General features: G+C 67.5%; 54 protein-coding genes and 1 pseudogene (1 of these 55 cut by a window edge). 33 read left to right on the top strand and 22 right to left on the bottom strand.

The features are described 5' to 3' along the window. The 6 genes from modA to NCO8_RS27735 form a co-directional block, all read left to right on the top strand. A protein-coding gene (modA, locus tag NCO8_RS27760) for a molybdate ABC transporter substrate-binding protein (RefSeq protein ID WP_067644012.1) crosses the window boundary here: on the top strand, positions 1-170 show its end. It extends 571 nt beyond the left edge of the window; the window shows 170 of its 741 coding nt (coding positions 572-741); the start codon falls outside the window, past its left edge; it ends in the stop codon at positions 168-170. Continuing rightward, positions 167-997, top strand: coding sequence for an ABC transporter permease (locus tag NCO8_RS27755; RefSeq protein WP_067644009.1), 831 nt, complete (start codon positions 167-169; stop codon positions 995-997). Before modA ends, NCO8_RS27755 begins: the two co-directional genes overlap by 4 nt. A gap of 158 nt (positions 998-1,155) precedes the next feature. Further along, positions 1,156-2,433, top strand: a complete 1,278-nt coding sequence (locus NCO8_RS32195; RefSeq protein ID WP_067644006.1) for a sulfate/molybdate ABC transporter ATP-binding protein — start codon at positions 1,156-1,158, stop codon at positions 2,431-2,433. A 65-nt stretch (positions 2,434-2,498) separates the two neighbouring features. After that, a complete protein-coding gene (locus NCO8_RS27745; protein ID WP_067644304.1) occupies positions 2,499-3,254 on the top strand; it encodes a LamB/YcsF family protein in 756 nt (251 codons plus the stop codon). Positions 3,255-3,268: 14 nt separating this feature from the next. Next, on the top strand, positions 3,269-3,952 hold the full coding sequence (locus NCO8_RS27740; protein ID WP_067644301.1) for a 5-oxoprolinase subunit B family protein: 684 nt from the start codon (positions 3,269-3,271) through the stop codon (positions 3,950-3,952). A gap of 53 nt (positions 3,953-4,005) precedes the next feature. Continuing rightward, complete coding sequence (locus NCO8_RS27735; RefSeq protein WP_067644003.1) at positions 4,006-4,863, top strand: 5-oxoprolinase subunit C family protein; 858 nt, start codon at positions 4,006-4,008, stop codon at positions 4,861-4,863. A gap of 25 nt (positions 4,864-4,888) precedes the next feature. On the opposite strand, the gene NCO8_RS27730 is transcribed toward NCO8_RS27735, so the two are convergent. Further along, the gene (locus NCO8_RS27730; protein ID WP_084457556.1) at positions 4,889-6,145 is read right to left on the bottom strand and encodes an MFS transporter; all 1,257 of its coding nucleotides are present in this window, start codon (positions 6,143-6,145) and stop codon (positions 4,889-4,891) included. A gap of 167 nt (positions 6,146-6,312) precedes the next feature. Here NCO8_RS27730 and NCO8_RS27725 point away from each other — a divergent pair, with 167 nt between their 5' ends. Beyond that, positions 6,313-7,086 (top strand): pirin family protein, encoded by a 774-nt coding sequence (locus tag NCO8_RS27725; RefSeq protein ID WP_067644000.1) that lies wholly within the window; start codon positions 6,313-6,315, stop codon positions 7,084-7,086. On the opposite strand, the gene NCO8_RS27720 is transcribed toward NCO8_RS27725, so the two are convergent. Beyond that, positions 7,083-7,607: a hypothetical protein gene (locus NCO8_RS27720; protein ID WP_210740153.1), complete on the bottom strand. Its 525-nt coding sequence runs from the start codon at positions 7,605-7,607 to the stop codon at positions 7,083-7,085. The genes NCO8_RS27725 and NCO8_RS27720 overlap by 4 nt on opposite strands. Positions 7,608-7,741: 134 nt before the next feature. Between NCO8_RS27720 and NCO8_RS27715 the strand changes: the two genes are divergently transcribed. From NCO8_RS27715 to NCO8_RS27705, 3 genes are all read left to right on the top strand, one after another. Further along, the gene (locus NCO8_RS27715) at positions 7,742-8,593 is read left to right on the top strand and encodes a helix-turn-helix domain-containing protein (protein ID WP_067643994.1); all 852 of its coding nucleotides are present in this window, start codon (positions 7,742-7,744) and stop codon (positions 8,591-8,593) included. Between the two features lie 10 nt (positions 8,594-8,603). Then, on the top strand, positions 8,604-8,969 hold the full coding sequence (locus NCO8_RS27710) for a DUF397 domain-containing protein (protein WP_067643991.1): 366 nt from the start codon (positions 8,604-8,606) through the stop codon (positions 8,967-8,969). Positions 8,970-9,053: 84 nt separating this feature from the next. After that, on the top strand, positions 9,054-10,088 hold the full coding sequence (locus tag NCO8_RS27705; RefSeq protein WP_067643988.1) for an RNA polymerase subunit sigma-70: 1,035 nt from the start codon (positions 9,054-9,056) through the stop codon (positions 10,086-10,088). Positions 10,089-10,100: 12 nt separating this feature from the next. Here NCO8_RS27705 and NCO8_RS27700 read toward each other — a convergent pair whose 3' ends face one another. Continuing rightward, on the bottom strand, positions 10,101-10,685 hold the full coding sequence (locus NCO8_RS27700) for a dihydrofolate reductase family protein (protein WP_067643985.1): 585 nt from the start codon (positions 10,683-10,685) through the stop codon (positions 10,101-10,103). Positions 10,686-10,836: 151 nt separating this feature from the next. Between NCO8_RS27700 and NCO8_RS27695 the strand changes: the two genes are divergently transcribed. The 3 genes from NCO8_RS27695 (at position 10,837) to NCO8_RS27685 (ending at position 14,980) form a co-directional block, all read left to right on the top strand. Beyond that, positions 10,837-12,852, top strand: a complete 2,016-nt coding sequence (locus NCO8_RS27695; RefSeq protein ID WP_067643982.1) for a M13 family metallopeptidase — start codon at positions 10,837-10,839, stop codon at positions 12,850-12,852. Between the two features lie 61 nt (positions 12,853-12,913). Continuing rightward, positions 12,914-13,666 carry an MBL fold metallo-hydrolase gene (locus NCO8_RS27690; protein ID WP_067643979.1) on the top strand — a complete coding sequence of 251 codons (753 nt, stop codon included), beginning with the start codon at positions 12,914-12,916 and terminating at the stop codon, positions 13,664-13,666. A 120-nt stretch (positions 13,667-13,786) separates the two neighbouring features. After that, on the top strand, positions 13,787-14,980 hold the full coding sequence (locus NCO8_RS27685; protein ID WP_067643976.1) for a Fic family protein: 1,194 nt from the start codon (positions 13,787-13,789) through the stop codon (positions 14,978-14,980). 1 nt (position 14,981) lies between these two features. Here NCO8_RS27685 and NCO8_RS27680 read toward each other — a convergent pair whose 3' ends face one another. The 7 genes from NCO8_RS27680 to NCO8_RS27650 all read right to left on the bottom strand — a co-directional run bounded on the left by NCO8_RS27680 (position 14,982) and on the right by NCO8_RS27650 (position 23,290). Next, positions 14,982-16,058: an ABC transporter ATP-binding protein gene (locus NCO8_RS27680; protein WP_067643973.1), complete on the bottom strand. Its 1,077-nt coding sequence runs from the start codon at positions 16,056-16,058 to the stop codon at positions 14,982-14,984. Positions 16,059-16,117: 59 nt separating this feature from the next. After that, positions 16,118-17,446: an ABC transporter substrate-binding protein gene (locus NCO8_RS27675; protein ID WP_084457555.1), complete on the bottom strand. Its 1,329-nt coding sequence runs from the start codon at positions 17,444-17,446 to the stop codon at positions 16,118-16,120. A gap of 20 nt (positions 17,447-17,466) precedes the next feature. Continuing rightward, positions 17,467-18,333, bottom strand: coding sequence for a carbohydrate ABC transporter permease (locus NCO8_RS27670; protein ID WP_067643970.1), 867 nt, complete (start codon positions 18,331-18,333; stop codon positions 17,467-17,469). Next, positions 18,330-19,280 (bottom strand): carbohydrate ABC transporter permease, encoded by a 951-nt coding sequence (locus NCO8_RS27665; RefSeq protein ID WP_067643967.1) that lies wholly within the window; start codon positions 19,278-19,280, stop codon positions 18,330-18,332. The genes NCO8_RS27670 and NCO8_RS27665 overlap by 4 nt, the downstream gene beginning before the upstream one ends. 229 nt (positions 19,281-19,509) lie before the next feature. After that, positions 19,510-20,379, bottom strand: a complete 870-nt coding sequence (locus NCO8_RS27660; protein ID WP_067495019.1) for a L,D-transpeptidase — start codon at positions 20,377-20,379, stop codon at positions 19,510-19,512. Between the two features lie 286 nt (positions 20,380-20,665). After that, complete coding sequence (locus NCO8_RS27655; RefSeq protein ID WP_067643964.1) at positions 20,666-21,991, bottom strand: cytochrome P450; 1,326 nt, start codon at positions 21,989-21,991, stop codon at positions 20,666-20,668. A 36-nt stretch (positions 21,992-22,027) separates the two neighbouring features. After that, positions 22,028-23,290, bottom strand: a complete 1,263-nt coding sequence (locus NCO8_RS27650) for a serine hydrolase domain-containing protein (RefSeq protein WP_067643961.1) — start codon at positions 23,288-23,290, stop codon at positions 22,028-22,030. A gap of 83 nt (positions 23,291-23,373) precedes the next feature. Between NCO8_RS27650 and lppU the strand changes: the two genes are divergently transcribed. Continuing rightward, positions 23,374-24,000, top strand: coding sequence for an LppU family putative lipoprotein (gene lppU / locus NCO8_RS27645; RefSeq protein WP_067495011.1), 627 nt, complete (start codon positions 23,374-23,376; stop codon positions 23,998-24,000). Positions 24,001-24,063: 63 nt separating this feature from the next. Here the strand turns inward: lppU and NCO8_RS27640 are convergent, their stop codons facing one another. Beyond that, positions 24,064-24,738, bottom strand: a complete 675-nt coding sequence (locus tag NCO8_RS27640; protein ID WP_067643958.1) for a S1 family peptidase — start codon at positions 24,736-24,738, stop codon at positions 24,064-24,066. Between the two features lie 490 nt (positions 24,739-25,228). Between NCO8_RS27640 and NCO8_RS27635 the strand changes: the two genes are divergently transcribed. The 9 genes from NCO8_RS27635 (at position 25,229) to NCO8_RS27595 (ending at position 34,737) form a co-directional block, all read left to right on the top strand. Then, positions 25,229-26,083 carry an MlaE family ABC transporter permease gene (locus tag NCO8_RS27635; protein WP_067495005.1) on the top strand — a complete coding sequence of 285 codons (855 nt, stop codon included), beginning with the start codon at positions 25,229-25,231 and terminating at the stop codon, positions 26,081-26,083. A gap of 2 nt (positions 26,084-26,085) precedes the next feature. Continuing rightward, complete coding sequence (locus NCO8_RS27630) at positions 26,086-26,949, top strand: MlaE family ABC transporter permease (protein ID WP_067495001.1); 864 nt, start codon at positions 26,086-26,088, stop codon at positions 26,947-26,949. Positions 26,950-26,955: 6 nt separating this feature from the next. Next, entirely contained in the window at positions 26,956-28,449 is a 1,494-nt protein-coding gene (locus NCO8_RS27625) for an MlaD family protein (RefSeq protein ID WP_067643955.1), read from the top strand. Beyond that, positions 28,446-29,471, top strand: coding sequence for an MCE family protein (locus NCO8_RS27620; protein ID WP_067643952.1), 1,026 nt, complete (start codon positions 28,446-28,448; stop codon positions 29,469-29,471). The genes NCO8_RS27625 and NCO8_RS27620 overlap by 4 nt, the downstream gene beginning before the upstream one ends. Beyond that, positions 29,468-30,463 carry an MCE family protein gene (locus NCO8_RS27615; RefSeq protein ID WP_067644293.1) on the top strand — a complete coding sequence of 332 codons (996 nt, stop codon included), beginning with the start codon at positions 29,468-29,470 and terminating at the stop codon, positions 30,461-30,463. Before NCO8_RS27620 ends, NCO8_RS27615 begins: the two co-directional genes overlap by 4 nt. Beyond that, positions 30,460-31,566: an MCE family protein gene (locus NCO8_RS27610; RefSeq protein ID WP_067643950.1), complete on the top strand. Its 1,107-nt coding sequence runs from the start codon at positions 30,460-30,462 to the stop codon at positions 31,564-31,566. The genes NCO8_RS27615 and NCO8_RS27610 overlap by 4 nt, the downstream gene beginning before the upstream one ends. A gap of 8 nt (positions 31,567-31,574) precedes the next feature. After that, complete coding sequence (locus tag NCO8_RS27605) at positions 31,575-32,666, top strand: MCE family protein (protein ID WP_067643948.1); 1,092 nt, start codon at positions 31,575-31,577, stop codon at positions 32,664-32,666. Beyond that, a complete protein-coding gene (locus tag NCO8_RS27600; RefSeq protein ID WP_067643946.1) occupies positions 32,663-33,841 on the top strand; it encodes an MlaD family protein in 1,179 nt (392 codons plus the stop codon). Before NCO8_RS27605 ends, NCO8_RS27600 begins: the two co-directional genes overlap by 4 nt. A 128-nt stretch (positions 33,842-33,969) precedes the next feature. Then, on the top strand, positions 33,970-34,737 hold the full coding sequence (locus NCO8_RS27595; protein WP_067643943.1) for a hypothetical protein: 768 nt from the start codon (positions 33,970-33,972) through the stop codon (positions 34,735-34,737). An 82-nt stretch (positions 34,738-34,819) separates the two neighbouring features. Here NCO8_RS27595 and NCO8_RS27590 read toward each other — a convergent pair whose 3' ends face one another. The 6 genes from NCO8_RS27590 to NCO8_RS27565 form a co-directional block, all read right to left on the bottom strand. Next, complete coding sequence (locus NCO8_RS27590; RefSeq protein WP_067644290.1) at positions 34,820-35,356, bottom strand: ribonuclease H family protein; 537 nt, start codon at positions 35,354-35,356, stop codon at positions 34,820-34,822. Positions 35,357-35,366: 10 nt separating this feature from the next. After that, complete coding sequence (locus NCO8_RS27585; protein WP_067643940.1) at positions 35,367-35,843, bottom strand: SRPBCC family protein; 477 nt, start codon at positions 35,841-35,843, stop codon at positions 35,367-35,369. 23 nt (positions 35,844-35,866) lie between these two features. After that, the gene (gene lhgD / locus NCO8_RS27580; protein ID WP_084457535.1) at positions 35,867-37,090 is read right to left on the bottom strand and encodes an L-2-hydroxyglutarate dehydrogenase; all 1,224 of its coding nucleotides are present in this window, start codon (positions 37,088-37,090) and stop codon (positions 35,867-35,869) included. Beyond that, a complete protein-coding gene (locus tag NCO8_RS27575; RefSeq protein ID WP_157105153.1) occupies positions 37,087-37,722 on the bottom strand; it encodes a hypothetical protein in 636 nt (211 codons plus the stop codon). Before NCO8_RS27575 ends, lhgD begins: the two co-directional genes overlap by 4 nt. Before the next feature lie 319 nt (positions 37,723-38,041). Then, positions 38,042-38,833 carry a TIGR03084 family metal-binding protein gene (locus tag NCO8_RS27570; protein ID WP_067643935.1) on the bottom strand — a complete coding sequence of 264 codons (792 nt, stop codon included), beginning with the start codon at positions 38,831-38,833 and terminating at the stop codon, positions 38,042-38,044. A gap of 102 nt (positions 38,834-38,935) precedes the next feature. Beyond that, complete coding sequence (locus tag NCO8_RS27565) at positions 38,936-40,291, bottom strand: DUF445 domain-containing protein (RefSeq protein WP_067643933.1); 1,356 nt, start codon at positions 40,289-40,291, stop codon at positions 38,936-38,938. Positions 40,292-40,497: 206 nt separating this feature from the next. Here NCO8_RS27565 and NCO8_RS27560 point away from each other — a divergent pair, with 206 nt between their 5' ends. Both NCO8_RS27560 and NCO8_RS27555 read left to right on the top strand, forming a co-directional pair. Next, complete coding sequence (locus tag NCO8_RS27560) at positions 40,498-41,364, top strand: 3-hydroxyacyl-CoA dehydrogenase family protein (RefSeq protein WP_067643930.1); 867 nt, start codon at positions 40,498-40,500, stop codon at positions 41,362-41,364. 3 nt (positions 41,365-41,367) lie between these two features. Next, the gene (locus NCO8_RS27555; protein WP_067643927.1) at positions 41,368-42,255 is read left to right on the top strand and encodes a hypothetical protein; all 888 of its coding nucleotides are present in this window, start codon (positions 41,368-41,370) and stop codon (positions 42,253-42,255) included. Here NCO8_RS27555 and NCO8_RS27550 read toward each other — a convergent pair. Continuing rightward, complete coding sequence (locus tag NCO8_RS27550) at positions 42,241-42,753, bottom strand: YceI family protein (RefSeq protein ID WP_067643924.1); 513 nt, start codon at positions 42,751-42,753, stop codon at positions 42,241-42,243. The genes NCO8_RS27555 and NCO8_RS27550 overlap by 15 nt on opposite strands. Then, on the bottom strand, positions 42,750-43,085 hold the full coding sequence (locus NCO8_RS27545; RefSeq protein ID WP_067643921.1) for a hypothetical protein: 336 nt from the start codon (positions 43,083-43,085) through the stop codon (positions 42,750-42,752). The genes NCO8_RS27550 and NCO8_RS27545 overlap by 4 nt, the downstream gene beginning before the upstream one ends. A gap of 121 nt (positions 43,086-43,206) precedes the next feature. On the opposite strand from NCO8_RS27545, the gene NCO8_RS32810 reads away from it, so the two are divergent. Together NCO8_RS32810 and NCO8_RS27535 are read left to right on the top strand one after the other, a co-directional pair. Next, on the top strand, positions 43,207-46,275 hold the full coding sequence (locus NCO8_RS32810) for a helix-turn-helix transcriptional regulator (protein WP_067643919.1): 3,069 nt from the start codon (positions 43,207-43,209) through the stop codon (positions 46,273-46,275). 37 nt (positions 46,276-46,312) lie between these two features. Next, positions 46,313-48,031 (top strand): serine/threonine-protein kinase, encoded by a 1,719-nt coding sequence (locus NCO8_RS27535; protein WP_067643916.1) that lies wholly within the window; start codon positions 46,313-46,315, stop codon positions 48,029-48,031. A 301-nt stretch (positions 48,032-48,332) separates the two neighbouring features. Here the strand turns inward: NCO8_RS27535 and NCO8_RS27530 are convergent, their stop codons facing one another. Further along, positions 48,333-48,953, bottom strand: a complete 621-nt coding sequence (locus NCO8_RS27530) for a TetR/AcrR family transcriptional regulator (protein ID WP_067643913.1) — start codon at positions 48,951-48,953, stop codon at positions 48,333-48,335. A 92-nt stretch (positions 48,954-49,045) separates the two neighbouring features. On the opposite strand from NCO8_RS27530, the gene NCO8_RS27525 reads away from it, so the two are divergent. From NCO8_RS27525 to lon, 4 genes are all read left to right on the top strand, one after another. Continuing rightward, positions 49,046-49,822, top strand: a complete 777-nt coding sequence (locus tag NCO8_RS27525; RefSeq protein WP_067497329.1) for an Rv1157c family protein — start codon at positions 49,046-49,048, stop codon at positions 49,820-49,822. A 29-nt stretch (positions 49,823-49,851) separates the two neighbouring features. Beyond that, positions 49,852-50,022, top strand: a complete 171-nt coding sequence (locus tag NCO8_RS30915) for a DUF2613 domain-containing protein (RefSeq protein ID WP_084457534.1) — start codon at positions 49,852-49,854, stop codon at positions 50,020-50,022. After that, positions 50,019-51,080 (top strand): cell envelope lipid trafficking protein PgfA, encoded by a 1,062-nt coding sequence (gene pgfA, locus NCO8_RS27520; RefSeq protein WP_067643910.1) that lies wholly within the window; start codon positions 50,019-50,021, stop codon positions 51,078-51,080. The genes NCO8_RS30915 and pgfA overlap by 4 nt, the downstream gene beginning before the upstream one ends. 168 nt (positions 51,081-51,248) lie before the next feature. After that, a complete protein-coding gene (gene lon, locus NCO8_RS27515; RefSeq protein WP_067643907.1) occupies positions 51,249-53,729 on the top strand; it encodes an endopeptidase La in 2,481 nt (826 codons plus the stop codon). 177 nt (positions 53,730-53,906) lie between these two features. On the opposite strand, the pseudogene NCO8_RS27510 reads toward lon, so the two are convergent. Then, positions 53,907-54,335, bottom strand: a pseudogene (locus tag NCO8_RS27510) (PaaI family thioesterase); the annotation flags it as partial. A 36-nt stretch (positions 54,336-54,371) separates the two neighbouring features. Beyond that, positions 54,372-54,935: a TetR/AcrR family transcriptional regulator gene (locus NCO8_RS27505; protein WP_067643901.1), complete on the bottom strand. Its 564-nt coding sequence runs from the start codon at positions 54,933-54,935 to the stop codon at positions 54,372-54,374. 77 nt (positions 54,936-55,012) lie between these two features. Here NCO8_RS27505 and NCO8_RS27500 point away from each other — a divergent pair, with 77 nt between their 5' ends. Beyond that, positions 55,013-56,086 carry a DNA polymerase IV gene (locus NCO8_RS27500; protein ID WP_067643898.1) on the top strand — a complete coding sequence of 358 codons (1,074 nt, stop codon included), beginning with the start codon at positions 55,013-55,015 and terminating at the stop codon, positions 56,084-56,086. 142 nt (positions 56,087-56,228) lie between these two features. Continuing rightward, a complete protein-coding gene (locus NCO8_RS27495; protein ID WP_067643895.1) occupies positions 56,229-57,224 on the top strand; it encodes an acrylyl-CoA reductase family protein in 996 nt (331 codons plus the stop codon). The last annotated feature ends 65 nt before the right edge of the window (positions 57,225-57,289 follow it).

The following is a 57,289-nucleotide window of genomic DNA, read 5'->3' as shown; positions in this document are numbered from 1 at the left end:
GTGCCGGCGCGAAGGTGAGTACGGTTGCGATCCCCGAGGCGTCGGCGGCGGTGAACACCTATCCCATCGGCGCGGTCGGGGATTCCGCCGGTGCGGGGAAGTTCATCGACCTGGTGACCGGCCCGACGGGCCGGCGGATGCTGACCGAAGCCGGGTTCGGTGTGCCGTGAAAACCGGCGCCGCAGGGTTCCCCCGCTGGTTGTTGCTGCCCGCGCTGATCGGATTCGCCCTGGTGGTCGTGCCGCTCGGCGCCTTGGCCTGGGGCGTGGAATGGGGTCGGTTCGGTGCGCTGGTGACCACCGAGGCCTCGCGCGACGCACTGTGGTTGAGCCTGCGGACGGCGGCGGGCAGCACGCTGCTGTGTGTGCTGCTCGGTGTGCCGATGGCTGTCGTCCTGGCCAGGGCCCGATGGCGTGGGTTGCCGGTGTTGCGCGCACTTGTGTTGCTGCCGTTGGTACTACCACCCGTTGTCGGCGGTATCGCTCTGCTGTACACCTTCGGGCGGCGTGGGCTGTTGGGCAACCACCTCGAAGCCCTCGGCGTGCAGATCGCGTTCAGCACGACGGCGGTGGTGTTGGCGCAGACCTTTGTGGCGCTGCCGTTTCTGGTCCTCACGCTCGAGGGTGCGTTGCGGACGGCGGGTCACCGCTACGAGCAGATCGCGGCCACCCTCGGGGCCGGGCCGAGCACGGTGTGGTGGCGGATCACCCTGCCGCTGATGCGCCCCGCGCTCATCTCCGGTGCGGTGCTCGCCTTCGCCCGCGCGCTCGGTGAATTCGGCGCCACCCTCACCTTCGCGGGCAGCCTCCAGGGCCGAACCCGAACCCTGCCCCTGGAGATCTACCTCCAGCGGGAAGCCGATCCCGATGCGGCCGTCGCGCTTTCGGTGGTGCTCATCATCGTCGCGATCCTGATCGTGCTGCTGGCCTACCGGCGTACCAGCCCGATCCCAGGCACCCAGCTCGGCAGCGCCCGCACCGGAGGGAGAGCTGAATGAGCCCACACGACGAGCCGCGAAGCGTGCCGTCGGGCTTCGATCCGGCTAGCGCACACCACGAATCTGTGCGAAGCGAGCCGTCGTCCGGTCCGGCGGGGTTCTCCGCGAGCGCACCCGACGAATCGTCAGGGAGGTCGTCGCATCCGGCGGGCCTTTCGGTGGCCGCACGCATTGCGGATCGCGATCTGGACCTGGCGCTCGAGGTCGCACCGGGCGAAGTCCTCGCCGTCCTCGGCCCGAATGGTGCGGGTAAGTCCAGCCTGTTGCAGGTGATCGCGGGCCTGCTCGTCCCCGATGCGGGCCACGTGCGCCTGGGCGCCGATATCCTCACCGAAACCGCGAAACGTGTTGCGCTCCTGCCACATCGACGCGGCATCTCGTTGCTCGCCCAGGAGCCGTTGCTCTTCCCGCACCTCACCGTCGCCGAGAATGTCGCTTTCGGCCCACGCAGCCGTGGTAACCGCGACGCGAAAACCGTCGCCGCCGAATGGCTCGAGGCCGTCGATGCCACGCACCTGGCCGACCGCTACCCCGCCGCCCTCTCCGGCGGCCAGGCCCAACGCGTCGCCCTGGCCCGTGCCCTCGCCGTCGACCCGCACCTGCTCCTGCTCGACGAACCCATGTCGGCCCTCGACGTCGATGCCGCCCCCGCCATGCGCTCGCTGCTACGCCGCGTCCTGCGCGACCCCGCCCACCCGCGCAGCGCGGTCCTGGTCACCCACGACATCATCGACGCCATCACCCTCGCCGACCGCCTCGTCATCGTCGAATCCGGCCGCATCGTCGAATCCGGCCAGGTCACCGACGTGATGTCGCACCCACGCAGCCCCTTCGCCGCCCGCATCGCGGGCCTGAACCTCCTGCACGGCACCGCCACCGCGCCGCACGGGTCCGACCCGGCCTTCGCGGCAGTGTTGGTCGGACCCGGCCGACACAGCGAACCGATCCCGCCAGGTGACAGCGCAGCCCGGCACCGACCAGCAGCACACCCCGCCGATCGACCGGCGGACAGCGCCACTACCAGTGCCTCGCTCGGCTCCACAGAACGGCCGATAACCAGCGTCGCCGATGGTGGATCGGGGTCGAGTTCGGCCGGCGGCGCCCGGCACTCGGCAGCACCCGATGGCGAATCGGCGGTCGATGGTTGCGTTGTCGGCGATTTCACCGCAGGCACCCGTGCGGCGGCTGTCTTTTCACCCGCCGCGGTCTCGGTTTTCACCCGACCTCCCGGCGGCAGCCCACGCAACGTCTTCACCGTCGGCATCACCGAGATCACCGATCGGGGCGGCATCGTGCGGGTGCGCGGTGACGCACCGAACGCGCCCGGCCTGTGCGCCGATCTCACCCCGGCCGCCGTGGCCCAGCTCGGCCTCACCGTCGGCGCGCGGGCGTATTTCGCGGTCAAGGCCACGGAGGTGCGGGTGTACGCCTGCTGAAACGTGGCCACGGTGCACGGCGCACAATGAGGGCGTTCATGCACGCGCGCAAACCGGAGGGCAGCATGCCGCTGGACCTGAACAGTGATCTGGGCGAGGGTTTCGGCCCGTGGCGGATGGGTGAGGACGCCGCCATGCTCGACATCGTCACCAGCGCCAACATCGCGTGCGGTTTCCATGCGGGCGACCCGACGATCATGCGCCGCACCTGCGAACTGGCCGTGGCCAAGGGTGTGCGGATCGGCGCCCATGTCGGCTACCGCGATCTGGTCGGCTTCGGCCGCCGCGATATCGCCATCGCGCCCGCCGAACTGCGCGACGAGGTGCTGTACCAGATCGGCGCCCTCGCGGCGTTCGCGCGCGCGGCGGGCGACCGGGTGCGGTACGTGAAGCCGCACGGCGCCCTCTATCACGCGGCCGCTCGCGATCGTCTGCTCGCCGACGCGGTCGCGACCGCCGTCGCCGAGGCCGAAACCGGTCTCGCCCTGCTCGGCCCCGCCGGAACCGAACTCGAACACGCCGCGAACCGAGCGAAAGTGCGTTTCGTCGGCGAGGGTTTCGCCGACCGTGCCTACACCGCCACCGGCACGTTGGCGCCGCGCGGGGTTGCCGGTGCGGTGCTGACGCCCGACGACGCCGTCGCCCAGGCGGTATCCCTTGCGTTGTCGGGGACCGCGCGTACCGTTGACGGTCCGGGTGCGGTCGCTGTGTCCGTGGCCAGTGTGTGTGTCCATGGTGACTCGCCCGCGGCCGTGGAGATGGCACGCCGCATCAGGGGGGCGTTGGACGAGGCAGGCGTACCTGTCGAACCATTCGGTTGAGGGTGGGAGGCGCGATGGTGACCGACTGGAGCACACGGATCAGGCCCGCGGGTGACCGCGCCATGCTCATCACCCTCGACGATCCACGGCCGGTGCAGCGCCTGGCGTCGGCGCTGCGGGTGCATGCCATCGCCGGTGTCCAGGACGTGCTGCCCGCGGCGGAGACCGTGCTGGTCACCCTGCATTCGGTGAACTACGGCACACAGGTGCGCCGGGAATTGCTCGCGCTGCTCGACCGCCTGGATTCCGAATCCGCACAGCCGGATTCGCTCGATGTTTCCCGTGGAACACTGTCCGACCCGGACTGCCCCGACGAGGTGGTCGAGGTGCCGGTGCGCTACGACGGGGTCGACCTGCCCGAGGTCGCCCGGCTGCTCGACCTGTCTGTCGCGGAGGTGATCGCGGCCCATACCGGTACCGTCTGGCAGTGCGCCTTCGTGGGTTTCGCACCCGGTTTCGGATATCTCGTCTCGCCCGACGGCAGGCTCACCGTGCCGCGCCGGGCCCAGGCCCGCACCGCCATCCCACCGGGTGCGGTGGCACTGGCCGGTGGGTACTCGGCGGTATATCCGCGTGGCACACCGGGCGGATGGCAACTGATCGGAAGTACCGATCTACGCATGTGGGCGGTCGATCGCGACCCACCCGCACTGATCCGGGCGGGAACGGCGGTGCGGTTCGTCGACATCGCGCAATAGGCAAGGGCTGCTCAATGGTGCGCCGCCTCGACAGATAATCGGGGAGAGATCGCATGGTGATCTTCATCGAGCGGGTGGGGCCGCTCGCGACGATCCAGGACCTGGGCAGACCCGGCTGGTTCGATTCCGGCGTGGGTCCGGCCGGCGCCGCCGACCGCGCCTCGTTGCGGCTGGCGAACCGGCTGGTCGGCAATCCGGAGGACCACGCGGGCATCGAGGTATTGCTCGGCGGGCTCGTAGTGCGCACCGATGCGCACGTCACCGTCGCGGTCACCGGCGCACCGGCGACGGCCACGGTGGACAGCACACCCGTCGGCCATGCGAGCGTTCTCGAACTCGAGGCGGGCCAGACCCTTCGCCTCGGCATGGCAGGCACCGGTTTACGCACCTACATCGGTGTACGTGGCGGCATCGACGTGCCGAAGGTCCTCGGTTCCCGCAGCCGCGACACCCTCTCCGGCATCGGCCCAGACCCGCTGCGACCGGGCATGCAGCTACCCGTCGGTCCCCCGCCGCGCACCTTCCCGACCGTCGAGTTCGCGCCGGTTCCCGTGCCGCCGGAGGTGCTCGTCGTCCGCGCTCGTCCCGGCCCGCGCGAAGACTGGTTCACCGACCCCACCGCCCTGTTCCGGGGCTCGTGGCAGGTGAGCAGTGAGACCGACCGCGTGGGCGCCCGCCTCGACCGCGTCGCCGGGCCGCCGCTCACCCGCTCGATCACTCGCGAACTGCCCGCCGAAGGTGTCGCCCTCGGCTCGGTGCAGGTGCCGCCGAGCGGTCAACCGGTCGTCTTCCTCGCCGACCATCCGATCACCGGCGGCTACCCGGTGATCGCGGTCGTGCTCGACGCCGACGTCGACCGCGTCGCCCAACTCCGTCCGGGTGAACGCCTGCGCTTCGAACCCGACGACTGACCGCGCGCGGACGCTCTTCGACGGATCAGCGTGCCCGCCGCGAATTCAGCGCGATCGCGACGATGCCGAGCGCGTACACCCCGGCGCCGACCAGCACCACCGGCAGTGAACGCCCGTCGGCCGGAATCACCAGGGCGGTCGCGGCGATGGCCAGCACGAAGGTCATGTTGAAGACCGTGTCCTGGAGGGCGAACACCTGGCCGCGCCGGTCGTCGTCGATGTCGATCTGCATGCTGGCGTCGCCGGTGAGTTTGATCGTCTGGCCGGCGAGCCCGAGCCCGAACGCGCCGATCAGCAGCAGCCGGTGGGCGTGGTCGGTGGCCGCTTCCGAGGAGGCGAGCGCGGTCGGTGTCACCAGGGTGAGCTGCACGATGACGGCCGTCGCCAGCCCGACGAGCACGGTCCGCGGCCTGCCGAGCCGGGGAATCAGCACGGGCGCGAGGATCGCGGCGAGCAGCATGCCCGCCGCGGCCGCACCGATCGCGACCCCGAATCCGACCAGCCCGCCGCTCATTTCGCTCTGCCCCTCGGGCTGACGCAGCACGAGCACCATGATGAGCGTGTTCATCCCGAACACGATGCGATGCGCTCCGATGCCGATCATCGCGGTCGTCACCTGCGTCGATCGCCAGACCGCGCGCGCACCGGTGACCAACCCAGTCGCGATCGCACGCACAGCGCTTTCCGCTCCCGCCGAACCCTTTTCGGGCCCGAGGATGCGCGGTGCGAAACCGGCGGCGAGCAGCGCGCCGACCACCGACCCGACCCCGCTGAGCGCGACCGCCACGGCCGAGGCCGAATCCCCAGCCCCCAGCACCGCGATCACCGCCACCGACGCCGCCGCGCCGACCCCCGCGCACGCCGAGGCCACCGTGGCCAGCACCGAGTTCATCGGAACCAGCCAGCGCTGTTCGAGCACCCTCGGCAGCGCGGCCGACACCCCGGCAAGCACGAACCGGCTGATTCCGACGGTCGCCAGCGCGAGCACCAGGAGCACGCTCTCCCCCGCCCCGGCGAACAGCGCCAGCGCGGCGGCCGCGATGAGCGTCGCCCGCGCGATGCTCGCCACCAGCAGCACATTGCGTCGATCCCACCGATCGAGCAGGGCGCCCGCGTAGGGACCGAGCACCGAATACGGCAGCAGCAGCACCGCGAAACCGGCGGCGATGGCCAGGGGGTCGGTTTCGCGTTCGGGGTTGAACAGGATGGCGCCCGACAGCGCCGCCTGGAACATGCCGTCACCGAATTGGGCGGCCAGGCGCAGCAGCGCCAACCGTGGCATCCGTGGATTGCGCCGCACCACACCGCGGCTTTCGCGCAGCAGATGTCGCAGCGAGATCGGCCGCTCATCCGCCGGATTCGAGCCGTCAGCGCGATGGGTCGACACGTCGTGAGGATAGTGGTGCCAGAATTGAGGTGGCGGTACGGGTGCAGCGCAGGAGGAGGGTCATGTCCACATCGACGACACCGCGCATCGAGGTGCATCGGGCCGGTGACCGGATGAAGACCAGGATCTCCTGGCTCGACTCCAAGCATTCGTTCTCGTTCGGCGAGCACTACGACCCCGACAACACCCATCACGGCCTGCTGCTGGTGAACAACGAGGACGTGGTGCTGCCCGGCGAGGGTTTCGACACCCACCCGCACCGCGACATGGAGATCGTCACCTGGGTGCTCGGCGGCAGCCTGGTGCACCAGGATTCGCTCGGCCACAACGGGGTGATCTATCCCGGTCTGGCTCAGCGGATGAGCGCGGGCACGGGCATCCTGCACTCGGAGAAGAACGACTCCTGGCGCCTGGACGGCAAGCTGCCCGAGCACGACGAGCCGGTGCATTTCGTGCAGATGTGGGTGGTGCCCGACGAACCCGGTGTCGATCCGGGCTATCAGCAGCTCGAGATCGATGACGAACTCGCCCGCGGCGATCTGGTGACGGTGGCCTCGGGCCTACCGCGCTACCGCGACCGCACCGCCATCTCGATCAATTCCTCGCACGCGGCGATGCACGTGGCCCGGCTGACCGCCGACAGCGCCCCCGTGACCCTGCCCGACGCCCCCTACCTGCATGTTTTCGTCGCACGCGGCGAGGTGGACATGGAAGGTGTCGGCACCCTGGCCCAGGGCGACGCCGTGCGGCTCACCCGCTCGGGTGGTCAGCTGATTCGTCCGCACGGCGACGCCGAAGTGCTGGTCTGGGAGATGCACGCCCGGCTGGGCGGTTAGGCCGAACCGGGTTCGCGCATCAGGGCGGTGGTTCTGGCGTTGGCGCGGGTGGCGGCGACGATCTGCGCGAAGTCGGGACGGTAGTCGCCGTCGGGCGATTGCAGCCAGATGCGGTAGCCGCTGCGTTCGTCGGCCGGGGAGGGCAGCACCACGTCGCTGCCGGGCAGGGCGACCGATGCGCACACCCGGAACATCTCGGCGAACAGTTCGGTGTCGAGGTAGGAATTGTCGGTGGGCCCGGTGAGGAAGGTCCAGCGGCCGGACCGGGGGTGCCCGATGATCGGCCCGCAGCGTTGACCACGGCTGAGCAGCTGTCCGCGCACTCGTTCGCCCAGCGTGGAGGGCATCACCACGGCTCCGACGGCCCCGATTTCGAGCACGATGCGCCCGAAGGTGGCTTCGACCACGGCATAGAGACCGTTGTGCTTGCGATAGTGACGACAGCGCGCGAGCGCGTCCTGGGTTTCCGAGTATTCCTCGGCGGCGGCATAGCCGCCCTTGCTGTCAGTGCGCTGGCTCATCACTACCTCGTCTCCGTCGACGGTGTGGAGCTTGCATTCGCTAGATATTTGCCGCTATCTACAGCCTAATGCGACACAACGACGCTGACAATAGTCAGTAGCAGGTGTGTTCACCCGGAGTACGATCAGCGCCCATGGCACCCGTTTCGCCTACCGCCGCGCGCTGGGAGCTGGTCCTGCGCCTGCGTGACCTGCGCGAACAGCGGGGTTTCGACTCCGCGGGTTTTGCCAAGCGGGTCGGTTTCACCCCCGCTAACTGGTCCCATGTTGAAAAAGGCCGACGGGTCCTCACACGCACGACTATCGAACCGGTGCTCGATGTTCTCGATGTGCCCGCCGACGAACGCCGGGAATTGCTCGCGCTGCTCGAGGCCAGCAAACAGCGCGGCTGGTGGTCCACTTCGGCCGCGCTGATCGGCCCCGAACTGCAGCGTTTGTACGGCATGGAGGCGGGGGCGCAGAGTATCCGCAGCTACGACAGCCTGATCGTGCCCGGCCTGCTGCAGACGGAGGCGTACGCGCGGGCGCTCATCAGTGCCGACGTGATGATCCGCCCGGTACAGGTAGACCAATTAGTTGCAATACGGTTGCGTCGCCAGCGGCGGCTGCGGGAACCGGAACCGCTGGAACTCACGGCCGTACTCGGTGAGGCGACGCTGCGTCAGCAGACCGGGGGCCCCGAAGTGTTGCGCGGGCAGTTGTGTCACCTGGTGGAGCTGATGCGCGAACTCGACACCGTCGACGTCCGGGTGATCCCGTTCAGTGCTCCCGAGGGTGCGGTGCTCGGCGGTTCCAGCTTCCATCTGCTCGACTTCGCAAGCGATCAGCTACCGACCTTCGCGTGGGCCGAGAGCGCTGTTTTCGGTGGTCACGTCGACGACGCCGAACAGGTCCGCGATCTCGGCTACGCCTTCCTGCGGGCCAGGGAACAGGCCATGCCGAGATCCGAATCCCTTGCCCTGATCAGCGACTATGCGAGAGTGTAAGATTCGTGTTATGTCGATCACAGCTCGCCGCCGCCCGGCCGATCACGGCTGGTTCACCTCGTCGCGCTCCAACAACGGTAACCAATGTGTCGAGGTTCGCTTCGAAGGTGACGCCGTCCAGATACGAGACAGCAAATTCCGGCGCAACCCGATGAACCGTGGCCTCGACGAGCCGATCATCACCGTCCCCGCCTCCGTGTGGAACGCCTTCCTCGACTGCCTGCTCGCCCAGCGCCCGCACCCCTCCCTTACCACCCAGCACGCAGCCGACGGCGCCACGACCCTGCGCCACGGATCAACCGCCCTGCACTTCACCCCCGCCGAATGGGACGCCTTCGTCGCCGGCGTCCGCGACGACGAATTCGCCTGCGTCTAGGGCGGATCCGGCCGCCACCGATCAGAAATCCTTCGCCGCGTCGTCAGTTCTGATGTCCCTCGCACCGGTGGAAGGAATGCCGATATGACCGACGCCGGACCGCTGAGCGCCGACGAGGCCACGTTCCTCGACGTGGTCCGCTCAGGCGATCCGGCGCGGTTCGCGGTCCTCACCGAGCGCCACCGGCGTGAGCTGCAGGTGCACTGCTATCGGATGCTCGCGAACTACGACGACGCGCAGGACATGACGCAGGAGACATTCCTGCGTGCCTGGCACAAGCGGGAGTCGTTCAAGGGCAACGCCGCTCTGCGCACCTGGTTGTACCGGATCGCGACCAACGCCTGTCTCGACTTCCTGGACAAGCGCACGCCCATACCCTCGGAGCTGCCCGGTTCCGAGACGGCGCACCTGCAGCCCTACCCCGACCGGATGCTGCCCGAGGACCCGCAGGAATCGGCGGTCGCGCGGGAGACGATCGAGCTGGCGTTCATAGTCGCCGTCCAGTATCTGCCGCCGCGGCAGCGGGCGGTGTTCATCCTGCGCGACGTTCTCGGCTGGCCCGCGTCGAAGGTGGCCGAGGCCCTCGAGATCACCGTCGCCGCGGTGACCAGTGGCCTGCAGCGAGCGCGCGCGACGATACGCGAGCAGTTACCCGACCGCCGCCTCGACTGGCAGCTCCCCGCACGCCACGAACTGTCGAACGACGAGCGCGGTGTGGTGCGGTCCTACATCGACGCCCACCAGCGCAACGACCTCGACGGACTGATCGCCTTGCTGCGCGATGACCTGCGTTTCGTGATGCTGCCGGACTCGGGCGTCGTCACCAGGACAGCGAAGGACGCGGTGGACGGTTGGGTCGCAGGCGGGCTCTTCCAGCCCGGCCACGACGATTGGCGCGGGATCGCCACGACGGTCAACCGCATGCCTGCCGCCGCGCTGTACCTACGCACCCCCGATGCCCCCGAGTACCGATTGTTCGCCGTCGCTGCCCTGCGCATCGTCGACGGGAAGATCGCCGAGCTCACCGGTTTCGACGCCACCGGCAAGCCCTGGCTGGGCCTGCCGACGACACTGCCGGTCGACGAGGCCTGGGTCCAGGGCACCGGGGCAGAGGCTTGAACCGATCGATGCTCACCGCCTCGTCTCGTACCGGGTCAGCACCACGCCGCCGGGAAACGTCCGCGTTTCGAGGAACTTCAGGTTCACCCAGCTGTCCAGCGCGGTGAAGAACGGTGTACCGCCGCCCACCAGCACCGGATGGGTGACCAGCAGGTATTCATCGATCAGCCCGGCTCGCATGGCGGCCGCGGCGAGCGTCGCACCGCCGATATCCATCGGACCGCCCTCCTCACCCTTGAGCCGGCCGATCTCACCGACCGCATCGCCGCTGACCAGGCGCGTGTTCCAGTCGACCGCACCGATGGTCGAGGAGAACACCACCTTCGGCATGTCCCGCCAGCGGCGGGCGAACTCGACCTCCGCCGGCGTGGCGCCCGGCTGCTCGTCGGCGGTGGGCCAATGTGAACTCATCGCCTCCCACAACTTGCGCCCGTACAGCGACAGCTCCGTCGCCGCCACCCGGTCGGACCACCACTGGAACAGTTCGTCACTCGATGAGGAATCCGGCCCCTCACCCCCGCTCCAGCCGTGGTCGTCCCCGGGGGCGGCGATGTAGCCGTCCAGAGTCACATTCATCCCGAAGATCAATTTCCGCATGTCGTCTGCCTCCTGTGAGTCGATCTCCCAGGTACAGACGGCCACGGAGCGAAAAGCTGATCGGCGCGCGATCTGTGAGCGGTCGGCCGATCAGTGCGGCGCCGTCCGGCACGCCCCCGGTTCGCAGGGATGTTTCGGCATACTGGAGCGCGTGACTTCGGATCTGAGCAGCCCCTCCGGTATCGACCTGTCCTTCCGTGATCAGGATGTGCGGGTGCAGGACGATCTGTTCGCGCACGTCAACGGGCGGTGGTTGGCCGACTACGAGATTCCGGCCGACCGGGCGGTGGACGGTGCGTTCCAGACGTTGTACGACCAGGCCGAGATCGATGTGCAGACCATCATCACCGAGTGTGCCGATGGCGCGGCCGACAGCGCGGACGCCCGCAAGATCGGTGACCTGTACTCGAGCTTCATGAACACCGAGCTGGTCGCCGCCGCCGGGCTCACCCCGGTGGCCGACGAACTGCGCGCCGTCGCCACCGTCACCGACGCGAGCGCGTTCGCCGCGCTGCTCGGCCGCTTGCAGCGCACCGGCGTGCGCGGCGCGCTCGCCTATTACGTCGACACCGACGACAAGGACTCCACCCGCTACCTGCTGCACGCCACCCAGTCGGGCATCGGCCTGCCCGACGAGTCGTACTACCGGTCCGACGAGTTCGCCGAGATCCGCGACGCCTACCGCGCCCACATCACCAAGATGTTCACCCTCGCCGCGTCCGACCCGGCCTTGGCCGGCCTCGTGCCGACCGATCCGGCCGACGCCGCGAACCGGGTGTTCGAGCTGGAACGCACCCTGGCGGCAGGCCACTGGGACGTGGTGCGCCGCCGCGATGCCGAAAAGAGCTACAACCTCACCACTTTCGACGAGCTCGCCACCGCCCACCCCGAATTCGACTGGGCTGCTTGGGCCGACGCCGTCGCCGAGGGTGTCGACCGTGCGGGCGCCGAGCTGTTCGCCGAACTCGTGATCCGCCAGCCCGGTTACGTCGGTGCCTTCGCGCGCGCGTGGTCGGATGTGCCGCAAGCGGATTGGCAGGCGTGGGCCGCGTGGCAGGTGCTGCACGCGCGCGCCCCGTACCTCACCGACGAGATCGTCGCCGCGAACTTCGACTTCTACGGCCGCACTCTCACCGGCGCGCAGGAGATCCGGGAACGCTGGAAGCGTGGCGTCGGCCTGGTCCAGGAACTGCTCGGTGAGGCCGTCGGCAAACTGTATGTGGCCAGGCACTTTCCGCCCGAGGCCAAGGCGCGGATGGTGGAGCTGGTCGCCAATCTGCAGGAGGCCTACCGCCGCAATATCGCCGAACTCGAGTGGATGGGCCCCGACACCCGCGCCGCGGCACTGACCAAGCTGGAGAAGTTCACCCCCAAGATCGGCTACCCCGACACCTGGCGCGACTACTCGGCGGTCGAGATCGACGCCGCCGACCTCGTCGGCAACTACCGCCGTGGCTACGCCGCCGACCACGACCGTGATCTGGGCAAACTCGGTGGCCCCGTGGATCGCGGCGAATGGTTCATGACTCCGCAGACGGTGAACGCCTACTACAACCCCGGCATGAACGAGATCGTCTTCCCGGCGGCCATCCTGCAGCCGCCGTTCTTCGACATGAACGCCGACGACGCCGCCAACTACGGCGGGATCGGCGCGGTGATCGGCCACGAGATCGGGCACGGCTTCGACGACCAGGGCGCGAAGTACGACGGCGACGGCAATATGCAGGACTGGTGGACCGACGACGACCGCGCCGAATTCGGCAAGCGGACCAAGGCGCTGATCGACCAGTACAACGTGCTCTCGCCCGCTGACCTGTCCGACGAGCACACCGTGAACGGCGAGTTCACCATCGGCGAGAACATCGGCGATCTCGGTGGTCTGTCGATTGCCCTTGCCGCGTACAAGATCTCGCTTGACGGGAAAGAGCCGCCGGTCATCGACGGCCTCACCGGTCTGCAGCGGGTGTTCTACGGCTGGGCGCAGGTGTGGCGGACCAAGGCGCGGCAGGAGGAGGCGATCCGCCGCCTCGCCGTCGACCCGCATTCGCCGCCGGAGTTCCGCTGCAACGCGGTGGTGCGCAATATCGACAGCTTCTACGAGGCCTTCGAGGTGACTCCCGAGGACAAGCTGTACCTGGCACCGGAGGAGCGGGTCACCATCTGGTGATCGGGCGCGACCCTACCGCTGAGCCGGTAGGGTCGAAACCCACTGTCAGGGAGAGGTTTTCATGCGACATCGTCAAGTAGCCGACGACGTGTTCACCATCCGAGGCACGGACGTGAACATGGTCCTGCTGCGCGAGGGCCGCGACCTCACCCTCATCGACGCCGGCTGGTACGGCGACGCGAAAATCATCGAATCGGCGCTCCGTGCCCTCGGCCACCGCCCCGAAGACATCGTCGCCGTCCTGCTCACCCACGCCCACCTCGACCACGTCGGCGCCCTGAACCACCTGCACCGCCACTACGGCACCCCTGCCTACACCAGCCCCACCGAGGTAGCGCACGCCCGCGGCGAGGTCCACGAGTCAGCCACTCCCCTCGACGTGATCAAACGCCTCACCAACCCGGGCACCGCGGCCTGGGCACTGCGCATTACGGCAGCGGGCGGTCTCCGCAAGAACCCTGTCCCCCACATCCAGCCCTTCCCCACCGCGGGCCCCCTGGACCTCCCGGGCCACCCCGTCCCCATCTCCTCCCCCGGCCACACCTCCGGCCACACCGCCTTCCACCTCCCCACCCAGGGCGCCATAGCCACCGGCGACGCCCTCATCACCGCCCACCCCACCTCCCCCCACCAGGGCCCCCAACTACTCCCCAAGTTCTTCCACCACAACACCGACCAAACCCTGACCGCCCTCACCACCCTCGAACCCCTCGACGCCCCCCTCGTCCTCCCCGGCCACGGCCTCCCCTTCTGCAAGGGCATCACCGAAGCCGTAATCCGAGCCCGCGAACACGCCACCACCCTCCTCCGATGAACTTGCGGCAGATGCTCGTTTTCAGTGCATCCAACGCGAGTAAGGTCGGAGATAGTCGCGTTTATGGCAACTAAAGTATAGTAAGCAAATGCCTGCTGTACTTTCTGATCGCAGCTGCCGATGACCTGGCCACCGCATCGCCTCGAAGAACGCGCGTGGTCGCCGCGGCAACGCCAGGGTTCGCGTGACGACCGCCTGTTGGAACGCATTACGGTCTCTGTTCCCCCGCGCATCGCCGATCTGGACTATGTGCCGCCATCGCAGGTGGTGACCGCGGGCGAAACGGCCGTGATCGCGGTGGCGCGGCTCGAAGCGGGATTCGGCCAGTACATGGCTCCGCTCGCCGACTTCCTGCTGCGCAGTGAGTCGGTAGCGTCATCGAACATCGAACACATCGACGCCGGCTGGCGGGCCTTCGGAAAGGCCGTCGGCGGCGCGAAGGCGAGCGATGAAGCGAAATCGCAGCTCGCCGCCGTCCAGGCACTCGCCACGATGGTGGATGCGGCAAGCAGCGGCCCGGTCACGACCTCGGATCTGCTTGCGGCACATCGGCTGCTCATGGCTCCGGACTATTACGCCGCTCGTGAGGCCGGCCGGTTCCGCGATGCGCAGAACTGGATCGGTGGTAGCGACTACACCCCACTGCACGCGTTGTTCGTCCCGCCGCCGCCCGAGCTCGTCGGTGAGCTGATGGACGACCTGCTGACTTTCACCGCCCGAACCGACCTGCCGATCATGGCGCAGGCGGCGATCGCGCACGCGCAGTTCGAGTCCATCCATCCGTTCGTCGACGGCAACGGACGGATCGGGCGCGCGCTGATCAGCGCGATATTCCGCAGGCGTGGCCTGACCAGCCGGGTCACCGTTCCGTTGGCGTCGGTCATGCTGGCGAACACCGCACGCTACTTCGATCAACTCATGGCCTACCGCGCGGGTCGCGTCGACGAATTCGTCGAGTACGTGGCGCTCGCGGCCGTCCACGCCAGCGACGCTGCAATCGAATCCGCCCGGACGTTGGCGGACTTGCCCGCGCAGTGGCGCGCCTCGGCCCGGCCGAGGGCCGGATCTTCGGACGAGGCGCTGATCGCCGGACTGCTCGACCACCCGATCCTCAATATCGACACGGCACAGCGAATCGCCGGAACGACCGACTCCGCCACCTATCGAGCGCTGGATCGCCTGGTCGAGGCGGGCGTGCTCGAAGTGCTTTCGGCAGCGAAGCGGGGTCGAGTATGGGCGGCAACCGACATTCTGGCCGAACTCGACGCCCTCTCGGCAACGATCGGAAAGCGGACCGCCGCCGGGCTGAAATAGGTCAGCGGAGGCGGAGTTCGGTTTCGGCGTCGAAGTAGAAGATTTCTTCGGGTTTGGGGCGGAGGTGGAGGGTTTCGCCGAGGGTGGTGTGGAAGCGGCGGTCTACGCGGACGACGATTTTGCCTGCGCGGGTCGACCAGTCGGTGCCTGCGCCGTGGGTGTAGACGAAGGATTCGGCGCCGAGTTCCTCGAGGAGTTCGGCGACGACGGTGATGCCGTTGGGGTCGGTGGTGACTTCCCAGGATTCGGGGCGGATGCCGAGGATCACGCGCTGACCGGAAACGCTGCGGGGCAGTGGGATTCGCAGACCGTCGAGGACGGCGTGACCGTCCGACACTGGCGCTTCGAGCAGGTTCATGCCGGGTGAACCGATGAAACCGGCGACGAAGGTGTTCACGGGGTCGTCGTAGAGTTCGCGCGGTGCGGCGATCTGCTGCAGGGTGCCTTCGCGCAGCACGGCGACGCGGTGGCCCATGGTCATGGCCTCCACCTGGTCGTGGGTGACGTACACCGTTGTGGTGCCGAGGCGCTGCTGCAGGGCGGCGATCTGCGAGCGGGTGCTCACCCGCAGTTTCGCGTCCAGGTTGGACAGCGGTTCGTCCATGCAGAACACCTGCGGGCGGCGCACGATCGCGCGGCCCATCGCCACCCGTTGCCGTTGCCCGCCCGACAGTTTCGCCGGTTTGCGGTCGAGCAGCGGTTCGAGTTCCAGCATGGCGGCTGCCTCGCGGACCCGAACCAAGGTGTCGGACTTCGACATTCCCGCGTTGCGCAGGGCGAAGCCCATGTTCTGCGCGACGGTCATGTTCGGGTAGAGCGCGTAACTCTGGAACACCATCGCCACATCGCGCGCCCGGGGCGGCAGTCCGGTCACATCACGATCGCCGATGCGAATCGTGCCGTCCTCCACCGATTCCAGTCCGGCGAGCATGCGCAGGCTGGTCGACTTCCCGCACCCGGACGGCCCGACCAGCACGAGGAATTCGCCGTCGGCGATGTCGAGATCGAGTGCGTCGACCGCGGCGGTCTCGCTGCCGGGGTAGCGGTGCGTGACACCGTCGAACTGCACTGTCGCCATGGACTTCTCCTCGAAAACGGACGAGCGGGCCCGCGGCGGAGACCGCGGGCCAACGGGGACTACTTCGGCAGCTTGGGGGTGATCTGCCGGTCGATGATCGCCTGGATATCAGCGGCGACCTTCGCGAGAACCGTTGCGGGATCCGCGTTCTGCAGACCGATCTGCTCGTATCCGGTGCCGATGATCTGGTCGGCGCCGGGCACGAACACCCGCGCGTAGTCCTGTGACTTGGTCACCGCGAGCTGGTCGATGGCGGTCTTGGAGTGCGGGTTCTTGGCGAGGAAGTCGACCTCGGTCGGATCGCTCACCGCCGACTTGCGCACCGGCATGTAACCCGTGTTCTGCGAGAAGTACGCCGTGTTCGCCGCATTGGTCGCGAACTCGATGAACTTGAGCGCGTTCACCTTCCGCTCGGCGGAGATGCGTGACGGCACCGCAAGACCCGCACCACCGGTGGTGACGCCGGGCCCGCTGGGATGCGGCAGGAACGCCGTGCCGAGCTCGAACTTGCCGGTCGCGTTCTTCTGGATGCCCTTCAGGTCACCGGTGGAAGCGATCGTCGAGGCGGCGACCCCGGTCCCGAAGTCGACGGCGATCTGCGGACGGATCGCCGCGTACTTCTTCACATTGATCGATTCGCGCAGGTAGGTGGCGGCCGCGATCGAACCGGGATCGGTGAACTTCAGCGCCCACTTGTCGGAGTAGGCGCCGCCGAAGGTCCAGTTCGGGCCCTGGAAGGTCCAGCCGAGGTAGTTCTTGGCATCACCCCAGGCGTGCGCGAACTTGTCACCGCCGACCACCGACTGGATCTTCGGCCCCCACTCGTCGAACTCCTGCCACGAGTTCGGCCCACGATCCGGCAGCCCGGCCTTGGCCCACACATCCTTGTTGTAATAGAACAGCGGCGTCGAGCGCGCGTACGGCAGCGCGTAGTGCTTACCGTCGAACAGGTAGTCCGCGGCCAGCGAGTCGACATAGTCGTCGAGCTTCACCCCGGCCTCACCGAACAGCCCGTCGAGCGGTTCGATGGCACCGGTCAGCGCGTAGTTGAACCACCAGACATCCGACAGCACAACAACATCGGGCAGGTCACCACCGGTGAGCGCGGCGTTGAACTTCTGCGCCACCTCCTCGTAGTTCTTGCCCGCGTCGACGAGGTTCACCTTCAGCTCGGGGTGCTGCGCCTGGAACCGGTTGATGAGCTCGAGCTCGAGTTCCTTGGAGGTGCCGGGGTGGTTGGACCAGAAGGTGATCGTGTTCGCGTCGCCGCCACCACCGGACCCGCCGCCGGTGCCCGCGCAAGCGGTGAGCGCGAGACCGGCGGCGACACCGCCGGACAGGCCGAGGAAGCCGCGACGGCTCAGCGCCGGAAATCGTGAAGTGGACACGTGGATCTCCTGTTCGAGAATCAACCCTTGACCGCACCGGAGGTGAGGCCTTTGATCATGTGACGTTGCAGCGCGAGGAACACCACGAGAATCGGCAGCATGGTGAGCACGGTGCCCGCCATCACCGGACCCCAGTTGGTGACGCTCGGGTTCTCGGTGTTCTGCAGCAGCGTGAGCCCTACCGGCAGGGTGGCGACGTCGGCGGAGTCGGCCATCAGGAACGGCCAGAGGTATTCGTTCCACTCGTTCACCAGCGTGACCACCGCGAATGCCACCATCGTCGGCCCCGACATCGGCAGCACCACACGGGTGAGCAGCCGCCACCAGTTGGCGCCGTCCATCCGGGCGGCCTCGATTACCTCACCGGGCAGCGACAGGAAGTGGTTGCGCATGAGGAAGGTGCCGAAGGCCACGCCGCAGAGCGGGATGATGATGCCCTGGAAGGTGTTGCGCCACCCGAGCTGCGCGATGAGCGCGTAGTTGGAGATGACGGTGATCTGGTTGGGCACCATCAGCGCGGCGATGATCGCGAGGAACACGATGTTCTTGCCGGGGAAGCGCAGGAACACCAGGCCGTAGGCGCTGAACACCCCGAGCGTGAACTTCACCGCCGACACCACCCCGGTGACGATCAGCGAGTTGCGCAGGAACGTCCAGAACGGGACGGTGGTCGTGGCGTGCCCGTAGTTCTCCGGGTGCCAGCTGTGCGGCCAGTACACCGCGGGCTGGGTGTAGATGTCGGCGCGGTCCTTGAACGAGGTGATGAGGATCCAGAACAGCGGAACCCCGACCATGACGAGCACACACAGCATCGCCGCGTAGCCGAGCAGGGTGATCGCGCGTTCCCGCCTGCGATACGAAACGGTTTCGGGACCGACGTGTTTCATCGTTCACCTCGATCCATCACGCGCACCTGGATCAGGGTCACCACGAGCAGCACGGCGAACATGATCGTGGCGACAGTCGCGCCGTAGCCCGCGCGGAAATTGCGGAACGACTCCTCGTACACCTGGAACACCATGGTCGTCGTGCCGTTGCCGAGCGGCCCGCCACGTGTCATCACATTGATGATGTCGAATACCTGAAGCGAGTTCAGCAATACCGTGATCGAAAGAAAGAACGTTGTCGGACGAAGTTGCGGCAGAAGCACTTTGGTGAATGTCGTCCACCGGCTGGCGCCGTCCATTTCGGCGGCTTCCAGCAGTTCGCTCCGCACGCCCTGCAGTGCCGCCAGATAGATGACGAAGGTGTATCCGAGATTCTTCCAGATATAGGTGATCGTTACCATGAACAACGCCCACTGCGGATCCTGGTAGAAATCCGGCACATTCGTCACGCCGAGGCGGAGCAGCACATCTTGCACGAGCCCGAAACTGGGGTCGAAGATGAATTGGAATGCCACCCCGATCGCCGCACCGGAGATCACGAACGGCGCGAAGATGGCGGACCGAACCACATTGCGCCCGAACAACTTCCGGTCGAGCAACATCGCCAGCGCCAGCCCGAGCGCCATGCTCACCAGCACCGCCGCGACGGTGAAGATCACCGTGTTGCCGACGACCTTCCAGGAGTCGTCGCGCTGCCACCACTCCACATAGTTGGCGAAACCGATGGGCGTAGCGACGGGATCGGCGATGTTCCAGTCGGTGAACGAGAGCCGGATGTTGTCGGCCAGCGGCCGGTAGACGAACATCCCGAGCAGAACCAAGTTCGGGACTACGAGTAACACGAACAACGCGTAGTCCTGCCACGGCCGATTTCTCAGGCCACGACCTCGCTGCACGGGAAGAACCCGCTCCGGACTGCTACGCACCGCGGCAGCTTTACGGTGCATGGCGAACCGCTGGTTAACCCTGCCCGCCGATTTCCTGAACATCGGGCGCACAGGTCTAGTACAGCAAGAAGCCGAACAATACGACCTGGATTGATCGTATTGTTCGGCTGAGGTCAGAAGTACATGGGTAACTCACCGGGTACGGGCTGACCGAACCACGCCCGGATGGCTTGCCGCGTCAGGAATTCCGTACGCGCCAGAGTCTGGCCAGAATTCGCGGAGAGGCGGATCAGTTCCAGTCGCCCAGGCCGTCGCCCGCGCTCAGGGTGGGGCCCTGGGTGCCGGTGACGATCACGGCATCACCGCGACGCGAGTTCTCCAGGAACCACTTGGCATCCTCGGTGCTCACGTTCAGGCAGCCGTGGCTGGCGTTGGAGTAGCCCTGCTGACCCACCGACCACGGCGCGGCGTGGATGAAGATGCCGCTGTTGGACAGGCGGGTGGCGTACTCGACCTCGAGCTTGTAGCCCTCGGGGTCGGTGACCGGCACACCGTAGGTGGACGAGTCCATCGTCATCTTCTCGAGCCGCTCGCCGACGATGTAGGTGCCGTTGGGGGTCTCGTAGCCGGGCTTGCCGAGCGAGGTCGGCATCTCGCGCACCACTTCACCGTTGCGGGTGACGGTGATGACCTTGGTGGCGTCGTCCACGGTGGCGACGAAGGCGTCACCGATGTGGAACGAGCTGGTGGTGCCGCCGGCGACAACGGTCACGTCGGTGTTGGCGGGCCAGAACTCGGTGGGCTTCCAGCGCACCTGCTTGTCGCCGGTCCAGTAGAAGTTGCCGGGCACGTTGGCGCTCGAGGTGACCTTGATGGCCCGCTCGGCGGCCGCACGATCCTCGATCGGCTCCTTGAAGGTGATGATGATCGGCTGTGCGACACCGACCGTCTCGCCGTCGGCGATGTTGATGTTCGGCGGCGCGAACGTCGCCTGCGGCGCGGGCTGCTCGACCACGGGGTTGCTGGAACCCGCGCCGGGAAGCGCGGGCTGAGCCTGCGCGGGAACAGCGATGAGCGCGCCGGTGGCGGCGATCGCCGCCGTCAGCAGCAGACCACGGCGAAGCCGATGGGATTGCTGCCGGTTTGCCTCGTAGTGCATTAGGTTTCCTCGTCTATATCTTCGAATGACGCGGAGTCCGCATGGGGTCTCCACGGGGTAACGACGCCCCGACCCTGACCGCTCATTCCTACCCGTCCGGAGTGACAACGTGCCAGCTCCGTTGCATCGCGATCACGGAACGGCAACGGTGTGCGCTGTGTCACATAACAACCTGTGACTCAGTGGCTTTCGTCAAACGCCACGCTCAGGGCGGCGAGTCGGAAAGGCGTCGGCACCACGGTCCGGAAGCACACGCATGTGAGTCTCAAACCTGGAGTGAGGGAGATCACGCCGTGCGTGTGAAGTGGATCGCCCGGTTCGGCGCGGTCGCGAGATTGTGCGGCACCGTGCGCGGCCGACGGCCGAGGGCCAGCGCGGGGTCCAGGCGCAGCCGGGCGCTCGTGAGCAGGGTGGCGAGCACGACGCGCAACTCGTATTCGGCCAGCGTGGCGCCGATACACCGGCGATGACCGCCGCCGAAGGGCGCGTACTGGAACGGTGTGTATTTGCGGCCGAGGAACCGGTCGGGGTGGAACAGCCGGGGTGCGGGCCAGGTCGAGGGTTGGCTGTGCAGCACACCGACGGCCAACCCGATCGTCTGCCCGGCGGCCACGTCGACCCCACGCCACCGCCACGGTTCGCGCAGCTGCCGCAGCACGATGGGTACGGCAGGGTGCAGGCGAAGCGTCTCCTGGCAGACAGCGTTGAGCAGCGGCGCGGTGGCCTGTTCGGCAGGGTCGTCCCCCGCCTGGGCCAGCTCGTCGGTGAGCCTGGCAAGCAGACCGGGTTCACGGTGCAGGTGATACAACGCCCAGGTGAGTGAGGTCGCGGTGGTCTCGTGCCCGGCGACGAGCAGGGTGCGCAACTGTTCGCACAGTTCGGCATCGGTCAGCGCGGAGCCGTCCTCGTAACGGGTGGCGAGCAGCAGATCGAGCAGATCGCCCGCGGCCGGGCCCTCGGCGCGACGGCGCGCGATGCCCGCGAGCAGCCGCCGATCGAGAAGGTCCCTGGCCGCGACGAAGCGGTCCCACGGCCCGAAACCGCCGGTGGCACGGCGCAAAACGGGCGCTACGAGCAGGGGCGTGGTGAACGTCGAGAGGAAGTCGTCGACCGCGTCGCCGTATTCACTGTCGGCACCCGCGCCGAACACCGCCGCGAGGATGGTGCGCAGGGTGATGGATCGTGCCTTCGTCAGCACGTCGACCCGGCTGCCGACCGGCCAGGGAGCGCCTGTACCACTGTCGGATTCGAGTTCGCGCAGCGTCGATTCCCGGATCACCTCGCCCAGCGCCCGCACCTTCGCGCGGTGGAATGCGGGCGCGAGCATCGCCCGATCCGTGCGATGACGCGGCCCCGAGGTGAGGATCAGCGACGCCGTGCCGACCATCGGCTCGATCGGATTCGGCCGCGGCGGGTCGACGAGCTCGACCGGCGCCCGGAACAGTTCACGCGCACCCTCGGCGGTCCCGGTGAACAACACCGGCGGAAACCCAGGAAACCCGACCGCGAACGGGTCACCGCTCGCGGCACGTCGACGCAGGTAACCCTCGAAATCGAGGCCCGCGACCAGGCCGTGCAGCAGGGCGGGGCGTGGCGGGCACTGACCTCTCATGCCAGGTACTACGGCGTGCGCCCGCGCCTGGTTCGACTACCGCTCGGCGCGGGTGCGCCGCACGGTGCCCTGGGCGATGGCCGCGAGCTTGGCCAGCCGCGCGTCCCCGAGCGCGGTCACCGCATTGCCGAGCCGGTTGGTGACGAACGCGATCGACATTCCCAGATCGGGGTCGGCGTAGGCGCCCGAGCCGCCGACTCCGTAGTGCCCGAAGGCATGTCGCGGTTGCTGCTTGGTCATCAACACGGGCCGGTGGTAGCCGAGGGTGAACCGCAACGGCAATCCGAGTACATAGTCACGGCTTTCGGTCTGCTGTGTGCGGTTGATCTGCTCGATCGTCTCCGGCCGCAGGAACTGCACCGGTGAATCACGTTCGCCCGTAGCGTTTTCCGCGTCACCCGTATAGACGACGCCTCCGTTGGCCAACGCGCCGTACATCCGTGCCAGCGCCCGCGCCGAGAACACCCCGTTCCAGCCGGGCATCACCGCGTCGTGCACGCGCGGATCGCGCACCAGTTCGTCGAAACTCTCCGGCATCCCGGCCTCCGCGAGCCCACGCACGGGCCGCACCCACGACAACACCGACGACGCGGTGTTCCAGCGAATACCCGGCGGTGCGAGATGCGGGAAGATCTTCGCGATCCGGCGGCGCTGCGCGACGGGCACCTGGAACCAGAACTCGTCGGTTCCCAAGGGCTGGGCCACTTCCCGGCGCAACAGCTCGGTGAAGGATTCGCCGGTCGCGCGCTGCAGGATCTCCGAGACGAGCCAGCCGAAGGTGATCGCGTGGTACCCGGAGGTGCGGATGCGGCGCGGGTCGGCCGGGCTCTCGGCCAGGGCGGTCACCACCGCGCCGTAGTCGAGAATCCCCTCGCGGCCCGGAACCAGCCCGCGTACCCGATGCAACCCGGCCCGGTGCGACAGCACATCGCGCACGGTGATGTCGTGCTTGCCGTGCGCGGCGAACTCGGGCCAGTACTCGGCGACCGGCGCCTCGTAGTCGATCAGCCCCCGCTCCGCGACCCGGTGCAGCACGGTGGCGGCCACACCCTTGCCGGTGGAGAAGGTGAGCGCCACATGCCCGCCGTTCCACCGCTGATCCTTGGCCGCCCACCCGGCCCAGACATCGACGACCGGGCGCCCGTCGAGGTAGACCGCCAGCGCACCGCCCCCGCGGCTCGGCTGCTGGAACATCCCGAAGAAGTGGTCGGCCAGCCGGATGAACCTCGGATCGATGCGCATCTGCCGTGGCGCGGTCGGCGTACCCGCGCCCGGCTCGCCCGCCGTTGCTGACACCATCGGCCCAACCTCCTGATGCTGCGTAGCGATCCGCCGACCGGATCGGGTCGACGCCGGTGGCTTCGGTGGTGTATTCACAGTAGGTGTTTGCAGATCTGTCCATCCGCCGGTTGGCCGGCGCGCTCGCCATCACGGCGGTCGCGTTCGGTTCGAGCGCGTGCGGCGGCACCATCGACGGCTACGCGCAGCCGGCGATCGACGTGGTCCCCGCCACCAGCAGCGCCGCACCGACCACCAAGAAACCGGGCAAGTCGACGACGAGCAAACCGGCACCCACCACCAAGAAGGGTGGAACCACCGACTTCCAGGCCAGTGTCGGTGACTGTGTGAATCTCGGCGGCACCGCCGAGGACGCCACCATCGAGAAGGCCTCGTGCGGCAGCCGCTCGGCCAACTACAAGGTGATCGGCAAGGCGCCCAACCGCGACGGCTGTATCGCCGACAGCGACCAGAACTACTTCGAAACCCTCGACGGCGTCGAGACCGGCGCCCTGTGCCTCGACATCGACTGGGTGGTGGGTGGCTGCATGGATGTGGCCGCCGAACAACTCGTCGCGCGCCGGATCGACTGCAACGCCTCGGGCAACGAGCCGGTCCGGGTCGTCACCATCAAGAGCGACGCGACCAGCGCCAACGACTGCCCCGACGACGCCGACGTGGGCTATGTCTACGACACCCGCCGCTTCGTCGTCTGCGCGCAGACGCTGTAGCCACCGACGACGAGACGGGCCGCACGGTGTGACCGCGCGGCCCGTTGTCTGTTCACTCGCCGATCAGATCGGGTGGAACCCGGATCCGTGACCGCCGCGCGCGTTCATGTCGTGCATGATCGCGGACATGTTCGTGCCGACCTCGGGGCCGAAGCAGGCCACCGCGAGATAGGCGTTCACCATCCCGACCAGCGTCGACCCGACCACCACCGGCGCACCGGAATCGCCTTCCACGACGCACATCTGCGACCACGTCTCCACATTGGTCGCGAACACGTCGCCCCAGGTGATGCCGCAGGTGTTGCCGGTGGTCCGGCCCTCCTTGCACACGATGGTGGGGAACTGGGCGGGCCCGCCGACACCGGTGATGGTGACATTGCCGATCCGGTTCACCGGGGTGATCCGGCCGGGGGTGAATTCGATGACGGCGTAGTCGAGTTCGGTATTGCTGTAGACGAACCTGCCGATCTCGCCGTATCCGCGATCGACCTCGGCGGCCACCGGTGCGCCCGCGTCACCGCAGTGCCCGGCGGTGAGGCCGACGAGCCTGCCCGCGCCGTCGTGGCCGACCGTGGTGAGGGTGCATTCGAAGGTGTTGTCGATGACGATCCCGGATCCGCCGCCGATCACCGGTGGACCGGGTTGTGCCTGCGAGGTGCCCGCGCCGGTGCCGAGTAGAGCCGCACCGAGGGTGAGCGCGAAGGCGGCCGTGGCCACACGCGCGAGTTTGCTGAACATGTCCCTCCAGATGTCGGAAGTTCGCACGATATCAATACGGTCTGTCTATAGCCGCGGTATTCGATCCCGGGCGCGCCAGAGCGAAGCCCTCGGATTGCTGCTTACCAGGCGCCGCGACACCCCGCGCGGTGATAGCGATTCTCTATCGAAATCGTGATGAAGCCGGGCCTGGCGAGTTATACCCGTGATCTGTGCGGGAAATCGGACGCGTCATTCGTTATGTATGACAGTTTTCCGCAATATTCTTTCCGGCAGCCGCAGACGCTGGGAGTCCGCGCCCGGAAACGACATCCGGCGCAAACTCCGAAGCCGGACAATTCAGGGCTGTATGGTCCGTCATGGCAGTGGTCATAAGGGCCGCCGACAGTGATATCCATCTATGACAGCGCTCACATGTCGGTGGTGTGTTCTGCACTACTCCGTAGTAAGGTGCGTCAAGCAAACAAGTCGTCGGGGTGTTGATGGCCTGGCGTCGAGAGGGGTAATAGCAGTGCAGTCGACCAAGAGTCCGCCCGAACGTTCACGGGTCAGTGAAGCTGTGGACTGGACCAAGGGCCTTTGGGAAGACCATCCGAAGAAGTCCCTCGAAACCTTCGGTCGACAGATCACGATGGGTATCGAAGCCATCACGGAGCTGGTCGTCGCGATCTTCCGTAAACGCTTCCCCTTCGACGAATTCGTGCGTCAGTGCGCGTTCATGGCAAGCGTCGCCGCCGCTCCGACGCTGCTGGTCGCCATCCCGATCGCGGTCATCGTGTCCATCCAGGTCGGCGCGGTCGCCGGTCAGGTCGGCGCGACCTCGTTCATCGGCGCCGCCAACGGCCTCGGCATCATCCAGCAGGGCGCGCCACTGGTCACCTCGATCATGATCGCCGGCGCCGTCGGCTCCGCGGTGTGCGCCGACCTCGGCTCACGAACCATCCGCGAAGAGATCGACGCCATGAAGGTGATGGGTGTCGACCCGCTGCGCAGGCTCGTCGCCCCCCGGCTCGGCGCCGCCATGCTGGTGAGCTTCCTGCTCTGCGGTTTCGTCGTGTTCGTCGGCTTCATCACCGGCTACATGTTCAACATCTTCGCCCAGGCGGGCACGCCCGGTTCCTACATGAGCACCTTCGCCTCGTTCGCGGTCACCCGTGACCTCGCGGTGGCGCTGCTCAAGTCGGTCATCTTCGGCATCATCGCCGCGATCATCGCCTGCGACTCGGGCCTCAACGCCCGTGGCGGCCCCGGCGGTGTCGCCAACGCGGTGAACTCGGCGGTCGTGAGTTCCATGGTCATGCTGCTCGGCGTCAACGTCGCGATCACGCAGATCTACGCCGCTGTCTTCCCCCCACAGGTGGTCTGACCATGTCATCGACTTATGTACCTCCGCTGCTGCGGCCGATACGCCAGCTCAAGGCGGCGGGCAAAGCGCCCGTCGACGCGCTCGCCCGCCTCGGCCACCAGGTCTTCTTCTTCCTGCGGTCCGTCGGCTCCATTCCGCTGGCGTTCAAGCAGTATCCGAAGGAGATCTGGCGCCTGCTCTCCGACGTCACGTGGGGAAACGGCAACATCGTCGTCGGTGGTGGAACCATCGGCGTCATCCTCATCATCAGCGCCTTCGGCGGCATGACCGTCGCCATCCAGGGCCACACCTCGCTCGACCTGCTCGGCCTGAGCCCGATCACCGGTGCCATCTCGGCCTTCGCCACCACCCGTGAACTCGGCCCGCTGCTCGCGGCGCTGGCGTTCGCGGCCCAGGCGGGCTGCCGGTTCACCGCGCAATTGGGCGCCATGCGCATCTCCGAGGAGATCGACGCGCTCGACTCCATCGCCATCCGCCCGCTGCCCTACCTGGTCAGCACCCGGATGATGGCCGCGGTCATCGCGATCGTTCCGCTGTACTGCATCGGCCTGGTGATGGCCTATCTGTCCTGCTCGGTCACCGTGCAGCTCATCGGTGGCACCGCGGCGGGCACGTACTCGCACTACTTCTACCAATTCCTGGTACCGACGGACGTGCTGTACTCGCTGCTCAAGGCGGTCATCTTCGTCATGATCACCACGTTCATCCAGTGCTACTACGGCTTCTTCGCCTCGGGTGGTCCCGAGGGCGTCGGCGTGGCCGCGGGCCGGGCGATCAAGATGTGCATCATCCTGGTCGTGTTCGCCGACCTGTTCATGACATTGGCGATCTGGGGCGTCGACCCCGGCATCAGGATCTCGGGGTAGGGCCAGATGATCATCGATCCCAGTGGGCGCGGTCCCACCATGAAACAGCTGTACGTCGCGGGCCTGTGCGGCCTGGTCGTCTTCGCTGTGATTCTCGCTTTCCTCATGGCCAGGTACCAGGGCTACTTCGTACCCAAGGTGAACGTGGCCGCGAACCTGTCGACCACCGGTGACGGGCTCCCGTCCAACGCCGACGTGAAGTTCCGCGGTGTGCTCGTCGGCACCGTGAAGGACGTCGACATCGTCGACCAGGGCGCCGTGCAGAAGGTGAACATCGAGCTCAAGCCCGAGTTCGCCAAGGGCGTCCCGAGCAATGTCACCGCCCGCATCGTGCCGAGCAACCTGTTCGCGGTCACCTCGGTGGAACTGGTCTTCAACGGTGCCTCCAACGACTACCTCGAAGAGGGTTCGGTCATCCAGGAGGACCGCAGCGAGGGCACCATCGCGCTGCAGGACACGCTCACCACGGTGCGCGATATCCTCAACGAGGTCGACCCGGTGCAGCTGGGCCGCGTGCTCGGCACCCTCACCCAGGCCCTCGACGGCAGCGGCCGCGTGCCCGGTTCGACCATCCAGCGCCTGGACGAGTGGATCACCACCGTCTCCGACGCGGGCCCGAACCTGGCAGGCATGCTCGACGACTTCTCGGCCTCGGCCAACGCGCTGAACCAGTCGGCGCCGGAACTGCTCGACGTGCTCGGCAGCTCGGTGCAGACCGCCAACACCATCGCGAGCAAGCGCGACCAGCTCGTCGCCCTGCTGATGGGATCGAGCGCGACCACCGACCGGGTCAACGACCTGTTCGCCGCCAACCCCGATGTGGGTAAAGAAGTCACCGTCGGCCTGAACGCCACCCTCGGTGCCGTCGCCCACGAACCGAGCTCGATCACCAAGACCTTCCAGGTGTTCGGACCCGGACTCGCCGCGCTGAACACCACCTTCCACGGTGGTCCCAGCGGTAAGCAGATGGTCTGGAACGCGGGTCTCACGTTCACCCCGTACCAGCCCAACACCGTCGCGGACTGCCCGCGCTACGGCGATCTGCTCGGTCCGAGCTGCTTCACCGCGCCCGCCGAGGTGAGCCTGCCGCCGCTCCCGGAGAAGCTGCGTCCCCGGGCGCTCGACTCCGCCGCGGGTCTGCCGCCGCTGGTGAACTTCCCCGGGCTGCCGCAGATTCCGGGCCTCACCATCCCGGCCGCACCGCTGCAGGCGGCGGCCGGAACCGAGATCACGCCGTTCGCCGGTACTCCGCTCGAGGGGCTCGTCCCGTCGTTCCAGATCCCGGGCCTGCCCGGTGCGGCGCCCGCCGCCGCACCCGCGCCTGCGCCCGCGCCCGAGCAGGCACCCGCGGTGCCGTCGGGTACGCCCATCTCCTACCAGGGCAACGACGCCATCGTCGAACTCCTCGGCCGCAAACCGACGGTCTCCGAGCTGCTGCTGCTCGGTCCGATCATGAAGGGCGGAACTCTGACCGTGTACGACAACGAGGGTGGCGCATGAGTATCCGCAAGCCACTGATCGGATTCGGCATCTTCGCGATCGTCTCGATGCTCGTCATCGTGGTCGTGTGGAATACGCTCGCCCGTTCGGTAGACGGTGACACCCGCAAGTACACCGCCATCTTCACCGACGTCCTCGGGCTGCGTCCCGGCGACGACGTCCGGATGGCCGGTGTGCGGGTGGGGAAGGTCGAGAAGATCGAGCTCGACGGCAAGAACGACGCCAAGGTGTCGTTCATCGTGCAGAGCGACCAGGACGTCTTCGACGACACCAAAGCCCTTGTCCGCTACCAGAACCTGATCGGCCAGCGCTATGTGGCGCTCACCCCGGGCAAGTCGCCGAGCCCGCAGGTGCTGGCCAGCGGTTCGGTGATCCCGCTCGAGCGCACCGAGCCCTCGTTCGATATCTCCGCGCTGCTCAACGGTTTCCAGCCGCTGTTCCAGGCGCTGGAGCCGGCCCAGGTGAACGCGATGTCGGAGACGCTGATTCAGGCGTTGCAGGGTGACGGAGTCTCGTTGTCCTCCTTCATCATCCAGGCGGCGCAGATGGCCACCGACTTCCAGCGCCGCGACGCCATCCTGAGCGATGTCATCACCAACCTGTCGGCGGTGATGGCCGGTCTGGCCAAGCGCGGTGACGAACTGGAGACCCTGGTGACCCAGACCCGTGCGCTGATCGGCGGGCTCTACGACCAGGGCCAGTCGCTGCAGAACTCGACGGCGACGCTGGCCGACGCCACTACCTCGCTGGTGGCGATGATGAGCAAGATCCAGCCGCAGCTGGCCGCTACACAGAACTCCACCACCGCGGCGCTGAACCTGTTGCTCGCCAACGGCGCCAAGCTCGACCAGGTGGCCATCGACATGCCGTCGATGCTCGCCGACCTGGGCCGCATGACGTCTGAAGGCACGCACGCCAACGCCTACCTGTGTGGCCTCGATGTCTCGCTGTACGGGGTGCTCTTCCCGCGCGGCCTGTTCAGCCAGATCGGTGGCACGTCGCACTCGGAGGTGTGCCGATGAGCAAGCTCAAGAAAACATTCCTCGGCAACCGCAACTTCTGGCTCGGCGTCATCGGTTCGCTGGTTGTCGTGCTGTTGCTGGTCGGCTCGAGCATCCTGCAGTTCATCGGGATCGGTAAGCAGAGCATCGAAGCCGAGTTCGTGCAGGCCGCGGGCATCAGCACCGGCGACAAGGTCGCCGTGTCCGGTGTTCAGGTCGGCACGGTGTCGGGCGCCAAGATCGAGGGCGACCACGTGGTCATCACCCTCGACGTGGATTCGAGCATCAAGTTCGGACCCGACGCGCACGCCTCGATCAAGATGGCGACCCTGCTCGGTGCCCGCTACGTCGACCTGAAGCCGGGCGACGGCACGGGCCTGAAGAACGACACCATCCCGCGCTCCAACACCGATGTCCCCTACGACATCGCCGATGTGGTGCAGGTCGGTACGCCGAAGTTCGAGGCCCTGGACACCAAGAAGCTGGCCGCCTCGCTCAACACCATCAACGGCGAGCTCGGCGATTCGCCCGCGCTGGTCGCGCAGGCGCTCGACAGCGTCGGCGCGCTGGCCAAGGTCGTCGACAAGCGCAAGGGTGAGGTCGACAGCCTGCTCAAGGATCTGGACCGCGTCACCCAGCTGCTCGCCGACAACCGCAACAGCGTGCTGCTCGTCATCACCCAGGGTGAGGCCATCGCCAGCCGGGTGATGGAACGGCAGAACCTGCTGCGTCAGCTGCTCGACAACATCGCCACCCTCACCCGTCAGCTCGAACAGATCGGCGGGGAGAACGGCAACCAGTTCGCGGGCACCATCGGCCAGCTCAACACCATGGCCCAGGGTCTGCAAAAGAACAAGGACAACCTCGACAAGCTGTTGCAGATCGGTGCGCCGACCGCGCGCTACTTCAACAACGCGCTCGGCAACGGTAACTACGGCTCGGTCGCGCTGCCGTGGATTCTCCCCGACAACTGGCTGTGCTTCGCACAGGTGATCCAAGGGTGCGCAGGATGAAACTGAATTTCCGACGCGGTAAGGAGCTCGGTCGCGCGTTGCTGATCGGCGCGACCGCACTGACCATCGGCAGTTGCTCGCTGCTGCCGAATCAGGTGGACGACGCCCTCGGCCGCTCGACCAAGATCACCGCGGACTTCGAGAACATCGCGGGTATGTACGAGGGCAACCAGATCATGGTCCTCGGCTTGCCGGTGGGCAAGGTCGACAAGATCGTGCCCAAGGGGACCTATGTCGAGGTCCACATGACCATCGAGTCGGGGGTGAAGATCCCCAAGGAGGCGATCGCCGCGATCATCTCCCCCTCGATCGTCACCGACCGCCACATCGAGATCACCCCGCCCTACACCGGCGGGGAGGCCCTCGAGTCCGGTGACCATCTGCCCAAGGCACGCACCAGGACTCCGGTCGAGCTGGACACGATGATCAAGACCATCGACCAGTTCGCCGCCGCGCTCAAGCCCGAAGAGGGCCAGGAAGGGCTCGGCCCGCTCTCGGGCCGGGTGCTGTACCCGGTGCTCAACGGCAACGGCCAGAAGATCCGCGAAACCCTCGACGCCCTGTCGTCGGCGCTGAAGATCGGTGTCGACAACAAGGACGCGATCTCCAACATCATCATCAAGCTCAACGAGCTCACCACCATGCTGGCCGACAACGACCAGTCGGTGCGCGACTTCAGCAACCAGGTCACCCAGATGTCGGGGCTGCTCGCCGAACAGGCCCCCGGCCTGCAGGCCACCCTCGACCAGCTCAACGGGTTCCTGGCCAACACCTCGAGCACCTTCGGCGAGCACGCCGACGAACTGTCGGCCTCGCTGACCGGCCTCACCACCGTCACCAACCAGTTGCGGGCCAACTCCCGCGACATGGTGGAAATCGTCGACGTCGTTCCGCTGCTGATGCAGAACATCGACGGCGCGATGAACAAGGAGAAGGGTTTCGTCCGGCTGCACGGCCTGATCGGTACGACCCTGTCCGGTGAGATCGTCAGCCTGTTCTGCGAGCGCATCCAGATGCGCTCGGACGGCTGCCGCACCGGCAAGGTCGAGGATTTCGGTCCCGACTACGGGTTCACCGCCGCACTGCTTGGACTCACAGAATGACCGGACCCATGACGAACAAGCTCCGCCGCACCCTGCTCGCGGCCACCGCGCTTGCCACCGTGACCATCACCACCGGTTGCGGTTTCACCGTGGAAGACCTGCCGCTGCCCAAGCCGGGCGCCGAAGGCGACACCTACACCATCCACGCCGAGTTCGACAACGCGCTGAACCTGCCCGACCAGGCCAAGGTGAAGATCGGTGGTTCCGATGTCGGGGTGGTGTCCTCGATCAAGACCAAGAACTTCACGGCCGTGGTGGACCTGCAGATCCGCTCCGACATCGACCTGCCCAAGGGCAGCACCGCCGAGCTGCGTCAGGCGACGCCTCTCGGTGACGTGTTCATCGCCCTGAACCGGCCGAAGAACAACACCGGCACCGGCGGCAACCTGGCCGAGGGCGACACCCTCACCCAGGAGTTCACCTCCGCGGGCGCCACCGTCGAGGAACTGCTGATCTCGGTGTCGATGCTGTTCAACGGCGGCGGTGTGGCCAGCCTCAGCCGGCTCGGCACCGAACTCGGGTCCATCCTCAACGGCCAGGGCGGCAACCTGGCGCACCTCATCACCCAGATGACCGGTGTGATCGGCGAATTGAACAACAACAGCGCCCGGGTCGACTCGGTGCTCTCAGAGTTCAACACCCTCGCCAACACCATCGAGGCCAACAAGGCCCAGCTCGGTCAGGTGGCCGACACCCTGCCGCAGGCCATCGGCGCGATCGCCGAGAACAACCGGGCCATCGGTGACCTGCTCACCAAGGTGTCCACGGCAAGCGCCGCGATCGGCGACTACGCCAACACCACCGGTGACCAGCTCTCCGAGCTGCTCACCAACCTCGACAACCTGATGAACGCCCTCGCGGCCTCCGGCGACAGCTTCGGTTACGTCATGGATCAGCTGATCGACATCAAGCCGAAGGTCACCCAGACCTTCCTCGGCAAGTCGCTCGCACCGTACGCGACGCTGACGAACCTCGATGTCGGCCTGCTGACCGACCCGGCCAACAGCAAGTTCCCCGATATGAAGGACGTGAACGACTTCGTCGGCAGCTTCATCCAGGTGCTGCAGATCGTTCAGGGCCGAGTGGGAGGCCACCGATGAACAGGGTCAAGAAGTTCTTCAGCAGCAAGATCGTGCTCGCGAACTCCGCGCTGGTCGTGGTGCTGATCATCGGTGCCAGCTACCTGCTGGTCAATGTGATGCGGGTGAACCCGCTGCGGTCGGAGTACGACGTCACTGTGACGCTCGACCGCTCCGGTGGCCTACAGCCGGGCAACGACGTGACGCTGCGCGGACACCGGATCGGCAAGATCGACACGGTGGACCTGATCGACGAGGGCCAGGCCATCGCGGTCAAGGCCGTGATCGACAAGAGCTACAAGATCCCCGTCGACACCATGATCCAGGTGGCGGCGCTGTCGGCGGCCGGTGAGCAGTACATCGACTTCCGGCCCAACAGCGACGCGGGCCCGTTCCTGCGCGACGGCGCGGTGATCGAGTACAACCCGGAGCAGATCAAGACGCCCGTCCCCGTGTGGGCGGTGCTCGACGATACGAGCGCGCTGATCGGCTCGGTGAATCCGCAGCAGTTCAAGACCATCCTCGCCGAACTCGACATCGCGCTCGGCGCGGGCCCGGATCGGCTGCGCGGCCTGATCAACGGCACGAGTCTCGCGGTGGCGGGTCTGCACAACCTGCTGCCACAGACGGTGAATCTCATCGCCAACCTGCGGGTGATCGCCGACACCACCTCCAACGCCCAGCCGGATCTGCAGACCCTGACCCGCAACTCGGGCTCGTTGCTGACGCAGTTCAACAACGCCAATGCCGAGCTGCAGGCGGTGCTCGACAACGCGCCGGCACAGTTCGAGGCGCTCGGCGCGGTGCTGGACAAGACCGCCGATCCGATCAGCGGGCTCGCGGCGAACTTCGTCGCGATCACCCGGGCGGCACAGTTGCGTCAGCCGGCCCTCCGGATGCTGTTCCCCTCGCTTGCGCAGGGCCTCGGGTCCATCGCGGTTCCCGCCCACGACGGTGAGTTCCACACCATCATCGATATCTGGCCGCGCCCGACGTGTAACTACAACACCGAGTACAGGCGCAACGAAGAGGTGCAGGACGGGTCGATCCCGAAGTGGAACTACTGCATCAACCCGCCCGCTGACCTGCAGATCCGTGGTTCGGCCAATGCACCGCGCCCGAATGTGCCCAACAACGGTGCGCAGATGCCCCCGGGTGTGGATCCGAACGAACGGACCCCGATTCCGGCCAAGTGAGACCATGCCCGGTCCTACGCTCCGGCGTAGGACCGGGCATACTCGGCGGGGGACGCTGTGGCCCGCCTCACGGGCCAACGAACGAAGTCGGTGCGAGTGTGTGCCGGGAAAGAGCAGGATTGATCTAGATGACCAGCGACGACGCCGAGAGCAAGAAGGACGCTACCCCGGCGGAAAAGCCCGAATCGGCCGCTACCGAGACCACCGCCGACGAGACGGTGAAGCTCGACAAGGCCGAGTCCGAGACGCCGAAGGCGGCCGAGCCCGCCGCCACGGCGGCAGCGGCCCCCGCGGAGCCCGCCGCGTCGTCCGGGGCCGAACGCCCGGTCGGCTGGCTGGTCGCGGCGGGTACGGGTGTTGTCGCTGTCGGCGCGATCACCGCCGCGGTGGTGTTCTTCCTGCAGAGCAGCGACCGGGGCGACAAGCTCGACGCCATCGAGGAGTCGACCAAGGCGGCCTGCGCCTACGGCCGGGTGGCCACCAACTACGACTACTCGAACAACATCGACAAGTACTTCGAGGACATGCGCTCGGGTGCCACCGGCGACATCAACGAGCAGTTCACCCAGGCCGGTGACATGCTCAAGGGCCTGATGGTCGAGCGTCAGGTGAAGTCGCGCGGCGAGGACATCCAGTGCGCGTACCTCAGCGGCGGCGAAAACCAGGCCAAGGCCATGGTGACGCTGGCGCAGTACACCTCCAATGCGGCCGCTCCCGAGAGCGAGCCGATGAACATCGCCATCGAGATGACCCTCGATCGCGAGGGTGACAAGTGGCTGGTGAGCAAGATGGAGTCGCCGGTGCTCAAGAACGGCGGCGGCCTGATGGGTGGCGTACCGGGTGGGGCTCCGCAGCAGCCCGCACCGGAGACGCCTGCTCCCGCGCCCGGCAACTGATCCGGTAGTACGACAGTGCCTCCGGCGGAAGCGATTCCGCCGGAGGCACTGTCGGTTGCGGACACACTCCGGTCGCGCCGCGTCAGAACAGGGTGAGTGTTCCCGACGCTGTCGGCGCGACCGGCTTCCCCGTGGTCCGCGGCTGGGTGGTTCGGGTGGCAACGGGTGTGGCGGCGTGTTCGTGGCCGTGTGCCGCGGCGTCGCGTGCGGCGATGCCCGCCAGTTTGTCGGCTTGCTCGTTGAAGTAGTTACCCACGTGCCCGCGGACCCAGCGGAATCGCACGGGCCCTTCGCGGGTGGTGATGGCGCGGTCGATCTGCTTGATGATCTCGACGTTCTTCACCGCGCCGCCGGTGGAGGTGCGCCAGCCGTTGCGCCGCCAGCTGCCGATCCATTCCGAGGCGCATTTGATGGCGTATTGGGAGTCGCTCTCGATGAGCATCGGTTCGGTGCCGGGGTGGGCGAGGATGGCTTCGAGGACCGCGCGTAGTTCCGCGATCTGGTTTGTTCCGCTGGCCGCTCCCCCGCTGGCCACCGGTCCTTGATGATTCACCCAGGCCCAGCCGATGGCACCACCGGGATTGCGCAGGCAGGACCCGTCGGTGCTCACGATGATCATGACCGCCACCCTAGGCGATGCGGCCGACAAGATCGGTACCGTGGAATGCCTCTATCTCCCTTCGCAACCGCGATTCTGTGCGGCGCAGTGCCGATCTCGCGGCCGCGTCGACGAGGCCCTGGCACATGCGGCCGAACGCACCGCGTGGTGGTGGATAGCCGGCTTCGGCGGTCAGTACCGACCGTTCGTAGCCGAGTGGGTCGAACCGCAGTGTCACGGTTCCGTATACCCGCCCCCGCAGGGTATACCCGATCACCGCGCCGCGCCGGTATTCGGTGATCTCGCAGGTGAGTGTCATCGGGATCACCCCGCCCAGGCGAACTTTCAGCGAACAGCTCGCACCGAGTCCCTGTGCCGGTGCCGCGCCCTGTGCGGTGACGGAGGTGACGCCTGCCATCCAGTGTGCGAGATGCTGGAAGTTCTCCGTATAGGCGAAGGCCGCGTCGGTGGGCGCGCCGACGTCGCTCGCGTACCTGATGTGGCCCACAGGCCAAAAATACTACAAGAATCCTATTTATTTGCTGGAAGCTGGATCTGATCCACCAGGTATCGGGCGATCGGCATGGCCGAGGTGGCGGCGGGTGAGGGCGCGTTGAGCACGTGGATGGACCGTGGTGTGCGCTCGATCAGGAAATCGTGCACGAGGGTGCCGTCGCGCAGGACGGCCTGGGCCCGGATGCCCGCGCGATGGGGCAGCAGGTCGGCGGTGCCGAGTTCCGGGCAGTACCGGCGGCATTCGGCCAGGTAACCGCGTTTGAAAAGCGAGTTGCGCAACTCGCGCACGCCGGTGCGCAGGTGGGTGCGGGCCACCCGGTGCACGCCGGGGAAGCGCAGCACGTCGAGGGCGTCGCGCCCGTTCACGCTGCCCTTGCGGTAGCCCTCCCTGGCCAGCCCGAGTACCGCGTTGGGGCCGACGGTCAGGTCGCCGTCGATGGTCGGGCTCAGGTGCACGCCGAGGAACGGCAGGGCCGGATCGGGCACCGGATAGATCAGCGTCCGCACCAGTCCGGCGCGTTCGGCGGGCAGGCGGTAGTACTCGCCCCGGAACGGCACGATGCGGAAGTCGTTGCGGATCCCCGCCATTCGGGCCAGGCGGTCGGCCTGTAGACCGGCGCAGACCACGAGAGTCTTCGCGACGACCGCACCACCAGGGCCGGAAACCGTGACAGCCGAGTCCGTTTCGACGATCGACTCGACGATCGTGCCGAGCATGATCCGGCCACCCATGTCCTGTACCTGCGCGGCCAGCGCGGCGGTGACTTTCGCGTAGTCGATGATGCCGGTTGCGGGCACGAAAAGCGCTCCGACACCACGAATTCCGGGTTCGCGGCGGGACAGTTCCGCGGCATCGATGGCCTCCACTTCCACACCGTTGGCGATGGAGCGCTCGTAGAGGTCGAGCATCCGGGCGTGTTCGGTGGAATCGGTTGCCACCAGCAGCTTTCCGCACACCTCGAACGGAATGTCGTTGGCGGCGGCGAACTCCTTGGTCCACTGCGCGCCCGCGCGGCACAACCGGGCCTTGAGGCTGTCGGGCGGGTAGTAGATGCCGGAGTGGATCACGCCGCTGTTGTGCCCGGTCTGATGGGCGCCGAGCGAGTGTTCCTTCTCGATCAGCACCAGGCTCGCGCCGGGGTAGGCGCTCAGCAGGCGATGCGCGGTGGCGACACCGACGATGCCGCCACCGATCACGCAGAAGTCGTACACCCCGTCATGGGTACCGCCGGAAATCACACGCCGACGGTAGTCGGCTCTTCGACGGTCTCGGATCCGGGCTGGTCGCCGGGGGCTTCGATGCGCACGGTGTGCTGGCCGAGCGTGGGGTCCGAGAGCACGAATTCCACCGCGCCCTTGCGGGTGTCGACCTCGGTGTGCAGCGAGGTGACCCCCACCGGCTCGGTGGTGATGCCGAGATACTTGCCCGCCTTGTTCAGCGCGTTCGTATCGACGGTGAAGCTGACGATGTCGGTGCGCGGCGTCGCGGCCTGGGCGCCGACATAGGTGGTGCCGATGCGGAGTCTGCCCTCGAGCGCCCTGCCGTCCAGTGCCTGGTTGCTCTGCGGTATCGCGGCAGTGGCGGTCTGGTGCTTGACGGCCGGTGCCCGGCCTGCCTCGGGGACGAAGCGTTCGGTGGTCCAGGCCAGTTCGACCACGTCGTCGGCGACGGCGCGGACGGAGTCGTCGGCCCGGTGGTGTTGCCCCGGGTCGGCGATGTCGGCGGGGGTCGGGTTGTCGTGCGGCGGCACGAGCTGGGGCATGTTGTTGACGATGTATGCACCCGCGGCCACGGTGAGGCAGAGGCTGGCGGCCCCGGCGGCCACCGTCGCGGACAGCCGCGCGATCTGTGCAGGTCGATGTGCGGTCACGATGCAGTCCTCCCGGTGGGTGTGGATCTACCCGAGCGCTGTGCTCGCATCGTTGAAAGCCACGCGCTGATCCCCACGTTACGCCGGTGCTAGCTGGAGTTAGCACCCCTGACGCTGAGATCAGGGTCACATCTGAAACATGCGTGTATCGCACCTGGTCGGCGCGCGTGTCGACGGCGTGGTTGTTTTCCTCACGCCCCACGGGGTATCCCGAGAGTGCAGGCGAGCGTCATTCACGACTGCCACGGGCCTACCCCGGCCAACGTCGTCCGGGGCAGTCAGGAATGGCGCTCACGGACGACGCTCGCCTGTACCCGCCTCAGCTGAACTGATTGGGTTCCCGGCCCGGGCCAGGAGGACCCGCGAAGGCCTGGGCGATGGTGAGCCAGTGGTCGGCGTCGGGACCCTCGGTGGTGAGGGCGGTGTCTTCGCGGTGGCGGCGCTGGGTGGCTACCAGGCAGAAGTCGAGGGCTGGGCCCGATACTTTTTGTTTCGCGTCTTCGGGGCCCCAGGTCCAGAGGGTGCCGTCGGGGGCGGTGAGTTCTACGCGGAATTCTTCGGCCGGGCCGGATTCGCCGTGGACGGTGTAGGCGTAGTTCCTGGCTCGCACGCTGATATGGGCGACGGTGCGCAGGCGGTCGGTGGGGTTTCGGGTGACGCCGAGTGCGTCGGCCACATCCTGACCGTGGGCCCAGGTTTCCATGATGCGGGCCGAGATCATCGAGGCGGCGCTCATGGGCGGGCCGAACCAGGGCAGTTTGGTGCCGGGCGGGACGGCGGCCAGGGCGGCGATGAGCTGTTCGCGGCCCGCTCGCCAGCGGGGCAACAGGTCGGCGGGCGGAGTCTTCGCCAGTTCCTCGGCGGCCTCGTCGACGAAGGTGAACATCTTCGCGGCGGCCTCGGTGAGCAGCTCGGTGAACGCCGCGTTGTCGGTGGCGGCCAGGACGGAAACCTCGTCGGTCCAGGTCAGGTGGGCGATCTGGGTGGCGATGTCCCAGCCGGGAGCCGGTGTGGGGGTCTGCCACTGTTCGGGGGCGAGTGGGGCGACGAGTTTCTCCAGGTCCGCGCATTCGGCGGCGAAATCGTCGAGCAGCGCTGCGAGGTCAGCCATGTGGTTCCTTGGGGCGAAGCGTCGCGCCACCGGTCGGGTGCGCCGTCGTCACCAGAATCGCAGCGCCACCCGGAAAATGCAAGCACGCGTGCTTGTTATTGCCTACCAGCCGAAGATGAGCAGGTGAATCGCGCCGACGGCGATCCCGAGCGCCCCACCGTGCAGGTACAGCAACCAGGCGTCCTGCTCCACCGACGCGTAGAACATCTCCATGAACTCGCCGGGCGTGAGCGTGCGCAACTTGCGGGCCGCGAAGTCGTCGATCTTCTTGGCCTGCTCGCGCACGAACTGCTCGTCCTCGACCATGCCCGGCGCCATACTCAGCCCGGCCCCCGCACCCGAGACGGCGAGGTTCTCGAACTGCTTCTTACCCATCGCCGCGCGCACCATGAACGCGGTCGGCCCCAGCTGACGGTGGATCTCCTCCGACACCACCCGCTCGATGAGCTGGCGCGTCTTGTCCCCGTTGGGTCCCTCGAGCAACTCGTTGGACAGGTTTTCCACCGTGAGCACCTGATAGGCCAGGATGTGGGCCAGGTCGGTCGCGGCCTGCGGCTGGCGCTTGGCCAGCAACGCCTGGCGCCACAGGTACTTGTAGCGAGGCTGCGGGTCGCCCGGCTCGAACACCATCTTGATGGCGATGACGTTCACCGTCACGCCGATCATCGCCGAGGCGAACAGCACGATCACCCAGGCCGGAATGGCGCCCCAATACGGGATCTGCGAGTGCACGTGCAGGTACAGCGCCAGGATCAGGCCGAAGGGCGCACCGAGCAGACCGATGCGTGCCATGAACTTCAGTTCGGGCGCGGCGATGGTCGTGGTGAGGTCCTTGAGGATCTGCGGGTTCTTCTCCAGGTACCGGATCACGAAGTTCTTCACGTCCAGCAACTGATCGATATTGTCGCCGAGGCTCTCGAACGCGCGCCGCGACAAGGTCGGCAGCTGCCGGTCCACCCGCTGGTAGACCGCCTGCTTCATCTGCCGGGGCAGCGAGCGCCACAGGTCGGGATTCTCCCGGTACATGATCTCGTCGACGATCGACTGCACCTGCGGACGGGCATGTTCGGCCAGGTAGTCCCCGATGCCGTCGAGGTCGAGTTCGTGGATGAAGTCGCGCGGGCTGCCGATGCGCATCAGCGCCTTGTCCACGCAGATGCTCGCCATCTTCTCGGCGCGTGCGGGAATGAAGCCCTGGAAACCGAGCATCCGCCCATCGCCGGAGAACGTCGGAAGCACCTGCACCCGGCGGGGCAGGTACGGGTAGAGGATGTGCAGCATCGGCACCCGGAAACCCTTGAAATGCAAGGGCCAGAACAGCATCAGCACGCCGGTCCAGTTGGTGAGCCAGCCGGCCAGGGCGCTGAAGATCGGGAAGCTCACGAGATCGACGACGAATTTCGACTGGCCGGTGAGCTCTTCCCAATCGATGAAGAGTCCGGAGGCCAGTGTGGTCATCGAGGAGCCCCCTAGAGCTGACGCGCGAATTTCGTGAAGAACGTGAGGATAAGGCAACCACATTCTGACCGGTCATGACGGGGTGTCAACGAACTGAACACCCCCCGTCAGCGGCGCAGCAACCATTCGGCAGCCGGTTGGCGATAGGCTTGATCCGCGCTTGACGACGAGTTGTTCCCACCACCACCTGTGTAGAGGGAGTCACCGTGAGTGTTCCGCAGGATCATCTGAATCGTCCGGTCGCCGTGATCGGCGCGGGCACGCTCGGCAGGCGGATCGCCCTGATGTTCGCCACCCGGGGCGGCAAGGTCCACATCGTCGACCCGACCGCGCAGGCCGGTGCCGAGGCGGTGGATTACGTGCGCGAACAATTGCCCACCGTCGCCGCGTCGGTGCCGAGCGGGTCGCCGGGTTCGGTGGAGTTCATCCAGGACCAGGCGAGTGCGGTGCGCGGCGCCTGGCTGGTCGTCGAGGCCGTGCCCGAGATCCTCGACCTGAAGAAGAAGGTGTTCGCCCAGCTCGACACGCAGGCCGACGCCGACGCGATCGTCGCCTCGAACTCGTCGTCGTACGCCAGCCGGTTGTTCACCGAGGACTGCGAGACCCGCGACCGCATGCTGAACACGCACTTCTACATGCCGCCCGCGTCCACGGCGCTCGATGTGATGTCGAACGGGCACACCTCGCAAGAGGTGCTCGATTTCGTGCTGCGCACTTTCCCCGAATACGGTCTGCACCCGTTCCTGTGCCGCAAGGAGAGCACCGGTTTCATCTTCAATCGCATCTGGGCCGCGATCAAACGCGAAGCACTCGAGGTGGTCGCCGAGGGCGTCTCGGTGCCCGAGGACATCGATCAGATGTTCGTCCTGAATTTCGGGACCAAGGCGGGACCGTTCCGGATGATGGATCAGGTCGGACTCGATGTGGTGCTCGATATCGAGGAGCATTATCAGAAGGAGAACCCGAATCTGCCCGAGGGCCCGATCACGGTGCTGCGCAAGTATGTCGACGCGGGCAAGCTCGGCGTGAAATCCGGGGCGGGTTTCTACGACGACTACCCGAAGCAGGGCTGAGCGGTGACCGAGTTGCTGGCCCTCGATCTCGCCGCCGGTGCGATCCTCGCCGTCTCACTCGACGGCAGCGAGGTCCGCACGCTGGTAAGCGGGCTCGATCAGACACCGGACGGCATCGTCGTCGACCAGCTGCGCGGCCACATCTACTGGACCAACATGGGCCGCCCCGATCCCGGCGGTCGGCCGGGGATCGAACCGGAGTTCTTCTCCCGCAACGGTTCTCTCGAACGGGTCGACCTCGACGGCGGCAATCGCACGACCGTCCTCGCGCCCGGGTCGTTCACCACGGGCAAACAGCTCACCGCCGATTTCGAAGCGGGCCGGTTGTATTGGTGTGACCGCGAAGGCATGTCGGTACTCACCTGCGACCTGAACGGTGACGACCTGCGACCACTCGTCGTCGCGGGCAATGACGCACAGCTGCAGACCAATTGGTGCGTAGGTATTTGTCTCGACACCGATCGCCGCCTCGTCTACTGGTCGCAGAAAGGCTCTCCCGACGCGGGCGAGGGCCGGATCTTTCGCGCCCCGATCGACCTGCCCGCCGGCATGGACCCGGCCGCCCGCACCGATATCGAGATGCTGTGGGCGGGATTGCCGGAGCCGATCGATCTGGAACTGCGCGGCACCCACACGCTGATGTGGACCGATCGCGGCGCCGAACCCGACGGCAACTCGCTCAACGAGGCTGCCGTCCAACCCGACGTGGGCCGGCCGAAGATCTTGTCGCGCGGGTATCGCGAGGCCATCGGGTTGGCCGGGTTCGACGCCCACTTCTATGTGAGCGACCTCGGCGGCTCGATCCGCCTGGTCGACCTGAGCGCGGGCACCGACACCGAACTGGTCCGTATCGGTAACCCGCTCACCGGTCTCGCCCTAGCCGACCTGTAGCGCGGGGCGCAACACCACCCGGACGGTGATGTCGATCCACCGCCCGATCAGCAGCGACGGTGCGCGCAGACCGAGCTGGGTGCGGTCGAGGACCGTCGAGGCGGTGACGGTGACAGTCGTGTCGGTGACGTCGAAGGCGTCGACGGTGAAGATCAGCGGCACGGTCCGTCCGCGCGCCGAGGCGACCCCGGCGACGCGCCACCGGCCGTCCTCGGCGGTGATGTCCTCGGCGGTGAATGTCATCCGTGGATGACGGTCCAGGTCGAGCAGGCGTGGTTTGCGCAGGTCGCGGTCGCGCCGGGCGTGGCCGGTGTCGATCGCGGCGAGGTCGATCACGCCGGTGGCGCTGACCGGTCGGCCGTCCGGCGCCAGCGTGAGCAGGCCTGCCATCACCGGCGCCTCGCCACGGACGTGGCGGCCGAAATGGCCCACTTGGAAGGCGGCGGTGCTGTGTTCGGTATCGGCCACCCAGTCGGTGGCCGTCATGATCGGGTTCATGACCGTGCTCCTTCGGCGTAGATGGTCGCCCGGTCGCGGTGCACGTGGACCGGGTAGATCTCCACCCGGTCGGGGCCGGGCAGCAGGGCCGGATCCTCACCCGGCAGCAGGTCGGTGGCGAGGATGGCCGCGCGCACGGCGTGGATGGCGGCCTCGGTTTCGGCGATGCCGATCACCAGCCCCGATCCGTCGTCGCGGCGCAATTCGTAGAAGTCGAGCAGGCCGGGCACGGTGGCGACGGCGGGCTGGATGCGGTGGGTGGCGGCGAAGTCGGCGGCCGCCAGTTCGGCGGCGCCGCGCGGGCGGTCGAACCAGACGAGGTGTGCGTACATGATGTGCTCCTGACCTGCGATGACGTGGTGATCTCAGGATCGCCGCGGGCGGGCTCGCGCGGATCAGTGCCGGTACGTATTCGCGGTACTGAACTTCGCCCGATGCGCGGATACTGGGACGATGCAGACTCCGGTCGTCGGGCGGCACGAGGAGCTCGCCCGGTTGCGGGCCGCGGTGCTGGCCGCGCAGTCGGGTTCGGGTCGTTTCGTGCTGGTGAGCGGGCCCGCCGGGATCGGCAAATCGTGGCTGGCCGACCGGGCGGCCGAGCTCGCCGCGGAAGTGGATATGCCGGTGGCGCGCGGCAATGCCGTCGACGACGCGGGTATGCCGCCGTTGTGGTTGTGGCGGCGCGCGGCCCGTTCCGTGCCCGGTCTGGCCGCCGCGCTGGACACGGTCGCCGAGCCGGGCGCCGCGGCCGAACGCCGGTTCCGGATGTTCGCCGAGGTCGCCGACGTCCTCACCGCCGCGTCCTCGGGCCCCGGTCGGCTGCTGATCCTCGAGGACCTGCACTGGGCCGACCCCACCTCGCTCGCCCTGCTCGGCCACGTCGCCGCCCAGACCGAGCGCACCGGACTGCTCATCGTCGCCACCGCCCGCGAACCCGCGGGCGACAACCTCCTCGCCGTCCAGCCCGACTGGCTACGCCTCCCGCACGCCCACTTCCTCCCCGTCCCAGCCCTTTCCGAGCCCGAGGTCCGCTACTGGCTCGAATGCCACCACCTCCCTGCGGAATACGCACCCCGCGTCCACGCCCGCACCGACGGAAACCCTCTCCTGGTCCGCCTGGTCATCGACTCCGACCCCGCCCGCTCCGGCGACCCCTTGATCGAGGTCCCCGGCTTCCGCCGCCTCGTCCTCACCCGCCTCGACCACCTCTCCCCCGAACAGATCGACATCCTCGGCACCGCGGCCGTCCTCGGTGAACGGATAGACGTGGAGCTCCTTGTCCGCGTGTACGAGTCGATTTGCACGCAGTCGGCACCGCGAGACCGGCTGGATCAGGGCACGAGCGTCGAACAGGACGCCCTGTCTGCCGGCCTGCGCACGAATCGCGGTGCTGCTGGTGGTCGAAACCAACCGGAGGTGGAGGGCGCGCGGGAGCGGGTGCTTCGGGCGCTCGACGCGGCGACGGCGGCGGGAATCGTGCGCCGTTTCGCCGAGGGGGCGAACGGGTTCGCGCACGCGTTGATCCGGGATGCGGTGTATGCCGATCTGACGCCGTCGCGCCGGGCGGTGCTGCATCGGGCGGCGGCGGTCACCTTGGCCGAGAGCTGCGGGGACGGGCTTGCGGGACTGATCGCGACGCATTGGCGGCAGGCGAGTGGGTGCGGGGAGTCTTCGTCGTGCCTGTACTGGTCGCGGGTGGCGGCGCGGTCCGCTCGTGCGGCGGCAGCATATGCGGAGGCGATTCGGTTCGGGCAGTGGGCCATCGACGCGGCGGGGTCGGCTGCCGAGGAGCGGGCCGAGTTGCTGATCGACCTCGCGCGCGATGAGTTCGCGGACGGACGGATTGCCGACAGCCTCGAGCATTGCGTGCGGGCGAGCGACCTGGCCGAGCAGGTGGGCCGCCCCGATCTGCTCGCCGAAGCGGGTCTCGTCGTCCACGGCGTCACGACGCCGACCGTCATGACACAGCTGGATCACCTGTGTAGCAGAGCTTTACAGCAGTTGGATCCCGCCGAGCACGCCGACCTGATCGCCCGGATTCTTGCCCAACGGGCCCTGTCGGCAGCCGATCGCGGTGCGGGTGCCGAGGCCAGACGTCTGTCGGAGCAGGCGATGCGCGCCGCCGAGGGTTCCACCGATCCCGATGTCGCGCTCGATGTCATCCATGCTCGCCACCTCTCGCTGGCCACCACCGAATACCTCGACGAGAGAACGGCACTGGCCGCGCGCGCGATCGAGATCGCCGTCGATGCCGAACAACCACTGGCACAACTCTGGGGATATGTGTGGACAGCCGACGCCGCCCTGCAACGCGGTGACCTCCCCGCCTTCGACAATGCCCTCGACCACATCGAACTCCTGGCCGACCGCCGCAAACTACCGGTGGCCCGCTGGCACCTGCTGCGCTTGCGCGCCACCCGCGCGGCCCTGGTCGGCGAACTCGACGCGGCGCTCGAATTCGACGCCGCCGCCTATGAATTGGCCCTCGGCATCGGCGACTATTCCCTCGCCGGGCTGCACCACGCCTTCCGGGGAATGCACGCGGTGATCGTCGGCCACGTCGACCGCACCGCCATGAACGAAGCCGTCGCCGCGCTGGCCTTCGCCCCGAAAATACCCATCGCACAACTGTTCTCCCCGATGATGCACGCCCTGGCAGGCGACCTCGACGAGGCACGCGCCCTGTTCGAACCGTTCCGCTCGCTCCCCGACACCCTCGAGATCGGTCCACGCTGGAACGGAACGGTGTACTCGGTCGGCCTGGTAGCCGAACTGCTCGGCGACGCCGACACCGCCGACCGGGTCTACCGTGTCCTGGCAGGCCGCGAGCACAACTACGCCGCCGACGGCACGGGCGCCCTGATCTGCGTCGGCTCCCTGGCCCGCGTCCGTGCCGACAACGCCAGAGTGGCAGGCCACCTGAACGCCGCCATCGACCTCTACCGCCTCGGCCTCACCATGGACACCGAAATCGGCGCCCACCCCTTCATCGCCCTCGGCCACCTCGGCCTGGCCCGCACCCACCTGGCCCGCGCCACCCGCACCGCCACCAGTGTTCCCGACGACGCCGACCCTCATGCCGGGTGCGCCACCGGCCTGCGTGCCGATCCCACCGCCGCCTCCTCCGCCGACCTGAACGGTGGTGGCCGGACCGCCGGCCCGCGTGCCGCCCACACCAGCCCCGGCGCGGACCGCATCACCGACCTCTCCTCGGGTCGCGCCGCCGCCGAACAGGCCGCCACCGCATTCCGCCGTCTCCACATGCCCCACCGCCTGCGGCAAGCCGACGAACTGCTCGCCGCGATCACCACCGCTACCCGCACCGCCGACCCCCTGACCGCCCGCGAACGGGAGGTACACGACCTCGTCGCGGCGGGCGCGACCAACCGCGAGATCGCCCATCGCCTGGTGCTTTCCGAGCGGACCGTCGAAACGCACGTCCGACATATCCTCGCCAAACTCGGCATCACCACCCGCACCGAGATCCCTCGCCGCCCCGCCGAGCGCCCGCATTCCGGATAACCTCGCGAGGTAGTTCGTTCGAAGGGGACCTCACGCGATGCAGCCGTTGAACGCCGACGACCCGCGCCGGATCGGGGACTACCGGCTACTCGGTGTCCTCGGCGCGGGCGGTATGGGCAAGGTGTATCTGGGCCGTAATTCCGGTGGTCGCACGGTGGCGGTGAAGGTGATCCGGCCGGATCTGCTCGGCGATCCGGAACTGCGCGCGAGGTTCCGCCGGGAGGTCGCGGCCGCCCGCCGCGTGGCAGGCGCTTTCACCGCACCCGTCCTCGACGCCGAAGTCGACGCTCACCCGCCGTGGCTGGCAACCGGTTACGTGGCCGGTATCTCCCTGTCGGACGCCGTCACCGAGTACGGCCCTTTCCCCGAGCGATCCCTGCTCGCCCTCGCGCACGGCCTGGCCGAGGCGCTGGTCGCGGTGCATTCGGTCGGCATCGTGCATCGCGACCTGAAACCGTCGAACGTGCTGCTCGCCGTCGACGGCCCCAAGGTGATCGACTTCGGTATCGCCCGCGCCACGGAGGACACGGCGCTCACCACCACCGGAAGAGTCATCGGCTCACCGGGTTTCATGTGTCCCGAACAGATCACCGGCGAACCGCTCGGTCCCGCCTGCGACGTCTTCGCCCTCGGCGGCGTCCTGACCTTCGCCGCCTGCGGGCACGGCCCGTTCGGCACGGCCGACATGGTGCAACTGCTCTACCGCATCGTCTACGAGCAGCCGAGCCTCGACGCCGTGCCACCGAACTTCCGGCCGCTGATCGAGGCGTGCCTGGCCAAGAACCCCGCCGACCGCCCGACTCCACAACAGGCGCTTGCCGAGTTGAGGAAGATCGGCACCCCCGACGGCGCAGGCTGGCTCCCACCGCTGGTCATGCAGGACGTGAGTATGCGCGCGGTGCGACTGCTCGACCTCGACACCGACCCGGGCACTCGCCCGACGGCCGTCCCCCCGAGCCACCGCACGGACCCGACTGCCCTCGCGGGCATCACCCCGCCCGGCCGCCCGCACACCATGTCGTACCCGCCCCCGGTCGCGCGGACAACGACACAAGGCGGCCCCACCCAGCCGCCGGGCGGCCACGGCTCGCCCTCAGGTGTCCACGCCCAGCCCCCGGGCGGGCACACCTTCCCACCGGGCGGCCATACCTCGCCACCGGGCGGCCATACCAGACCACCAGGCGGGCACACCTCGGCGCCGCATGGGCATGCCCCGTCACCGAGGAACGCCCCTCATCGCGCCCGAACCCGCACTCTTCTGATCGCGGCCGTCTCCGTGACAGCGGTCGTCGCCGCCGTCATGGCCTCGCTGATCGGCATCCGGCTCGGCGACCAATCGGGCACCGCCACGCTGACGATTCCGCCGGGCATGCCCCCGACCGGCACCGAGACCAGCACCCAATCGGTATCGACCGTCCCGGATTCCTTCATCGGCACCTGGACCGGCCAGGCCGCCGACGGCCTCGTCACCTTCGACATCGTGCTGACCATCGGTCCGGGCGAGGTCGGCCAGGAGCTGGCCACGGCGTCCAATACCGGCCAGATCTCGCAGACGCGCTGCGAACGGGCCGAGACGCTCACCCAGGCGACCGCCGACCGCCTCGTCTTCCGCGCCCGCCTCACGGGCGATACCCACGGCGACTGCGTCGACGAGGGCAACACCTCCACCGTCACCCGCCAGTCGGACGGCACCCTCCGATACAGCACGCCGGGAGTGTTCGGCGGTTCCATCGCGGGCACCCTGCACAAGAAGTAGGTAGAACAGGTTGCTGTTCAATTGCCCGAACTCCGCCGAACGCGCCCCTAATCGGGCGACTGACCAGTAACCTGAGGCCCTGTCGGACGTCCTCGAATGGCCGATTTCGCGATAGTGACAATCTACAAACGCACAGGTGATACCCGTCTCAGAAATTCTGCCGTTGCGACCTGAGTCACTCCTGTGCCAGACTCTCGTCCCACACTGTGAAGCCGTTCGGTCTCACAATGTCCGGAAAGGGAGTTGATTGAGTAGGCGGCAGGCGCACGTATTTGCCACCCTCTCGTCGGCTGCGCGCGAATCAATCGAAATCGACAAGTGCCAAGGCGGCACCGGTCAGCAGATCCACCAGTTCGCTGACCGGCGGCCGGGACTCACGCAACAGCCACTCGTGCGCGACTCCCGTCACCGCACCCGTGAGCAGGGCGGTGGTGAGTTCGGCGTCGCCACGCAGGCGCACGCCGATGTCCACCAGTGCCGAACCGATCAGCACCGACCACGCGTGCCTGCGCGAGCGGCGGTGATTCTCCATCCGGTCACTCACCCCGACCACCTCGATGAGCGCGACCTGGGCCCGGTACGGGTCCGAGCCGAGCGATTCGAGGTACGCGCGGAACCCCGCGTGCAGCGCGAGCTCGGGGTCGGTGGGCGTGGTGAGTTCGGCGAGCGCGGCGGCGACGGCCGCGGCGGCGTCGTCCTGGATGCGGTCGTAGGCCGCGACCAGCACGTCTTCGCGGGTCTCGAACTCCTCGTAGAACTGCCGCTTGGACAGCCCGGCGGCCGCGCACACCTCGGCAAGCGAGCACGTGGCGTACCCGCGTTCGGCGAAGATTCGCGTCGCTGCTTCCAGGAATCGCTGTCGGCGCTCGGCTTTACGCGCGACGACCGTACGACCCCCATACCGTCTGTCCGCTGTAGTCACCTCTCCAAAGTATCTGAAACTCCGGATAACACAGACATTCCTGTGAATTCCGGGTCGCTCCATTTATCCACCGAACGAAGGACGGCCGACCAGTGCTGAGCACCCGAGGATCGCGGACCGCAGTGTCTGCTTTCGTACTAGCGGCGAGTGCTGTACTCGTGGCGCCCACGCCAACCCTGGCCGCACCGCAGCACGCGGCGCAGCAGAGCGTTCCCGCCATCGCGGAGAACGTGCCCTCCGAGACGCTGGCAGCGCTGGCACCGACGATCGTAGGCGCCATCTCCGGCCCCGGCCTCATCGCCGACGGCGGACAGGCCGCGATCCTGGCCCAGGCGCGCCTGCTGCTGGCGACCCCCGGCATCCCCGCGCAGGTCAAGTCGACCCTCGAGCGGATCATCAAGTTCCTCGACGGCAGCGGCGGTGGCGGCCCCGAGCTGCCGCCCGCGGACGGCCCGCGCATCGCACAGTTCCTGTACCCGACCATCGGCAAGGGCTGCATCGGCCCCACCTCCGACTCGGTCGGTACCGCGCTCGCGGTCCCGGGCCCGGCCGAACTGCCCCCGCCCGGACCGGGTGCGGGCCAGACCGGCTTCGTGTTCACCGCGCTCGGCACCAAAACGCCCACGGTCGAGCAGAACCCGCCGATGACCGTGCAGTGGGTCAACCTGGACAACCGCCGCACCGGCACCCAGGTGCTCACCAACGCGGCGGGCATCAACCCCGACGGCCCCGCCACCCTCTCGGCCATCGCCGACACCGGCGCGGGACGGGTCGTCGCGGTCGTCACCGGCTCGCTCACCACCGAAACCGCCGACGGTAACCGGACCTGCTCGTTCGCCCCGACCATCGGGTTCTTCTCCGTCGCCTGAACCGGCACAACGCAATTGGAGTTCGATCTATGAAGTTTGCCGTCCCCGGCCTGATCAGCGGGCTGGCCGGCGCGATCCTCGGGGTGATTGCCGTATTGGGCATCACCGCTGGCGCGCAACAGAATTCGATTCCCGAGCCGGAGACGACCGGTGACCCGGGTTCGTCGCTGCTCGGCAACGTCACGTACGGCAGCCGATGAGCAACGTGCGCAGGATCATCGCCTGCATCCTCGTCGGTCTCGGTGCGCTGCTGCTCGCGTGCGCCGCCATGATTCCCACCTACACCGTCGGCAAGGTGGCCAAGACGCCACTGGACCTGCGGATCACCACCATCGCCAAGAGCGTTCCCGGCGAGGAAAGCCTCGTGCTCGACGCGAAGTCGCTCACCTCGCCCGAGGGTGCGGCGACGGTGCACACCAATGTGCCGCTCTTCTCGCAGCGCTTCCTGACGGTCGAGGAGCCCTCGGACGCCGACCAGATGACCGTCCAGGCCGGTCAGACGCTGCGTCGCGACGACCTCGATCCGCAAGCCGGCCTGCTCACCGCCTCGGTCGACCGCGTCACCATCGACCGCGTCACCGGCGAGCCGATCGACGCCTCGCCCAACGGGTCGATCGCCGTGGCTCAGGACCCCAAGTCGGGCGGCGACATTCCCACCGAGTTGCAGCGTCGTGGCCTGCAGTACCGCTTCCCGATCGGCACCGAGAAGAAGTCGTACCCGTACTTCGACCTCAACGCCCGCGCCACCTACGACATCGATTTCGTCGAGGAGTCGGAGATCAAGGGCGTGCCGGTTTACCACTTCCGGCAGACCATCCCGGTGACGAACATGTGGGACGTCGTCAAGCACCCCTCGTATCAGCTTGCCCTGCCCGCCGCCAAGTGGGGCCTCGAGGGCACCGAGCCGGTCACCATGACCCGCTACTACACCAACACCCGCGACGTGTGGGTGGAGCCGAGGACCGGCGCCGTTCTCAAGGGCGGTGAGAGCATCCACATGTTCTACGGCCGCAGCGCGGACAAGGTCGACGTCACCGTGCTGAAGTCGCACCTGGTCTTCGACGAGGAGACCATCGACGCCCAGCTCGCCGTCACCCAGGAGAGCCTCGACAAGCTCGACCTCTTCGGCAAGACCCTGCCGGTGATCCTCGGCATCCTCGGCGCGATCTTCGTGATCGCGGGCATCGTCCTCGGTGTGCTGAGCAGCCGTGGCCGCACCATTGATCCTCCGACCGAAAGGCTCCGGCGCAACCTCTAGAACCCTCGAAACACCATCAACGCACGAACGCCCTCGGCTCCCACCTACCCCTCGGGAGCCGGGGGCGTTCGGCGTTTCGTTCGCCGTGAGTGAACGGTTGCCGGGGTCGGAACAAAGTGCGATCTTCTGTAGTTGAGTCAGCAAAGCTCAACTTTTGGAAGGGTCGATATGACTACAGCTCAGAACCTGCCGGTGCTGTTCCTGACCGATCCGATCGTGCTGCCGGGCATGGTCGTGCCCATCGAACTGGACGAGTCCGCGCAGGCCGCCATCGACGCCGCGCAGGCAGGCAAGACCGGCGCCGTGCTCGTGGCGCCGCGCCTGGACGAGGGCTACGCCTCTTACGGCGTGGTCGCCACCATCGAACAGATCGGCCGGATGCGCGGTGGCGCGCCCGCGGCCGTGCTCAAGGCCGAGCGCCGGGCGCGGATCGGGCACGGGGTCACCGGGCCGGGTGCTGCGCTGTGGGTCGAGGCCGAACCCGTCGAGGCGCCCGCGCCCGACGAGCGGACCACCGAACTCGCCGCCGAGTACCGCAAGCTGGTGATCGCCGTCCTGCAGCGCCGTGAGGCCTGGCAGATCATCGACATCGTCAACCAGCTCGACAACCCCGAAACCATCTCCGACACAGCCGGTTACGCGCCCTACCTGTCCAACGAGCAGAAGCGCGAACTGCTCGAGACCCCCGATGTCGCGCAGCGGCTGACCAAGCAGATCGAGTGGATCAAGGCGCATATCGCCGAGGTCGAGGTCACCGAGAAGATCAGCGAAGAAGTGCGCGACGGAATGGAGAAGAGCCAGCGCGAATTCCTGCTTCGCCAGCAGCTCAACGCCATTCGCAAGGAACTCGGCGAGGACGAACCCGACGGCGCCGACGACTACCGCACCCGCGTGGAGAACGCCGACCTGCCCGAGAACGTGCGCGCCGAGGCGCTGCGCGAGGTCGGCAGGCTGGAACGCGCCAGCGACCAGAGCCCCGAGTCGGGCTGGATCCGCACCTGGCTCGACACCGTCCTCGACCTCCCGTGGACGGTGAAAACGGAAGACAACACCGATGTTTCGGGTGCCCGCGCCATCCTCGACGCCGATCACCACGGGCTCGACGAGGTGAAGGACCGCATGGTCGAGTACCTCGCGGTGCGTTCGCGTCGCGCGTCGCGTGGGCTCGAGGTGGTCGGCGGCCGCGGCTCGGGTGCGGTGATGGTGCTTGTCGGCCCGCCCGGTGTCGGTAAGACCTCGCTGGGTGAGTCGGTCGCGAAGGCGTTGGGCCGCAAGTTCGTTCGCGTCGCTCTCGGTGGTGTGCGCGACGAGGCCGAGATCCGTGGCCACCGGCGCACCTACGTCGGTGCCATGCCGGGCCGCATCGTGCGCGCGGTGAAGGAGGCGGGGTCGATGAATCCCGTTGTCCTGCTGGACGAGATCGACAAGGTCGGTTCCGACTTCCGCGGTGATCCGGCGGCGGCGCTGCTCGAGGTGCTCGACCCCGCGCAGAACCACACCTTCCGCGATCACTACCTCGACCTGGACCTGGACCTGTCCAACGTGCTGTTCATCGCGACCGCCAACGTCATGGACACCATCCCCGGCCCGCTGCTCGACCGCATGGAACTCATCACGGTCGACGGCTACACCGAGGCCGACAAGGTGGCCATCGCGCGCGACTTCCTCGTCCCGAGGCAGTTGGAGCGCAACGCGCTGACGGCGCAGGAGGTCTCGATCACCGAAGCGGCGCTGCGGGAGGTCGCGGCGAACTACACCCGGGAGGCCGGGGTTCGCCAGATGGAGCGTTTGGTCGCGAAAGCCTTGCGCAAGGCGGCAACTCGCCTGGTGACCGGTGATGCGGAGCCGAGTAGTGGAGCGTCCACGGACAAGGCGCAGGTCAGCGCTGCGACGGGCGGCGAGGCGACGCTCGGGTACGACCCCGAACTCGGCTACGACAATGTCATCGACATCAGCACCGGTCCGCAGCCGGCAGGCCAGGTGCAGAGCCTGGTGATCGATGTGGACAACTTGACCGACTACCTCGGCCGCCCCCGCTTCACCCCGGACTCGGTGGAACGCACCGCCGTCCCCGGTGTGGCGACGGGCCTCGCGGTGACCGGCGCCGGTGGCGATGTCCTCTACATCGAGGCCAATGCCGCCGAGGGCGAGCGTTCGCTCACCCTCACCGGCCAGCTGGGTGACGTGATGAAGGAGTCGGCGCAGATCGCCCTCACCTACGTGCGTTCGCACCTGGAGGAGATCGGGATCGAGCCGAAGGTGCTCGACCGCAACATCCACATCCACTTCCCGGCGGGCGCGGTCCCCAAGGACGGTCCGTCGGCGGGTGTCACCATGGTCACCGCCCTGGTGTCGTTGGCGCTGGATCGTCAGGTGCGTGCCGATGTGGGTATGACCGGCGAGGTCACCCTCAACGGCCGGGTCCTGCCGATCGGCGGCGTGAAGCAGAAGCTGCTCGCCGCGCAGCGAGCCGGCCTGAAGACGGTCTTCATCCCGGCTCGCAACGAACCGGACCTGGACGAGGTGCCCGCCGAGGTGCTCGAGGCCCTGGACGTGCGCCCCGTCGCCGACGTGGCCGACATCCTGGCCTACGCCATCGAGCCCATCGCCGAACCGGCCGCCGACGGTACGTTCGCCGTCAGCGCCTGATCGAAAAAGGGGGCCCTGCATTCGTGCACGGCCCCCTTTTCGTGCGCCGGGCTACCGGCTGACGGTCGGCGGTAGCTCGGCCATGTCGGCGGTGACGACGGTGAGCTGGTCGGTCTCGTACTCGTCCTCGTCGTCCTCGAATTCGGTGTCCTCGTCCGTTTCGGCCGTGGGGGTCAGGTCCTTCTCGACGCGGCGGGTCGTGCCCTGGGCCACGGCGCAGTGGATCGGCTCCTCGCCCTCGGTCTCGGCGTAGACGTCGCAGTGCGTGACGGCCTGGCGGCGGGTGGCGCCGAGCACGGTGGCGTGCACGCGCAGGCGCTCCCCCTTGGCCGGGCGCAGGTAGGTGATGGTGAAGCCGCCGGTGAGGACATTGGGGCCGAGTACGGTTCCGGCGGCGAAGGTGAGTGCGTTGTCGGCGGCGTAGGCGAGCACCCCACCGTGCACGAAGCCGAACTGCTGGCCGTGCTCGGGCTGGATCTCGATCACCAATGTGGCTGCGCCGTCGCCGAATTCGGTCAGTTCGGTACCGACGAGACGAGCGAAGGGTTGCGCGGCGAGTACCTGCCGGGCCAGGTCGAGGTCGAGGGAGGTGGCTTCGGTCGGCATCGGGTGTTCCGTTCTTCGAGTGGCGGTGCTCGGTGACTATTCGGCGCCCTCGACCCGCAGGGTCGCCCAGGCGGCTGCGGCGAGTTCGGGAGCGACATCGGTTGGCGCGGTACGGATATTGCCACCAAGCCATTGGCGGCTGTATTCCTGTGCCGCCCCGAGCCACAGGGCGTAGACGAGGTCGAGTTCGAGGTCGCGCACCGTGCCGTACGCGACATGGGTCCGCCACCAGCGGCGGACCGAGGTGAAGAACTCCAGATTGCGCTCGCTCTCGCGCACACCCGGGGGGCGTGCGGCGGTGAGAACGGTTGCGCGGTACTGGTTTTCCTGCACCCAGCGCAGATGCGCGTGCACGCCCGCGACGACGCCGGTCCCGGCGTCGGCACAGTCGGCGACGGCGTCGTAGAAGTGCTGTTGATAGTCGGTGAGCGCGTTGACCCAAACCTGCCGGTACAGGTCGGCCTTGTCGGGGAAGTGGTGGTAGAGCGCGCCGACGCTGGCTTCGGCGGCGGCGCGGATGTCGTTGAGCGTGGCATCGAGGACACCGTGTTCGGCGAACTGCCGCTCCGCGGCGAGCAGCAACCGATCTCGGATCTTCATGACCAGAATTTAGTTCTGTTTTGCGCCGTGCGCAAGAGGTGGGCTCCCTCGCGGCGGTGATGCGATAGAACGGAACAGTGCCCCAGTGGCTCCTGCATGTCGATCTCGACCAGTTCCAGGCGGCGGTGGAATTCCGGCGCCGTCCCGAGCTGCGCGGACAGCCCGTCATCGTGGGCGGTGAGGGCGACCCTTCCCAGCCCCGCAAGGTCGTGACCTGCGCTTCCTATCCGGCCAGGGCCTTCGGCGTGCGCGCGGGGATGCCGCTGAAAGCCGCGCAGCGCAAATGTCCCGAAGGCGTGTTCCTGCCGCTGGACATGGCGACCTACGAGGCCGCCTCCGAGGAGATCATGGCCACGCTCGCCCGGGTGGCCGGTGCGGTGGAGGTGTGGGGCATGGACGAGGCCTTCGTCGCCACCGACGGTGACCCCTGGCAGCTCGCCGCCGAAATCCGGAGTGCTGTCACCGAACTAGACCTGACCTGCTCTGTCGGCATCGGGGACAACAAGCTCACCGCCAAATTGGCCACCGGCTTCGCCAAATCCACCGGCAAGACGTCCGCCGAACCCGAACACGACCCAGGTGCCGCCGGGGGTATTTTCCAGCTCACCGCCGCCAACTGGGCCGAACTCATGGGCCACCGCCCCACCGATGCGCTCTGGGGTGTCGGGGCGCGCATCGCCAAACGCCTGGCCGAACTCGACATCGCCACCGTCGCCGACCTCATGGCCGCCGACCGCCAACGCCTCGCCGCCGAGTTCGGCCCCAACACCGGCCCGTACCTGTGGGTCCTCGGCCACGGCAAGGGCGACACCGAACTGACCACCACCCCGCGAATCCCGGTCGGCCGCAGTAAGTCCGAGACCTTCCCGCACGACCTCACCGACCCCGACGAGATCCGGCGCGAGGTCGCACGCATCGCCACCGAGGTCGCCGAGGAAATGCGCGAATACCGCCGGATCAGCAGGCGGGTATCGGTCACCGTCCGCACCAAAACCTTCTACACCCGCAGCAAGCAGCAGAAACTCCCCTCCCCCACCGACGACATCACCACCATCACCGACACCGCCCTGGCGATCATCGACCGCTTCGAGCTCGACCGCCCCGTCCGCCTCCTCGGCGTCCGCCTGGAACTCCTCCCACTGGACGAGTGATCACCACGCTCTCCCGGCGGCAACGGCCGAGAAGCTCACGCCACCAGCGCGTGGTGATCACGCGTCCAGGTCGGGATGGGTGAGCACATGCCGGAGGATTCGATTCGTCGCTGAGCGGCTCGGTGACTCGTATGCTCGGCTCATGAACTTCTCCGCGATGGTGGCCCGTGAGTCGGATGGTGGGATCGTGCTCGGTCGGGAGGAGGTAGGGGACGACTTCCTCGGCACCGGCGATGTGACGATCAAGATCCACTACTCGAGTGCGAACTACAAAGACCTGCTGGCGATCACGCCGCGCGGTGGGGTCGTCCGCAACTACCCGATCGTCCCCGGCATCGACCTCACCGGCGAGGTGACCGCCTCGGAGTCCGAGGACTTCACCGTCGGTGACCAGGTGATCGCGCACGGCTACGACCTCGGCGTCTCCCGCAACGGCGGCTTCGCCGAATACACCAGGGTGCCCGCCGAATGGGTGGTGAAGCTCGACGGCCTCGACACCCGCGACGCCGCGACCATCGGCACCGCGGGCTTCACCGCCGCGATGAGCGTGCAGGCCCTGCTCGACCACGGCCTCACCCCGGACGACGGCGCGGTGCTCGTCACCGGCGCCACCGGTGGCGTCGGCACCGTCGCCATCGACATTCTGTCCGGCCTCGGCTTCGAGGTGATCGCCTCCACCGGCAAGACCGATGCGGGCGATCTGCTTGCCGAACTCGGCGCCAACGAGGTGATCGGTCGTCTTCCCCTCGATCCTGAGGCCAAGCCGCGGCCGCTGAACAAGGCGAACTGGGCAGGTGCGGTCGACAGCGTCGGTGGCAAGTCCCTCGCGTTCGTCCTGAGCTCCATCGGTTATGGCGGCGCGGTCGCGGCCAGTGGTCTCACCGGTGGCTCGGACCTGCCCGCCACGGTGCTGCCGTTCATCCTGCGTGGGGTGAGTCTGCTGGGTATCGACTCGGTGTTCCTGCCTATCGAGAAGCGGCGGGCTCTTTGGGCAGCGCTCGGTAAAGAGCTTCGGCCTCAGCATCTTTCATCGCTGGAGTCGTTTGCTCCGATCAGCGAAGTGGGTAACGTCCTGCAGTCGATCAAGGAGGGTACGCACTCCGGTCGCACGGTGATCGGGGTCGCAGGGGAGTTCTGAGATCGGGGGGCGCTAGTTGGGACGCGGCACTGCCTTGGTGTTTTGTGCACCATGGAGGTATTGGG

This window comes from Nocardia coubleae NBRC 108252, from assembly GCF_001612805.1.
Lineage (GTDB): Bacteria > Actinomycetota > Actinomycetes > Mycobacteriales > Mycobacteriaceae > Nocardia > Nocardia coubleae.
Note: the sequence above shows the minus strand (reverse complement) of the source record. Positions and strands in the feature narration are given on the sequence as shown.

Excerpts from the sequence above, each read along its gene's own strand:
- NCO8_RS27745 (WP_067644304.1), top strand. The coding sequence starts at position 2,499 with ATGCCGCTGGACCTGAACAGTGATCTGGGCGAGGGTTTCGGCCCGTGG.
- NCO8_RS27740 (WP_067644301.1), top strand. The coding sequence starts at position 3,269 with ATGGTGACCGACTGGAGCACACGGATCAGGCCCGCGGGTGACCGCGCC.
- NCO8_RS27735 (WP_067644003.1), top strand. The coding sequence starts at position 4,006 with ATGGTGATCTTCATCGAGCGGGTGGGGCCGCTCGCGACGATCCAGGAC.
- NCO8_RS27730 (WP_084457556.1), bottom strand. The coding sequence starts at position 6,145 with ATGCCACGGTTGGCGCTGCTGCGCCTGGCCGCCCAATTCGGTGACGGC.
- NCO8_RS27725 (WP_067644000.1), top strand. The coding sequence starts at position 6,313 with ATGTCCACATCGACGACACCGCGCATCGAGGTGCATCGGGCCGGTGAC.
- NCO8_RS27720 (WP_210740153.1), bottom strand. The coding sequence starts at position 7,607 with ATGAGCCAGCGCACTGACAGCAAGGGCGGCTATGCCGCCGCCGAGGAA.
- NCO8_RS27715 (WP_067643994.1), top strand. The coding sequence starts at position 7,742 with ATGGCACCCGTTTCGCCTACCGCCGCGCGCTGGGAGCTGGTCCTGCGC.
- NCO8_RS27710 (WP_067643991.1), top strand. The coding sequence starts at position 8,604 with ATGTCGATCACAGCTCGCCGCCGCCCGGCCGATCACGGCTGGTTCACC.
- NCO8_RS27705 (WP_067643988.1), top strand. The coding sequence starts at position 9,054 with ATGACCGACGCCGGACCGCTGAGCGCCGACGAGGCCACGTTCCTCGAC.
- NCO8_RS27700 (WP_067643985.1), bottom strand. The coding sequence starts at position 10,685 with ATGCGGAAATTGATCTTCGGGATGAATGTGACTCTGGACGGCTACATC.
- NCO8_RS27690 (WP_067643979.1), top strand. The coding sequence starts at position 12,914 with ATGCGACATCGTCAAGTAGCCGACGACGTGTTCACCATCCGAGGCACG.
- NCO8_RS27685 (WP_067643976.1), top strand. The coding sequence starts at position 13,787 with ATGACCTGGCCACCGCATCGCCTCGAAGAACGCGCGTGGTCGCCGCGG.
- NCO8_RS27680 (WP_067643973.1), bottom strand. The coding sequence starts at position 16,058 with ATGGCGACAGTGCAGTTCGACGGTGTCACGCACCGCTACCCCGGCAGC.
- NCO8_RS27670 (WP_067643970.1), bottom strand. The coding sequence starts at position 18,333 with ATGAAACACGTCGGTCCCGAAACCGTTTCGTATCGCAGGCGGGAACGC.
- NCO8_RS27665 (WP_067643967.1), bottom strand. The coding sequence starts at position 19,280 with ATGCACCGTAAAGCTGCCGCGGTGCGTAGCAGTCCGGAGCGGGTTCTT.
- NCO8_RS27660 (WP_067495019.1), bottom strand. The coding sequence starts at position 20,379 with ATGCACTACGAGGCAAACCGGCAGCAATCCCATCGGCTTCGCCGTGGT.
- NCO8_RS27655 (WP_067643964.1), bottom strand. The coding sequence starts at position 21,991 with ATGAGAGGTCAGTGCCCGCCACGCCCCGCCCTGCTGCACGGCCTGGTC.
- NCO8_RS27650 (WP_067643961.1), bottom strand. The coding sequence starts at position 23,290 with ATGGTGTCAGCAACGGCGGGCGAGCCGGGCGCGGGTACGCCGACCGCG.
- NCO8_RS27640 (WP_067643958.1), bottom strand. The coding sequence starts at position 24,738 with ATGTTCAGCAAACTCGCGCGTGTGGCCACGGCCGCCTTCGCGCTCACC.
- NCO8_RS27630 (WP_067495001.1), top strand. The coding sequence starts at position 26,086 with ATGTCATCGACTTATGTACCTCCGCTGCTGCGGCCGATACGCCAGCTC.
- NCO8_RS27625 (WP_067643955.1), top strand. The coding sequence starts at position 26,956 with ATGATCATCGATCCCAGTGGGCGCGGTCCCACCATGAAACAGCTGTAC.
- NCO8_RS27620 (WP_067643952.1), top strand. The coding sequence starts at position 28,446 with ATGAGTATCCGCAAGCCACTGATCGGATTCGGCATCTTCGCGATCGTC.
- NCO8_RS27615 (WP_067644293.1), top strand. The coding sequence starts at position 29,468 with ATGAGCAAGCTCAAGAAAACATTCCTCGGCAACCGCAACTTCTGGCTC.
- NCO8_RS27610 (WP_067643950.1), top strand. The coding sequence starts at position 30,460 with ATGAAACTGAATTTCCGACGCGGTAAGGAGCTCGGTCGCGCGTTGCTG.
- NCO8_RS27605 (WP_067643948.1), top strand. The coding sequence starts at position 31,575 with ATGACGAACAAGCTCCGCCGCACCCTGCTCGCGGCCACCGCGCTTGCC.
- NCO8_RS27600 (WP_067643946.1), top strand. The coding sequence starts at position 32,663 with ATGAACAGGGTCAAGAAGTTCTTCAGCAGCAAGATCGTGCTCGCGAAC.
- NCO8_RS27595 (WP_067643943.1), top strand. The coding sequence starts at position 33,970 with ATGACCAGCGACGACGCCGAGAGCAAGAAGGACGCTACCCCGGCGGAA.
- NCO8_RS27590 (WP_067644290.1), bottom strand. The coding sequence starts at position 35,356 with ATGATCATCGTGAGCACCGACGGGTCCTGCCTGCGCAATCCCGGTGGT.
- NCO8_RS27570 (WP_067643935.1), bottom strand. The coding sequence starts at position 38,833 with ATGGCTGACCTCGCAGCGCTGCTCGACGATTTCGCCGCCGAATGCGCG.
- NCO8_RS27565 (WP_067643933.1), bottom strand. The coding sequence starts at position 40,291 with ATGACCACACTGGCCTCCGGACTCTTCATCGATTGGGAAGAGCTCACC.
- NCO8_RS27550 (WP_067643924.1), bottom strand. The coding sequence starts at position 42,753 with ATGAACCCGATCATGACGGCCACCGACTGGGTGGCCGATACCGAACAC.
- NCO8_RS27545 (WP_067643921.1), bottom strand. The coding sequence starts at position 43,085 with ATGTACGCACACCTCGTCTGGTTCGACCGCCCGCGCGGCGCCGCCGAA.
- NCO8_RS32810 (WP_067643919.1), top strand. The coding sequence starts at position 43,207 with ATGCAGACTCCGGTCGTCGGGCGGCACGAGGAGCTCGCCCGGTTGCGG.
- NCO8_RS27535 (WP_067643916.1), top strand. The coding sequence starts at position 46,313 with ATGCAGCCGTTGAACGCCGACGACCCGCGCCGGATCGGGGACTACCGG.
- NCO8_RS30915 (WP_084457534.1), top strand. The coding sequence starts at position 49,852 with ATGAAGTTTGCCGTCCCCGGCCTGATCAGCGGGCTGGCCGGCGCGATC.
- pgfA (WP_067643910.1), top strand. The coding sequence starts at position 50,019 with ATGAGCAACGTGCGCAGGATCATCGCCTGCATCCTCGTCGGTCTCGGT.
- lon (WP_067643907.1), top strand. The coding sequence starts at position 51,249 with ATGACTACAGCTCAGAACCTGCCGGTGCTGTTCCTGACCGATCCGATC.
- NCO8_RS27505 (WP_067643901.1), bottom strand. The coding sequence starts at position 54,935 with ATGAAGATCCGAGATCGGTTGCTGCTCGCCGCGGAGCGGCAGTTCGCC.
- NCO8_RS27495 (WP_067643895.1), top strand. The coding sequence starts at position 56,229 with ATGAACTTCTCCGCGATGGTGGCCCGTGAGTCGGATGGTGGGATCGTG.